Source organism: Pantoea sp. SGAir0175 (assembly GCF_043547855.1).
In genome coordinates this window covers 2976884-3032478 of sequence record NZ_CP028081.1, presented here as the reverse complement: position 1 = coordinate 3032478, position 55595 = coordinate 2976884, and the positions used below count along the sequence as shown (strand labels likewise).

The 55595-nt window shown below is 52.0% G+C and carries 59 protein-coding genes and 3 pseudogenes (2 of these 62 running past the window's edge); 37 read left to right on the top strand and 25 right to left on the bottom strand.

From position 1 onward, the window contains the following. The 3 genes and pseudogenes from C1N56_RS14255 to C1N56_RS14245 form a co-directional block, all read left to right on the top strand. Positions 1-1163, top strand: partial view of a tyrosine-type recombinase/integrase gene (locus tag C1N56_RS14255; protein ID WP_394516794.1) — the 3' portion only. It extends 64 nt beyond the left edge of the window; 1163 of the gene's 1227 nt are visible here — the last part of the coding sequence; its start codon lies off the left edge, out of view; it ends in the stop codon at positions 1161-1163. Between the two features lie 144 nt (positions 1164-1307). Next, on the top strand, positions 1308-2093 hold the full coding sequence (locus C1N56_RS14250; RefSeq protein ID WP_394516793.1) for a hypothetical protein: 786 nt from the start codon (positions 1308-1310) through the stop codon (positions 2091-2093). 207 nt (positions 2094-2300) lie between these two features. Beyond that, positions 2301-2483: pseudogene (locus tag C1N56_RS14245) on the top strand (helix-turn-helix transcriptional regulator); the annotation flags it as partial. Between the two features lie 304 nt (positions 2484-2787). Here C1N56_RS14245 and C1N56_RS14240 read toward each other — a convergent pair. Then, positions 2788-2967, bottom strand: a complete 180-nt coding sequence (locus C1N56_RS14240; protein WP_264249170.1) for a hypothetical protein — start codon at positions 2965-2967, stop codon at positions 2788-2790. A gap of 491 nt (positions 2968-3458) precedes the next feature. On the opposite strand from C1N56_RS14240, the gene C1N56_RS14235 reads away from it, so the two are divergent. From C1N56_RS14235 to C1N56_RS14225, 3 genes and pseudogenes are all read left to right on the top strand, one after another. Beyond that, a complete protein-coding gene (locus tag C1N56_RS14235; protein ID WP_275027875.1) occupies positions 3459-3827 on the top strand; it encodes a hypothetical protein in 369 nt (122 codons plus the stop codon). A 245-nt stretch (positions 3828-4072) separates the two neighbouring features. After that, positions 4073-5557, top strand: a complete 1485-nt coding sequence (locus C1N56_RS14230) for a DNA primase family protein (protein ID WP_394517482.1) — start codon at positions 4073-4075, stop codon at positions 5555-5557. A gap of 510 nt (positions 5558-6067) precedes the next feature. Continuing rightward, a pseudogene (locus C1N56_RS14225) lies at positions 6068-6403 on the top strand (winged helix-turn-helix domain-containing protein); the annotation flags it as partial. Between the two features lie 393 nt (positions 6404-6796). Here the strand turns inward: C1N56_RS14225 and C1N56_RS14220 are convergent. Beyond that, entirely contained in the window at positions 6797-7453 is a 657-nt protein-coding gene (locus C1N56_RS14220) for an SDR family oxidoreductase (RefSeq protein WP_394516792.1), read from the bottom strand. 1162 nt (positions 7454-8615) lie between these two features. Next, positions 8616-9887: a diguanylate cyclase domain-containing protein gene (locus C1N56_RS14215; RefSeq protein ID WP_394517481.1), complete on the bottom strand. Its 1272-nt coding sequence runs from the start codon at positions 9885-9887 to the stop codon at positions 8616-8618. A 763-nt stretch (positions 9888-10650) separates the two neighbouring features. Between C1N56_RS14215 and C1N56_RS14210 the strand changes: the two genes are divergently transcribed. From C1N56_RS14210 to C1N56_RS14175, 8 genes are all read left to right on the top strand, one after another. After that, positions 10651-10917: a host cell division inhibitor Icd-like protein gene (locus C1N56_RS14210; RefSeq protein ID WP_315975543.1), complete on the top strand. Its 267-nt coding sequence runs from the start codon at positions 10651-10653 to the stop codon at positions 10915-10917. Positions 10918-11758: 841 nt separating this feature from the next. After that, positions 11759-12319, top strand: a complete 561-nt coding sequence (locus tag C1N56_RS14205) for a winged helix-turn-helix domain-containing protein (protein WP_394516791.1) — start codon at positions 11759-11761, stop codon at positions 12317-12319. Positions 12320-12590: 271 nt separating this feature from the next. Beyond that, complete coding sequence (locus C1N56_RS14200; RefSeq protein WP_394516790.1) at positions 12591-13049, top strand: hypothetical protein; 459 nt, start codon at positions 12591-12593, stop codon at positions 13047-13049. 210 nt (positions 13050-13259) lie between these two features. After that, positions 13260-13988: a DUF1120 domain-containing protein gene (locus C1N56_RS14195; protein WP_394516789.1), complete on the top strand. Its 729-nt coding sequence runs from the start codon at positions 13260-13262 to the stop codon at positions 13986-13988. A 37-nt stretch (positions 13989-14025) separates the two neighbouring features. Further along, a complete protein-coding gene (locus C1N56_RS14190; RefSeq protein ID WP_394516788.1) occupies positions 14026-16401 on the top strand; it encodes a fimbria/pilus outer membrane usher protein in 2376 nt (791 codons plus the stop codon). Beyond that, complete coding sequence (locus tag C1N56_RS14185; RefSeq protein ID WP_394516787.1) at positions 16370-16753, top strand: fimbria/pilus periplasmic chaperone; 384 nt, start codon at positions 16370-16372, stop codon at positions 16751-16753. The genes C1N56_RS14190 and C1N56_RS14185 overlap by 32 nt, the downstream gene beginning before the upstream one ends. A 29-nt stretch (positions 16754-16782) precedes the next feature. After that, complete coding sequence (locus tag C1N56_RS14180) at positions 16783-17076, top strand: hypothetical protein (RefSeq protein WP_394516786.1); 294 nt, start codon at positions 16783-16785, stop codon at positions 17074-17076. Positions 17077-17202: 126 nt separating this feature from the next. Continuing rightward, positions 17203-17415: a LuxR C-terminal-related transcriptional regulator gene (locus tag C1N56_RS14175; protein WP_394517480.1), complete on the top strand. Its 213-nt coding sequence runs from the start codon at positions 17203-17205 to the stop codon at positions 17413-17415. 314 nt (positions 17416-17729) lie between these two features. Here the strand turns inward: C1N56_RS14175 and C1N56_RS14170 are convergent, their stop codons facing one another. Further along, positions 17730-17897 (bottom strand): hypothetical protein, encoded by a 168-nt coding sequence (locus tag C1N56_RS14170; protein ID WP_394516785.1) that lies wholly within the window; start codon positions 17895-17897, stop codon positions 17730-17732. 260 nt (positions 17898-18157) lie between these two features. Continuing rightward, positions 18158-18343: a toxin-antitoxin system HicB family antitoxin gene (locus tag C1N56_RS14165; RefSeq protein WP_264441546.1), complete on the bottom strand. Its 186-nt coding sequence runs from the start codon at positions 18341-18343 to the stop codon at positions 18158-18160. A 308-nt stretch (positions 18344-18651) separates the two neighbouring features. Here C1N56_RS14165 and C1N56_RS14160 point away from each other — a divergent pair, with 308 nt between their 5' ends. Genes C1N56_RS14160 through C1N56_RS14150 form a run of 3 tightly spaced genes read left to right on the top strand, consistent with a single transcriptional unit; the run spans position 18652 to position 20567 of the window. Then, positions 18652-18777 carry a hypothetical protein gene (locus C1N56_RS14160; RefSeq protein ID WP_394516784.1) on the top strand — a complete coding sequence of 42 codons (126 nt, stop codon included), beginning with the start codon at positions 18652-18654 and terminating at the stop codon, positions 18775-18777. Between the two features lie 57 nt (positions 18778-18834). Then, entirely contained in the window at positions 18835-19203 is a 369-nt protein-coding gene (locus C1N56_RS14155) for a hypothetical protein (protein WP_159378402.1), read from the top strand. Then, positions 19200-20567: a helicase RepA family protein gene (locus tag C1N56_RS14150; RefSeq protein ID WP_394516783.1), complete on the top strand. Its 1368-nt coding sequence runs from the start codon at positions 19200-19202 to the stop codon at positions 20565-20567. The genes C1N56_RS14155 and C1N56_RS14150 overlap by 4 nt, the downstream gene beginning before the upstream one ends. Before the next feature lie 363 nt (positions 20568-20930). Here C1N56_RS14150 and C1N56_RS14145 read toward each other — a convergent pair whose 3' ends face one another. After that, the gene (locus C1N56_RS14145) at positions 20931-21836 is read right to left on the bottom strand and encodes a LysR family transcriptional regulator (RefSeq protein WP_101826943.1); all 906 of its coding nucleotides are present in this window, start codon (positions 21834-21836) and stop codon (positions 20931-20933) included. Between the two features lie 98 nt (positions 21837-21934). On the opposite strand from C1N56_RS14145, the gene C1N56_RS14140 reads away from it, so the two are divergent. The 4 genes from C1N56_RS14140 to arsH are packed head-to-tail and all read left to right on the top strand — an operon-like array spanning position 21935 to position 24785. Continuing rightward, entirely contained in the window at positions 21935-22462 is a 528-nt protein-coding gene (locus C1N56_RS14140) for a GNAT family N-acetyltransferase (protein ID WP_014606056.1), read from the top strand. Next, a complete protein-coding gene (locus tag C1N56_RS14135) occupies positions 22459-23685 on the top strand; it encodes an MFS transporter (protein ID WP_394516782.1) in 1227 nt (408 codons plus the stop codon). Before C1N56_RS14140 ends, C1N56_RS14135 begins: the two co-directional genes overlap by 4 nt. A gap of 48 nt (positions 23686-23733) precedes the next feature. Beyond that, on the top strand, positions 23734-24066 hold the full coding sequence (locus C1N56_RS14130; RefSeq protein WP_028722790.1) for an ArsR/SmtB family transcription factor: 333 nt from the start codon (positions 23734-23736) through the stop codon (positions 24064-24066). A 5-nt stretch (positions 24067-24071) separates the two neighbouring features. After that, a complete protein-coding gene (arsH, locus tag C1N56_RS14125) occupies positions 24072-24785 on the top strand; it encodes an arsenical resistance protein ArsH (RefSeq protein WP_028722789.1) in 714 nt (237 codons plus the stop codon). Positions 24786-24851: 66 nt separating this feature from the next. Here arsH and arsC read toward each other — a convergent pair whose 3' ends face one another. The 4 genes from arsC to cadR form a co-directional block, all read right to left on the bottom strand. Then, positions 24852-25280, bottom strand: coding sequence for a glutaredoxin-dependent arsenate reductase (gene arsC / locus C1N56_RS14120; protein WP_028722307.1), 429 nt, complete (start codon positions 25278-25280; stop codon positions 24852-24854). 43 nt (positions 25281-25323) lie between these two features. Beyond that, on the bottom strand, positions 25324-26613 hold the full coding sequence (locus C1N56_RS14115) for an arsenic transporter (RefSeq protein WP_019106253.1): 1290 nt from the start codon (positions 26611-26613) through the stop codon (positions 25324-25326). 90 nt (positions 26614-26703) lie between these two features. Then, positions 26704-27057: a metalloregulator ArsR/SmtB family transcription factor gene (locus C1N56_RS14110; protein WP_394516781.1), complete on the bottom strand. Its 354-nt coding sequence runs from the start codon at positions 27055-27057 to the stop codon at positions 26704-26706. A 263-nt stretch (positions 27058-27320) separates the two neighbouring features. Further along, entirely contained in the window at positions 27321-27779 is a 459-nt protein-coding gene (gene cadR / locus C1N56_RS14105) for a Cd(II)/Pb(II)-responsive transcriptional regulator (RefSeq protein ID WP_033755771.1), read from the bottom strand. Positions 27780-27972: 193 nt separating this feature from the next. Between cadR and C1N56_RS14100 the strand changes: the two genes are divergently transcribed. Together C1N56_RS14100 and C1N56_RS14095 are read left to right on the top strand one after the other, a co-directional pair. Next, complete coding sequence (locus tag C1N56_RS14100; protein WP_394517479.1) at positions 27973-30489, top strand: heavy metal translocating P-type ATPase; 2517 nt, start codon at positions 27973-27975, stop codon at positions 30487-30489. A 419-nt stretch (positions 30490-30908) separates the two neighbouring features. Then, positions 30909-32468 carry a recombinase family protein gene (locus C1N56_RS14095; RefSeq protein WP_394516780.1) on the top strand — a complete coding sequence of 520 codons (1560 nt, stop codon included), beginning with the start codon at positions 30909-30911 and terminating at the stop codon, positions 32466-32468. Positions 32469-32567: 99 nt separating this feature from the next. Here the strand turns inward: C1N56_RS14095 and C1N56_RS14090 are convergent, their stop codons facing one another. After that, a complete protein-coding gene (locus tag C1N56_RS14090) occupies positions 32568-33017 on the bottom strand; it encodes a carboxymuconolactone decarboxylase family protein (RefSeq protein WP_394516779.1) in 450 nt (149 codons plus the stop codon). 449 nt (positions 33018-33466) lie between these two features. On the opposite strand from C1N56_RS14090, the gene C1N56_RS14085 reads away from it, so the two are divergent. After that, the gene (locus C1N56_RS14085) at positions 33467-33718 is read left to right on the top strand and encodes a hypothetical protein (RefSeq protein WP_264441539.1); all 252 of its coding nucleotides are present in this window, start codon (positions 33467-33469) and stop codon (positions 33716-33718) included. Between the two features lie 533 nt (positions 33719-34251). Further along, on the top strand, positions 34252-34572 hold the full coding sequence (locus C1N56_RS14080) for an ASCH domain-containing protein (RefSeq protein ID WP_264441538.1): 321 nt from the start codon (positions 34252-34254) through the stop codon (positions 34570-34572). On the opposite strand, the gene C1N56_RS14075 is transcribed toward C1N56_RS14080, so the two are convergent. The 3 genes from C1N56_RS14075 to C1N56_RS14065 all read right to left on the bottom strand — a co-directional run bounded on the left by C1N56_RS14075 (position 34555) and on the right by C1N56_RS14065 (position 35335). After that, the gene (locus tag C1N56_RS14075; RefSeq protein ID WP_394517478.1) at positions 34555-34740 is read right to left on the bottom strand and encodes an Ltp family lipoprotein; all 186 of its coding nucleotides are present in this window, start codon (positions 34738-34740) and stop codon (positions 34555-34557) included. The two genes, C1N56_RS14080 and C1N56_RS14075, sit on opposite strands and share 18 nt — an antisense overlap. Before the next feature lie 83 nt (positions 34741-34823). After that, positions 34824-34952, bottom strand: coding sequence for an Ltp family lipoprotein (locus C1N56_RS14070; protein WP_394516778.1), 129 nt, complete (start codon positions 34950-34952; stop codon positions 34824-34826). A 56-nt stretch (positions 34953-35008) separates the two neighbouring features. Next, positions 35009-35335, bottom strand: a complete 327-nt coding sequence (locus C1N56_RS14065) for a DUF1203 domain-containing protein (RefSeq protein WP_338119616.1) — start codon at positions 35333-35335, stop codon at positions 35009-35011. A gap of 578 nt (positions 35336-35913) precedes the next feature. Between C1N56_RS14065 and C1N56_RS14060 the strand changes: the two genes are divergently transcribed. Both C1N56_RS14060 and C1N56_RS14055 read left to right on the top strand, forming a co-directional pair. After that, positions 35914-36495, top strand: coding sequence for a cytochrome b/b6 domain-containing protein (locus tag C1N56_RS14060; protein ID WP_159378390.1), 582 nt, complete (start codon positions 35914-35916; stop codon positions 36493-36495). Between the two features lie 42 nt (positions 36496-36537). Beyond that, positions 36538-37221 (top strand): VIT1/CCC1 transporter family protein, encoded by a 684-nt coding sequence (locus C1N56_RS14055; protein WP_152391267.1) that lies wholly within the window; start codon positions 36538-36540, stop codon positions 37219-37221. A gap of 56 nt (positions 37222-37277) precedes the next feature. Here the strand turns inward: C1N56_RS14055 and C1N56_RS14050 are convergent, their stop codons facing one another. Further along, positions 37278-37496: a hypothetical protein gene (locus tag C1N56_RS14050; protein WP_152391266.1), complete on the bottom strand. Its 219-nt coding sequence runs from the start codon at positions 37494-37496 to the stop codon at positions 37278-37280. Between the two features lie 1055 nt (positions 37497-38551). Further along, a pseudogene (locus C1N56_RS14045) lies at positions 38552-38709 on the bottom strand (integrase); the annotation flags it as partial. Between the two features lie 801 nt (positions 38710-39510). Between C1N56_RS14045 and C1N56_RS14040 the strand changes: the two are divergent. The 3 genes from C1N56_RS14040 to C1N56_RS14030 all read left to right on the top strand — a co-directional run bounded on the left by C1N56_RS14040 (position 39511) and on the right by C1N56_RS14030 (position 42208). Continuing rightward, entirely contained in the window at positions 39511-41055 is a 1545-nt protein-coding gene (locus C1N56_RS14040) for a methyl-accepting chemotaxis protein (protein WP_058769414.1), read from the top strand. Positions 41056-41416: 361 nt separating this feature from the next. Further along, positions 41417-41842 (top strand): cell envelope integrity TolA C-terminal domain-containing protein, encoded by a 426-nt coding sequence (locus tag C1N56_RS14035; protein ID WP_233209851.1) that lies wholly within the window; start codon positions 41417-41419, stop codon positions 41840-41842. A 150-nt stretch (positions 41843-41992) separates the two neighbouring features. Next, the gene (locus C1N56_RS14030; RefSeq protein ID WP_021508621.1) at positions 41993-42208 is read left to right on the top strand and encodes a hypothetical protein; all 216 of its coding nucleotides are present in this window, start codon (positions 41993-41995) and stop codon (positions 42206-42208) included. Between the two features lie 358 nt (positions 42209-42566). Here C1N56_RS14030 and C1N56_RS14025 read toward each other — a convergent pair whose 3' ends face one another. The 5 genes from C1N56_RS14025 to C1N56_RS14005 all read right to left on the bottom strand — a co-directional run bounded on the left by C1N56_RS14025 (position 42567) and on the right by C1N56_RS14005 (position 49004). Then, the gene (locus C1N56_RS14025; RefSeq protein ID WP_211726323.1) at positions 42567-42872 is read right to left on the bottom strand and encodes a HigA family addiction module antitoxin; all 306 of its coding nucleotides are present in this window, start codon (positions 42870-42872) and stop codon (positions 42567-42569) included. Beyond that, positions 42872-43150 carry a type II toxin-antitoxin system RelE/ParE family toxin gene (locus C1N56_RS14020; RefSeq protein ID WP_211726322.1) on the bottom strand — a complete coding sequence of 93 codons (279 nt, stop codon included), beginning with the start codon at positions 43148-43150 and terminating at the stop codon, positions 42872-42874. The genes C1N56_RS14025 and C1N56_RS14020 overlap by 1 nt, the downstream gene beginning before the upstream one ends. Positions 43151-43667: 517 nt before the next feature. Next, positions 43668-43901, bottom strand: a complete 234-nt coding sequence (locus tag C1N56_RS14015) for a hypothetical protein (protein WP_394516777.1) — start codon at positions 43899-43901, stop codon at positions 43668-43670. Positions 43902-44291: 390 nt separating this feature from the next. Beyond that, positions 44292-47525 carry an autotransporter domain-containing protein gene (locus C1N56_RS14010; protein ID WP_394516776.1) on the bottom strand — a complete coding sequence of 1078 codons (3234 nt, stop codon included), beginning with the start codon at positions 47523-47525 and terminating at the stop codon, positions 44292-44294. 399 nt (positions 47526-47924) lie between these two features. Further along, entirely contained in the window at positions 47925-49004 is a 1080-nt protein-coding gene (locus C1N56_RS14005; RefSeq protein ID WP_394516775.1) for an FAD-dependent oxidoreductase, read from the bottom strand. 76 nt (positions 49005-49080) lie between these two features. Between C1N56_RS14005 and C1N56_RS14000 the strand changes: the two genes are divergently transcribed. Then, the gene (locus tag C1N56_RS14000) at positions 49081-49536 is read left to right on the top strand and encodes a MarR family winged helix-turn-helix transcriptional regulator (RefSeq protein ID WP_394516774.1); all 456 of its coding nucleotides are present in this window, start codon (positions 49081-49083) and stop codon (positions 49534-49536) included. A gap of 167 nt (positions 49537-49703) precedes the next feature. Continuing rightward, on the top strand, positions 49704-50459 hold the full coding sequence (locus C1N56_RS13995; protein WP_394516773.1) for a BPL-N domain-containing protein: 756 nt from the start codon (positions 49704-49706) through the stop codon (positions 50457-50459). A gap of 80 nt (positions 50460-50539) precedes the next feature. Here C1N56_RS13995 and C1N56_RS13990 read toward each other — a convergent pair whose 3' ends face one another. Then, positions 50540-51115, bottom strand: a complete 576-nt coding sequence (locus tag C1N56_RS13990) for a TetR/AcrR family transcriptional regulator (protein ID WP_058781239.1) — start codon at positions 51113-51115, stop codon at positions 50540-50542. A gap of 343 nt (positions 51116-51458) precedes the next feature. Between C1N56_RS13990 and C1N56_RS13985 the strand changes: the two genes are divergently transcribed. Both C1N56_RS13985 and C1N56_RS13980 read left to right on the top strand, forming a co-directional pair. Further along, on the top strand, positions 51459-52922 hold the full coding sequence (locus tag C1N56_RS13985) for a sugar porter family MFS transporter (protein WP_081316057.1): 1464 nt from the start codon (positions 51459-51461) through the stop codon (positions 52920-52922). A 200-nt stretch (positions 52923-53122) separates the two neighbouring features. Further along, positions 53123-53383 (top strand): hypothetical protein, encoded by a 261-nt coding sequence (locus tag C1N56_RS13980; protein WP_031279895.1) that lies wholly within the window; start codon positions 53123-53125, stop codon positions 53381-53383. 221 nt (positions 53384-53604) lie between these two features. Here the strand turns inward: C1N56_RS13980 and C1N56_RS13975 are convergent, their stop codons facing one another. After that, on the bottom strand, positions 53605-53844 hold the full coding sequence (locus C1N56_RS13975; RefSeq protein WP_021508614.1) for a biofilm development regulator YmgB/AriR family protein: 240 nt from the start codon (positions 53842-53844) through the stop codon (positions 53605-53607). 312 nt (positions 53845-54156) lie between these two features. On the opposite strand from C1N56_RS13975, the gene ycgZ reads away from it, so the two are divergent. The 3 genes from ycgZ to C1N56_RS13960 all read left to right on the top strand — a co-directional run bounded on the left by ycgZ (position 54157) and on the right by C1N56_RS13960 (position 55169). Continuing rightward, positions 54157-54399: a regulatory protein YcgZ gene (ycgZ, locus tag C1N56_RS13970; RefSeq protein ID WP_021508613.1), complete on the top strand. Its 243-nt coding sequence runs from the start codon at positions 54157-54159 to the stop codon at positions 54397-54399. 99 nt (positions 54400-54498) lie between these two features. Then, the gene (locus tag C1N56_RS13965) at positions 54499-54768 is read left to right on the top strand and encodes a hypothetical protein (RefSeq protein ID WP_058775261.1); all 270 of its coding nucleotides are present in this window, start codon (positions 54499-54501) and stop codon (positions 54766-54768) included. A gap of 134 nt (positions 54769-54902) precedes the next feature. Beyond that, complete coding sequence (locus tag C1N56_RS13960) at positions 54903-55169, top strand: biofilm development regulator YmgB/AriR family protein (protein WP_104189066.1); 267 nt, start codon at positions 54903-54905, stop codon at positions 55167-55169. 32 nt (positions 55170-55201) lie between these two features. Here C1N56_RS13960 and C1N56_RS13955 read toward each other — a convergent pair whose 3' ends face one another. Both C1N56_RS13955 and C1N56_RS13950 read right to left on the bottom strand, forming a co-directional pair. Further along, positions 55202-55399, bottom strand: a complete 198-nt coding sequence (locus C1N56_RS13955) for a hypothetical protein (RefSeq protein WP_058769419.1) — start codon at positions 55397-55399, stop codon at positions 55202-55204. 80 nt (positions 55400-55479) lie between these two features. After that, positions 55480-55595, bottom strand: partial view of a hypothetical protein gene (locus C1N56_RS13950; RefSeq protein ID WP_058769420.1) — the end only. The gene runs 145 nt beyond the window's last position; only the last 116 of its 261 coding nucleotides appear in the window; its start codon lies beyond the right edge, outside the window; the stop codon is at positions 55480-55482.

The window sequence follows — 55595 nt, the reverse complement described above, 5'->3', positions numbered from 1 at the left end:
ATGGCGGTGGGTTATATTTGCTCGTTCATCCCGGCGGCTCACGTTACTGGCGGCTGAAGTACCGCTTCTCAGGCAAAGAAAAACTGTTATCACTGGGGGTATATCCTGAGGTCCCGCTTGCTGATGCCCGGGCAAAACGTGACGAGGCGAAGCGCCTGCTCGCTGCAGGACAGGATCCGGGCGAGGTTAAACAGGCTGAAAAGCAGGCACAGCGTGTAGCCGTCACCAACAGTTTCGAAGAGCTGGCTCTGGAGTGGCATGCGCACAAGCGTGAGGGCTGGTCTCAGGGCTATGCGGACGACATTCTCGAATATCTGCGCAAAGATGTTTTCCCCTGGATTGGCAGGCGTGCCATTACTGAAATCAAAACGACCGACATGCTTTCCGTACTGCGTAAGATGGAACAGCGTGGCGTTCTGGATAAGCTGAAGAAAACCCGGCAGGCATGCCGACAGATTTTCACCTATGCAGTGATTACCGGCAGGGCAGAACAGAATCCTGTTACCGATCTCGCCGGCGCACTGAAAGCGCCAAAGCAAAAGCATTTCCCTCATCTCACCGCTGACCAGTTAGGTGACTTCCTGCGCGCGCTCAGCGGCTATACAGGCAGCAGAGTGACGCAGTATGCCACAAGGCTGCTGATGCTGACCGGCACGCGCACGATTGAATTACGGGCGGCTGAATGGGCTGAATTCGATCCGGATAAAGCCCTGTGGCAGATTCCGGCGGCGCGAATGAAGATGCGTCGCCCGCATATCGTTCCGCTGTCCAGTCAGGCGCTGGCTTTGCTTGAAGAGCTAAAACAGCTGACCGGGCGCGGTCGCTTTGTTTTTCCCGGGCGTAATGACGCAGGAAAAACAATGAGCGAAGCCAGTATCAATCAGGTGATCAAGCGCATCGGTTATCACGGAAAAGCCACCGGGCACGGCTTCCGTCACACCATGAGCACGATTCTTCATGAGCGGGGCTACAACACGGCGTGGATTGAAACGCAGTTGGCTCATGCTGATAAAAATACTATCCGGGGGGTCTATAACCATGCCCAGTATCTGGAGGGGCGCCGGGCAATGCTTCAGTGGTATGCCGACTTTCTCGAATCGCAGGAAAAGGCAACAACCCGAATTCCGGCAGGCATGCCTCAGAGTACGGATGGCTGGCTCTGAACGAACCCGTAGACCCATTGAGTAGACGATAGTAGACTTTATAAGAACAAAAAACAGCCAGCCAGTGTGGTGGCTGAAATCAGAAAACGTTTGAACATCTGCCCCCTCATCTACTCACTATCGCTGACGAATGCTGTGCGTCATATGCAAAAGATTAACTTCGAAGAACTGGATAAAGAACACGCTGAAGCCGTGCATTTCACGGATGCCATTGAGGTTATTGCTGAAGCCAGCAAACGCACAATGTGTGAGGGTGCACTGTTGATGGTGAGGGCTATGCGAGCCTTTAAAGGTGAATATCCTCATAACCTGTGTGAGTTTCGCTTTTACCGCTATTCGCGTGACCAGGGCTTTACATCCGATAAAGACCTGGAAAATAAAAGTTTAAAATTTCTCAGCAAAATTGCGAGCGGGTGTAAGTTTCCTCAGGCATCCGCTGGGTTTGGTTCCGATATTTATCTGGTGGACGGGTTCCAGATATACGAAGGGTTCTATTTCAAAAAAACAGAGCTGATCCTTTTTCTGCTCCATAATGACATGGCTGTTCCCGTCGAATTCTCCGACGGTCTCTCTGCTGCGATTAAGCTCTACGAGCAATATAAGAAACTGAGTCGTAAAGGGGCGGATAATGCATCAGCCGATCCCCTGTCGGCTGACGAAGCTATAACTGCTCTGGCCGCTGAGCCTGTGAAATGGGGGCGTTTCGCTGGTAAGGAAACGGCGCTGATGATGATTGCTGGTCTGGCTGTAGCTCTTGAACAATCCGGCGGTCGTTATTTGAGAGGGGCCAGACTGAACAAGAGTGCAGTCGTTGAAGCCGCGAGAAAGGCGATCAATGAGTATGGAAAGGGGACAGAGATAACCAGTAAAGCGATGACAGATTTACTCAGAGCGGCGCTGAAAAGCCATATTGTTAAAACAGAACCCTGAACACTTCCAGTTTCGGCCCATCAAGCCGGAGAGACTTCCAAAACTGTTTCTGCAGACTTCCAAATCGGCTTTCACTTCAGGAATGCCAGCAAAACACTTCCAGTTCGTTTGTTTACACTTCCAGTTATTTCACCTCTGCTTCCACATCTCCCTCTTTTTTCTTGCTGAAATAGTCCTGTAAACCACACGAGGAATCAGGAGGTCACTATGTCTGAATCACTTATCCGCCTGTCAGAAGTTCAGCGTCGCACGGGCTACAGCAAAGCCTGGCTGTATCGCCTGATGAGTGAAAAACGTTTCCCTTTGCCAGTCAAAATTGGCGCCCGCGCGATTGCGTTTATCGAAAGCGAAATCGATGCGTGGATCGAAGAACGCATCAATGCCTCACGCTCAGCTACACCACCTTCAAACGCCGATAAAACCCAACACAACGGGAGCGCAAATGCATGTAAATCCTCTTCTACACCTGAAAGAAAATAAATTGCGCGCTCTTGCGATGGATTAATTGCACTATCACCCTCGCTGTCGCGGCGGCTCTGATTAAAGACTGATTTGGAGCAAAAGAAATGATTGGTAAAAAAATGACTGCCTTAACTGGCAGTGCCCAGACTCACCCTTCATCCAGCCATAAGGCGGCTCCGGGGGACAGAGCAGAGAACATTGCAGTTATCAAGGCGGCCATTGCCAGAACTGGTCAGCCTTTGGTTTCTATACCTCTGGACTGGAGCTCTTTGCGAATGATGCGCTTTATCCATGCAGATACAGACGCATCGCCATCCAATTTGATTGCCTGTTTGATCCCGTCTTCTAAATTGGGTTCAACACGTAGCGCGATCTGCTTGTTACCCTTGGCTTTAATATCTTTGGTTGACACTTGTCTGACACCTGGTTACTTTTTAAGTGTTAATAAGTGTATGACACGTGCATACCAAAAGACAACGCCCCGACAGTGCTTGGAACCACTGTCAGGGCGTCTGACCAAACCGTTAGTTGGAGTAACAGTTATGGCTGTGAACAAGCATACCCAAACTCGCCCCAGATATCAGTATCGCTTCCTGACCGTTTCGCGTCAGGACCGGTCTGTATCCCCGCTCCGTCTCTGCGCCGGCGCCGGCTCAGAGCAGGATATCCGCTGCCTTGCCCTCTTTCCCGCGGACCCGCTGCCCGTTCAGGAGGCCCAAAATGCGTGAGCCCATGGATTTAGATCAGGCGGAATTTCAGGCCGAGATGGCCACCTCGCTGTTTGAGGTGATTATGGACAAGGCCTGTCAGGAATGTTCCCCCAGCTGCGGCATCTCATCAGCCTGGCCTGCGACATCAACTTTGAGATTTACCGCGCGCTCAGGGCTGACGGAGGAAAGCACCATGATCAGTAACGTGAAGTTTAACGAGCTGGCCGGCCGGGTGGAGGCGCTCACTGCGCGCGTCGGGGATCTGGAGGCCAGCCTGAACGCGCTGGTGGATTCACAGGGCGGCACCATTCCGCCCGGCATGGCGCCGGTCAGCACGCTGGCGGCGGAGTTTGGCATCTCGACCAAAAAGGCGGAGGAGCTGGCAAAAAACGCCGGCGTGATGCTGGTGCGGCACAGGGCCGGAGGTTACCTGGTGCCGGACGAGAAATTCCGTGAAGCGGCCCGTCTGGTGCTGCGTGCGGCCAAACGGAAGTACGGCTCGGCGTACTGGTACCACCCGCTGATTGGCAAATTCCAGATGAGCGGAGGGATACCGAAATGAGCGTGACGGAAACGGAAACCCTGTCTGACGCGCTGTTCACCTGCATCTACCTGTGGGTGAATGGGCATCCCGTTGATAAAAAAGCGGCCCGTGAGGCCGCCTCACGGCACCGCGATAAACATTCCTGCTACGGCCGGCTGGCGCAGAAAATGAAAGACTTTGTGCCGGGCAGCGGCATGAGCTATGAAGCCCTGTGTGAGGCAGGCTTCTGCCAGACAGACGCAAAGAAGCAGCGTCAGACGCGGATGAACCTGATTGCCGGTTACACGGGCGGGGAGGCCGTTAAGTCGCTGCTGTGTGATTCAGAACGTATTAACCGCCTTTTTCCCGCCGGTAAAGAGCAGCCGGCAGCTCCCCGCCAGGCGGGGCTGTCCCTTTCCCAGATGGGGCCCAGCCAGCGCGGCGGGGTGCTTCTTGAGCATTACAGCGGGCAGCTGGCGCTGGATGCTGATTCAGACGTGGTGCATCACTATAACGGCATCGTCTGGCAGCCGCTGAGCGACCGGGCGCTGGCGCGCCAGATGGCGGCCATTTTTATCGACAGCGAAACGGCCTATTCCATGCCGGCCATGAAGAATGCCGTCGACGCCATGAAGCTGAGCCTGCCGGTGATGGGAGCGCCGTCCCGCCATCTTGTCGGTTTCCGTAACGGGGTGTTCGACACCCGGCAGGGGATTTTCCGCCCGCACGACCCCGGTGACTGGCTGCTAATCGCCAGCGACGTCACCTTCACGGCGGCGGTGCAGAACGAGACGCTGGCCGGGCACGCGCCTGTTTTTCAGCAGTGGCTGAACGGGTGCGCCGGGCATCATCCGCGCAAGGCCGACCGGATACTGGCCGCCCTCTATATGGTGATGGCCAACCGCTACGACTGGCAGCTGTTCCTTGAGGTCACGGGGGCGGGGGGAAGCGGGAAAAGCGTGATGGCCGAAATCTGCACCATGCTGGCGGGTAAGGGCAACACCGTCTCAGCCAGCATGGCCGCGCTGGAGAACCCGCGCGAGCGCGCGCTCATCGTGGGGTACTCGCTCATCATCATGCCGGACATGACCCGCTATGCCGGCGACGGTGCCGGCATCAAGGCCATTACGGGCGGGGACAAGGTGGCGATCGACCCCAAGCACAAGCCACCGTACTCCACGCGCATCCCGGCCGTCATTCTGGCCGTCAACAATAACGCCATGACCTTCAGCGATCGCAGCGGGGGCATATCGCGGCGCCGGGTCATTTTTAACTTTTCACGGGTCATCCCGGAAGACGAACGCGATCCGCTGATGACGGCAAAGATAGAGGCTGAGCTGCCGGTCATCATCCGCCACCTTCTTACCCGCTTTACGGACCAGCAGGAGGCGCGTCAGCTGCTGTCTGAACAGCAGACGTCCGGGGAGGCCCTGGCCATCAAGCGCGAGTGCGATTCGCTGGTGGATTTCTGCGGTTACCTGACGGCTTCACCGCAGTGTGACGGCATGTTTATCGGTAACGCAGAAATTGTTCCGTTCAGCCCGCGTCGCTATCTCTATCACGCCTACATGGCTTACATGCGGGCGAACGGGCTGAGCAAGCCGGTATCTCTGACGCGCTTCGGCACGGACATGCCCGGGGCCATGGCTGAGTATGGTAAAGCGTATCTTCGCAGGAAAAGTACCAAAGGCCATATGCGCTCTAACCTCACGCTCAGCCAGGATGCTGAAGCGTGGTTACCTTTTGCTGCCGGAGAACAGGAAAAATAAATAAATTAAAAAAGTGTCCACTACTCTCCACCTTTAGTGGTTTTCACTTCTATAACAATAACTTAATGGGTGGACAGTTAATTATTAACTCTCCACCCATTATTTATATATTTATTTTAAAACAAAGAGTTAAGGGGTGGAGAGTCAGAGTGACAGTCTCCACCTTCCATCTGAAGTGCAGAAAGAACAGGTGGAGAGTCTGAGGAATGGGTGGAGAGTAGTGGACACTTGAATAACAACTATCCACCCATTAAAAGCATGAAAATAAAGTAAAAAAATCAAAAAGTGGAGAGGTGGAGAGTTAATGTACTATTCTTTTTTTTCGTGCGTTTAAAAACGTTACTGCTCTGAATTTTACGAATATCAGAGGCCTTTAGTGTCAGCCAGCTCAGAGACTGATGTAAACGGCAACGTCTGATGATTCAGGCTCGGTTTCTCGCTTTAAGCGTCTCAGAAAACTTAATGCTTATCACTGTCCCGCTGAAAGAGCTGATGACCCACTTATGCCCCGCCATCAAGCGCGAGTGTGATTCGCTGGTGGATTTCTGCGGTTACCTGACGGCTTCACCGCAGTGTGACGGCATGTTTATCGGTAATGCAGAAATTGTTCCGTTCAGCCCGCGCCGCTATCTCTACCACGCCTACATGGCTTACATGCGGGCGAACGGGCTGAGCAAGCCGGTATCGCTCATGCGGTTTGGCACGGACATGCCTGGCGCCCTTGCCGAACATGGAAAACTGTATGAGAAGAAAAGGACAAAGTAGGGCATGCGGTCAAACCTGCTGCTTACACCCGAGGCTGAAGAATGGTTGCCTTGTTGTACTGGTAAAACAGGAGAAAATTAAATTAATTAAAAAAGTGTTCACCAGTGTTCATCTTGCAAAAAAATGACTATTTATCATAAGTATAAGGGGTGAATACTTTTTCTTTAAGTATTCACCAGGTGTTCACCTGTTCACCTTTAAGCCTCCCAGGGTGACCACCAGGGTGAACACCTGGTGAATACTATTACTCAAAGTAGTCACCATTTAATTTTTTGATAAATAATATAAAAACAGCAAAGGTGAACAGGTGAACACTTAAACCACTATTCTTTTTTTTTCGTGCGTTTGAAAAACGTTGCTGTTCTGAATTTACGTATATCAGAGGCCTTTGGTGTCAGCCCGCTCAGAGACTGATGTAAACGGCAACGTCTGATGTTTCAGGCTCGGTTTCTCGCTTTAAGCGTCTTAGAAAACTTAATGCTTATCACTGTCCCGCTGAAAAAGCTGATGATCCACTGATGCCTCACCATCGACATAGAGGGTCTGGCCGGTTATAAAGCCGGCATACTGTGACATCAGAAAAGCAACAGTAGCCGCAATTTCGTCTGGCTTGCCAAATCGCCTCATTGGCACTCCCCTGAGATAACGCTCTTCACCTGTGCTGCCTGGCGGGTTATTCGCCCGAAAAAGCTTCGTTTCAGTCGGCCCCGGCGCCACCGCGTTCACCGTAATACCTGTCTGAGCGAGTTCCAGTGCCCAGTTACGGGGGAAGCTGATAAGAGACGCTTTTGCAGCGGCATAAGCTGTCCGTTCAACACTGCCAGGCACCGTCAGGCTGGAAATATTAATGATTCGCCCCCAGCCCCGGTCATTCATGCCGGCGAGAATGGCCTGTGTTCCCTGTACAGCGGGATAAAGATTGACGCGTATAACATCTTCGAAAGTCGCTAAATCTACATCGCCGAGACGCTGAGGTTTAACCAGACCCACATTGTTGACGATCCCGTCAAATGCGAATCGCTGACTTAACTCTTCGAAAGTCTGTTGTGTCTGCCTGGCGTTGGAAAAATCTGCGCTGATTAAGCTTGCAAATGTGATGACCCGGCACAAGGCACCACAGCAAAGAGTCATGCGATGTTGACCTGGGCTGAACGTAACTAACGGTGCTCAGCATGACAAAGTGAACGTTGAATCGCATTTCTTTTACCGCTTACGCTTGTCAAAATAAATAACGCTGCAAGAATGAACGGTGAAAGCAAAAAATATGTTTCACCCCACTTCGGCCCCTTAGCGGGCCTTTTTTGCGTCCAGTCCCCTCACTGCAAGGCATAACACACGTTGCCAGATTCAGGAGTATACCGGCCATAAAGCCGTTGTCCCGGAAGGTTAGTGCCGCTGGCCTGCCATCAGTTCATGAAAGTAAGAACTGAACGTTAGAGAAGATTTGATTTCTGACCGTCATCCCACTTACCGCAATGCGCCCTGAATCTGCGTTTTCATCCTCCAGTGGCTGATGCGTCCGGAGAGCAGTGACCGGCGTGTACTACGGCAGGCGGCCAATTATTACTGGAAGAGGAATCATCAGAGCTGAGAGATATAAGCATAAATGATGTCGTCGGGATGTACAGATAACGGACAAACGACCGGTCCAGCATACAGCGAATGTCTAAACCTGAGTTACCGTTTAAAACGCAGCATTTATTTGAGTGTTTTGCCCCAGAGAGAAAAGCGGGACGTATGAAAAATCGTAAATAATGGAGAGTCCCAGGCAACCTCCGGCATGGCGGCATTCGGGGATAGAACTGGACAGTTTTCATGCATGGACTATTATTCAGATACCATGCCGCAGTGATAAGCATGATGGACCTTCAGTACTCTCTTTACAGCCCGCTCAGCGCGGGTTTTTTTTGCGCTGCCTGTTTTTACGCTGAAGATTTTCACTCCCACCTGTCACATAAAAAAACGCCTACTATCCGCCCCAGCCCGGACAGGGGAGTCGGATGATTATGGCAACATTCACCTGTTAGGCAGTTCATCCAGTCAGACGTTTCCCCGTATCAATGTGATGCTGTGATAATTACGGGCCAGCCATGGCAGGTCCGGCTGGTGGGTTATCCTGGTTTTGCATGTGCATTTAAGCGTGTGTGTTAACCACCATTGTTAAGACAGGAGGCGGGAGGTCACCGTGACCCCCCGTAGTTAAATCAATGCGTTTTCTCGCCGTCTTGTTGCTTGTACGTTGCGAAAGGGCTCTTCTGCAGAGGAGCTGAGTGGCAGGTACGAATCAGGGATGTCAGTCTGACTTCTGCACATTCGTAATCTGTGGCGCAGCATCAAAAAACTGATAAGACCCATCACGACGTGCTTTCGCCTGGTACATCGCGACATCGGCGTTATCCAGTAACGTTTTTGCTGATGCCGTGCCGAATTGCGCAAGGCTGATGCCAATTGCGGCTCCCACGCGTACTTCCATTTTATTGATAGTGAAAGGTTCTGCCAGGCTCTCAATAATACGCTGGGCAATGGAGGATGCCGCCTTGCGGTTAGTGCACCTTGCGGCTATGACAAACTCATCGCCTCCCAGGCGCGCCACAGCGTCGCCCGGGCGCATGCATTGCTTGAGTCGCTTACTGACCTGTTGCAATAACGTATCGCCCGCGGCGTGCCCCATCGTGTCATTGACTGCCTTGAACCCATTGAGATCAAGAAAAAGGACGGTTGTGTAGTCTGCATCTTTAGGTTGTGCGAGCATCTGCTCAATTCGGGTATTGATCCACGCACGATTGGGTAACCCGGTCAGCATGTCGCGGGTTGCCATTCTCTCCAGCCTTTCCATCCGCTCTTTATCGCGAGTGATATCACGTGAAACCAGCACTGCGCCGATGTTCCTGCCCGTCGACGGGTTACTGACACCGCAGGCTTTGGTGCCAAGGGTAAGATAATAACCGTCCCGATGCCGTTTTCTGACCTCCACCACGTCTGGCAGGATACCTCCACTGAAGATGTGTTCCAGCGCTTCTGTCGCGGGGCCCCGATCGTCAGGATGCAGAAAATCAATTACCCTCTGCCCGTTCATTTCATCTGCTGACCAGCCCATCATTGCGCTGTATGACGGTGAGACAGATACGTACCTGCCGCTGGCATCACAATGGGCAATAAGGTCAGTGCTGTTTTCAATTAACAGGCGGTATTCTGCTGCCGTGCGCAGTGCGTCCTCAAGCGCTTTGCGCTGACCGGTTATATCCAGAATAAACCCCTGATAATGAGAGTAATCAGGCGAAGGCTGACAATGTGGCAGGCCAGAAAAAATCACCCGTCGCATTTTTCCGTCGAGACAGCGGATCGGTACTTCAATATGAAACGGGGCAACGCCTTCAAGCGCAGCCGTTAATTGCTGCGCAATTTTTGCATCATCGTCTGCCTGCGCAAACTTCAGCCATGCGCTGAGCGTGACACCTTTCAATGCGGGTATCAGACCTTCAGGGTATTCCTGGCTGGTAATGCAAACGCCCTGGTCGTCCGTGGTCCAAACAGCGGAAAAAGTTGATGTGATAACAGTGTCCAGGATGATCGTCTCCGATGTTTGTTGACGAAACTAAACGCGCTCAATTTCCGTCAGTGCCGCCGTCGGTAACCCGCATTGCTGCCCCGAAAACCAGATGGGAAGAGCAGGAGGATTTTTCGTTATGTGACGCTCCGGCAGGAGCAATGACGTATTCTGCATTCTGTTTGCTCACTCTTGCAGCCGTAAATTCTACCCGCAGTGATGAGTGAGAGTGAGTTGTAGCGCACTATACGTTCAGGTGATGTGACTTACATTATCGGCGCATGTGGAAACAACCTTTAACGGCACGACCGTAGACTATAACCGGACTCTCAGGAGATAGATATTCACCCCCATGGTTAATTATCATTAGGGTGATCGTCGTACAATATCTGGCTGATTCGTAAATGATTGGCCGGCTGTACCGTTAAGGCACTGCTTTTGAGCCCCATTAATAAGCGGGCGCGCATCAACTGGGTGCCCGCGGGCAGGGAAGGATCCCTGTGACACAATCGTTGGCGGAAATTGTTACTTTCAATAGGACCTGTGGGATACCGTCATCACTATTACCCCTGTGCTAGCGCCTGGTGTTAGCAATGCCTTGGAAACCTGCATCGATTTGCACCCGATGTCATCATCAGACTTCAGTGCTTCAGTCCTGTTCGAATCAGCAACGTGCGTCTGATTTTTTGACTTTCGCGGGAGGGGGCTGGGGTGATTTTATTCCAGGGAGTCGATACCATAAACCCAGTACACGTGATTCAAAACAGTGACGCTTGCAGGTATGGCCATCGCCATCAGGCCAATTGTCCGACCGTTAACCGGAGCAACCGTTGTGGTTATGAACAAACCTACCCAGACGCGCCCTAAGTACCAGTATCGCTTTCTGGCTGTCTCACGCGAGGACCGGTCCGCTCCCCCGTTCCGTCTTTGTATTGATGCGGATTCAGAACAGGAAGCCCGCCGCATTCTGGCCCCATACTTTATCCTTTCTTTGTTGGGGCAGCAGCCTGCAGATGAAGGGGAAATGTGTAAGTCCATGAATTCCTGATTTGTCATCCATTTCCTGCACGACCTTATGGTGGTGCGTCAGGTATACATAATGATTTCAGGAGCGACCGGATAAAGAAAAGGAAAAACTCAGCTGCTGCAAAACCGCGCCTGAAAGATCAGGTGGCGCAGCATAATGCATCAGTGAAACAGGCGTGGCGGTGCCACTTGTATCACCTTTAATAAGAAGGCTGACTCTGCTATTTTTTTCGTGTCAACGTGTTTCTGGCGTACTGCGTTGCGTGCTGAGCAGTGCAATCCTACCGGCTTATGCATCTTCGATTCAGTGAACATTTCCTGATTCAGGACATTTTTCTCTCTCCTCCATCTGCTGTTCAAATTCTGTAAGTCAATCATTATCATTTGTGGTGGCGACATCCCGAAACGATCGGTCTGTATCTTCCGTTCCGTTTAGGCATTGATGCCTGCTCAGAGCAGTAAAATCACCGCCTGCCAGCCCTTTACTTCATCGTTAATGACGCCTGCCAATTCAATTTTTTGGAAACTTTACTTCTCTGCGCAGGGTATACAGCCTGACATAATGGACATACGCATGATGAAGGGGGCGGGGTGACCTTAAAATTAATGATTGAACCACTATGTAGTGACGATATTACCTGTGTATTTAGGAAGAAAATCAAATTCGTTTCAGATGGTCAGCATAATTCTGACTTATTTAGACACTCCTTTATATTTTATGCGATGTTTTTCTATGACAAAATAATGACTTTATGACCACGTTGATATGCCTGCGGGAGACGTAAGAATGCGTCATCAGAAACTGGCGCAACCTGCAGCGTGTGAGTTAAAGCTTAGTGAGATTTTTTTCCAGAGGAGGAGGGATGAGCAGGAAAATCATTATTAATAGTGTGGTGGATTTCGAGCCGGAGAAAAAAAGAATTTCGGGTAAAAAGGGAACATCCAGTCTGAGCGCCTCGGCTGCACTATGTTTCGAACTTCTTATTGATAATGTCGGGGATCTGGTAACGCACGATCAGTTCTATGATTATGCCTGGCGACGATTTGGTATGGAACCAACCTCAACATCTCTTTATCAGAATATTTCAGCACTGCGTAAGTCGCTCATTAAGGCCGGTCTGCAACAGGATATAATCAGAACGATGCCGCGAAGAGGATTTCTTTTATCTCCCCTGACGCAAATTAACCGGACAGAACCAGAACGGATTGTGGTTGATGATGTTAATGCTAAAGAAATGACCATGGAAGATAAAAAAGAAAAGGATGATTTTATAAATTTTAATGTTGTCGCTGAAATGGAACCATCGAAAACTGTTCTGCCATTGAAGAGCGAAAGTCATGTTGTAATGTGCAGGAACAGTAAAGTGGGGTGGATGTTAGCGTGTCTGTCAGGGATGGTTATCGGGGAATTACCTATTATATAGATTTAAACATGTATGTTCCCCCTGTATTTTCTGAAAAGCCGGTTTATTACAAAGGATGTGTCATTTACTCTAATAATAAAAATGATTTCGAAGGGGGTGAAATGTTCAGGCTTGTTGATGACCTCAATCTCAGGTGTGAAAATAACCGTTATGCTTACCTCACCAGTTACAGGTTTTCCGATAGAGTTTCACTGGTTATCTGCCGAAATCCCTTAAATGATAAAATACCCTCAGAATGCTACTCCTTATACTACATTGAGGATATGCGGAAATGAAAAAGATAATTTTCTTCGTGGTTTCGGGAGTGGCGACCTTCTTTTGTATGTCGTATGGTGGAAGCCATTTTGTACCGGAAAAATGTCATGCGGAATTTTCTTTCATAAGAGGTGACGACAAACTCAACCTGGTGACATTTCAGCATCTCTTTTCCGGGGTTGGCACAGTATCTGTTTCGGGGGTTTTGTCTAAAAGGGGAAAAACGGTGGGCTACATCAGCAAGACAATCAGTTTTTCCTATGAAAAAAAAGATAATGTTTATCTTGCTACATCCAGGGTCATTTCCGTTTCACCTCAGATGTCGCTTAGTCGGGAAGTGGAAAAGGAATGGTTCCCCTCTTTCTTTTATGATGTGGGGCAAACGCTTGTCTGGACTTCTCGTCCTGTCACTCACCATAGCTCACTAATCTTTACCAGTACAACACCGCTTTTTGTTTGCGAAAAGATACATTGATTAACGAAGGGGCCCCTGACAGAAAAATTTTCTCGTACAGTCATGGGGCGCCTCTTAAATAACTTCATCACGTTCTGAAAACTACATTTTTTAACAGAGAAATTGGTTGTAACCTATTGAATTTAATTGTTTTATTTTATTTAATTTTTATGAATATATTATAACTACTCTCAGTTCTCCCAGCCGGTTAAAGTCCTCCATGAAATCAACTTGCAGGAATACACTTGCAGAAAAATACAGGGGGTCATTGTCATTATGTGTTTAAAACGGTTCGTTGCTTTTAGTGTTACAGGTAGCTTCTTATTTGCTAATTCGTCTTTTGCCGCCATGGATATCAATGTTCATGGTGCTATTTCGCCAAATGCCTGTACAGCCAGTATCATTGGCGGTGATTCTCTGGACTGGGCAACGACTCAGCATGAGAATCTTAAACAGCATGATTTTAATACTTTGCCAAAAAAGCAGGTTACGTTGCAGGTAAGCTGTCCATCAGCGCAGAGTGTCGCTTTCTGGGCTACAGATCCTAACGAAAATAGCGCCTTGGAGGGAATGGATACTTCTGGAAAGGTAGGTCACATCGCCAAATTGCGTGTTTTTGGGCTGGGCCTGGATCCTGTAACCCAAAATAAGATAGGAAACTTCACCCTTTCTCCGGTTTCTTCGACAGTCGACGGTGTGACTAACTCCACCTCAGTCGGATATCAGGTCAGCGGTTCACACAATAATTCTATTTTCTCAAGAATTCTGAGTTCACAATGGAGTTACAGTAAAGCTGAGGACTGGACGCCATGGGATGAAGCGGCTAATAAGCCTGCGGTGGGTAAGTCAATTTCGTGGTTGCTGGACATCGAGCCACAACTGAATAAAGGTGAGCTGATTAGCAATGCGCAGAAGATAGAGTGGCAGGGAACAGCGCAGGTTAACGTGCGTTACTTCTGACTGGTCGAATTAAAGAACGCAGGCATCTCTTCAAGGGATGCCTTATATTAAAATGCCTAATAAATTTCTATCTATTTATATTTGTGCCTGCTTTCTTTGGGATGCCAACGCCTGGGGTGACGTTTTACATTTTGACGAAAATCTTATTGCTGCAAACGGCATATCCTCTGAGCAACTAAATGACGCGTTAAATCGCTATGTTTTACCTGAAGGTTACAGGAAGGTTGAGGTTTACATAAATGGATTTTACATCGCTTCAGGAGGAATTCATTCGATGAGCGGGTTGTTGATATTTACACGCGCAGTGAAATCAAAGCTGAGGATTAAAGATAGTGCATGGAGGAAATACGTCAGGGGTAAGCGCGAGGCTGGTTATTTTTTGGATGAGAGGGTTCGCTATAAATTCGACCGCTCTGATAACGCTTTGCGCCTCATTGTGCCGGCTGATTTGCTTGAAGAGCCTGCTGATAAAGCGAGATTTCGTGGAGGGCGCGGCGCTTTCATCAACTACAATACCTACGCCTATCGCTATTCCAGCGTTTCCGGAATGTTCAGCAGTCTTAATGCCGACTATGAGGCAGGAGGCAACGTGAATAATGCGATAATTCGGGTGCATGGAAACTACAGTCAGTACCGGAGTAAAAACGTATCGTCTTCAGTCAACCAGGTGCGTGATGGCTATATTGAACGGGATTTTAACCGTGTGAGAATTCGTGCTGGACGTACAATAGTCAATGACGGTGGATTCGGAACAGGTTACGTTGATGGTGCAATCGTTTCTTCTGCCGAGGGAAACGCGTCTGCATATATTAATTTTTCCTATGATGCCCCTGAAGTCCTCACGGTGGAGTTCTGGCAAAACAATTTGCTTCTCTGGAAACAAATCATTCAGAAGGGGCACGCTGAACTGCGTAATATTCCGGTTGCCGGGTTCAGCAGTGATGTTACGGTGCTGGTTAAGCGTCAGGATCAGGTTATCTATTCACAGATAATTTCCCGCGGCCAGATTACCACAAACAGATACGGCATGACCGGCTACTACGCCTTTTCAGGGCGTGCAGTGAGTGGGTCCCGACTGATAGTGAATGGCGTGGGGTTCAGCAAGGCACTGGGAAAAAATATGGCTCCCTCTGTGGCCATGGTTACATCGGGAAAGTACCGGGGCCTGGCAGTCAGCAACACAACTTTTTACAAGGGATTGTTCTCCACGATGTGGCTGACGGGAGTACAGAATGAAAGAGGGCAGCGCAGTCTGAGTCTGAACGTTACAACCAACCATAAAAATACCAGTCTGAGCTATAGCGTTAACAGTCGTCACTTCAGCTATGTGGGAGAGGCGCAACAGGCACATTACCGTTCCGGGCGGAGCAGCATCAGCCTTACACAAACTCAGCCCTTATCAGACAGGATAACGGGGAGTGTCTCACTTACGCATTATCGATTTTATCGTGCACACAGCAATGATGCAGTTTCGGTCAGTCTGAACTACTCCGCTGGTATGGCTTCACTGGGAATAGGGCTGTCGTATATGTCCCCTGTGGCAGGCCGTTCTGTCAGGGACAAAGTCAGTACGAATTTGTCACTCAGTATTCCGTTTAGTTTTAAAAAACACAGTGCAAACTGGCGTAGCCAGTATTACAGCTACGCGAAAAGAAGCCGATTCTCGAACTCACTGAGTGCACAGGTTACGGACCGATATACCGTCACTGCCAGCCACCAGCGGGTATCCGGGAGGACGCGATCCGAGTCTTACATGCTGGACAATAACGTCAGTACGCCCTATACCGCAGCGGATGTTTCACTGTCACAGGGCAACGACAGTGGGAACTCATCCCGGATGACCGCGGTATCTCTGTCGGGATCCATCGCAATGAGCAGGAAAGGCGTTATCTTTTCTCCGGGGCGAATCAGTGACACCTGGGCCGTGGTGGATACTGGTGTGCATCGATATCTGAAAGTGTCGTCGCTCCGAAACAGTGTTGTGACGAATCATGACGGAAAAGCAATCATTACTTCTGTGGCGGCAGGCAGTGCTGACTTTATACGCGTATATCCGGAAGGATTGCCGCCTGGCGTTATTATTAAAAATAACGTCAGGGAATTTTCTGCTGAGCGGGGGGCAGTACCTTTTTTTGATTTTCATGTGGTAAACAACCGTTCCTTATTAATGCGCTGGAAAAGTAAACCTGCATGGATACAACAGGACGATCTATTTTACGATGCTGCCGGAAAACTGATAGCCCGGTTTATTGATAAGGACATTCTTCTGATTAATGAAAATGATGTCAACGAGCTTCAGAAGTCAGGTATGTATTCACCAGCCAGAATAAATGTGCAGTGCAGACTCACAAGATTTAATCTGAAAAAACAGGAAAGTATCAATGATGTTATCTTCAATTGTAATGGCGCGTAGCCTTGCTGCGTCGGCGTTAACGGCAGCGGTTCTGTCCCATTCCGCCCTGGCTGAAATTACACCTTCATCCTCCGCTGTGATTATTGAAGCGGGTAAGAATGAAGCCTCTATCGATATAAAAAATAACGGTAATAAAAGTGTACTGCTTTACAGTAAAATCAGAAAGCTACCCGATGATGATCTGGCGTATGGCACCCTGTTTACCGAACCGCAGGCTATTCTTGTGGCGCCGGGTGATACACAAAGTATTCGCATCATTTACCGGACCAACTCCCCTGACAGTCATGAGCATATTGCCCGGGTCGTTTTCACCGGTCTGCCCCTCAGGATGAGGTCAGTGAAGGTAAGATAAAAATTCTTATCGGGCAGGATCTTCCGGTTGTGGTCAACCTGAGAAAAAACATTGAACAAAAAGATATGTGGCAGATCGTGAAGTACCGTCTCGATGAGGGGAAGCTATGTATACAAAATCCCAGTGCCAAAGTTTTTCGTTTTGTTCCGACGATGAATTCGGATGAAAAACACATCACCGTGACGTTTAAGAAATCCTACGTATTACCGGGTGAAGAAATGTGTTCTGCGTCCTCCGGTCAGTTACTTCATGGCATGCATCTCAATATAGTGAGCGTCAGCGACTACAACTATCAGTTAAAAAGCAACAAAGTCATATTATAGGCGTTGTTATAAATGAATATTTAAGAAACTTTCAGTTTAAGTGAGGGTGTTTTGCTTATCGTAAAAGGGATTCATGGAAAAAGCGTGGTACTTAGTGACGTAGAAACTATCGTCATCTGGTTTATCATGACGGGCTTAAAGCTGGAGTATATCGCGTACCGCGTCGGTATGAGACATCAATCGGTAAGTTATTTAAAGCGCAGAATCATGCGAAAGCTCGGTGCAAAAAATAATAATGAACTGATCGTCTGGTATATATCCCAGCGTCGTGGGTTAAGTCTCAGTGATGTCAAAAAGGCCATGTTGAAACCCTTCAATAAAGGGGGGCGGTGTGCCTGATTAGCCAGACTTTTAACGGTAACATACCTTATTGTCAGACAAAACGTTCCCGTTCAGATCAGCCATACCATTGGACATGTATTATCGAAACTTTCACATAATGCATGTCCATTTCGTGGCACTTTGGTAGAAGCCTGGCATTCTGGCACTGTGGGGTAGGGGCAGAGCGCGTTCACAGGCAACCGAGGTGGTGAGACCGCGTATTTTTCTGACCACACAAGGCTGCTCGTCTTAGGGAATATTACTCTGTTTTTCAACGCGTGAGATTATGTGTTCTGCAACTCAAAACGACCGGCTTTTACGTCTGCAGATCATTAAGCCTGGCCTGATCCAGGCCATTTTTTTGCCATCTCCTTCATCTCGTGTTCCAGCTCTGAAAGCCAGTCATTATCCTGTTCGACGTGCTGCGGGCTTGTTCTGTTACTGTTATCGGTGTTTACGGGTTTTCCAGGTAATTCACTGTCGTTCTCATTATGCTTCATCTGCACACTCCTCTCTTTAAAAGGATTTTCGGCAGAGAAAGAAATGTGTGCAGTGAATATACAAATCTTTTCGCATAACCCGACATTACGGCTGGCGGAACCTTACCTGTTCAGTCAGGTTTAGATGCAATTCTGACGTCTGCACGCCTTACTCAGACCGCGTGAATGTATCTGAGCTGTCTCAGCTAACGTTGAGATGATCCGGGATAAGTTTGTTATGGCTTCGGGATATACGCACTTGCTGGTGTTTGCTGTCAGGGTCAGCCTTTGGGCTCAATGCCCTGTCGCTTCAATTCTTTCCTTGCCAGTTCTTTAAACCAGTTCCCCAGGCTTGTTCCATCTTTTGCAGCGGCAGCCTCAAGCTGTTCTTTTAGTTCCGGATTAATTCGCATATGGAATGGAGGTGACTTTCCGTTACCTCTGGACTGGCTATCTCGTGTTGACATGTGCACACCTATGAATGTAGGTTCTCTTTTAGGTGTACACACTAACATGTGTGCACCTATTGAGACAACGCCCCGGACTGTTGGAGCAGTACCGAGGCGTCTGACCAAACCGTTAATAGGAGTAACAGTTATGGCTGTGAACAAGCATACCCAAACTCGTCCCAGATATCAGCACCGCTTCCTGGCCGTTTCGCGTCAGGACCGGTCTGTGCCCCCGTTCCGTCTCTGCACCGGTGCCGGCTCAGAGCAGAATATCCGCTGCCTTACCCTCTCCCCCGCGGACCCGCTGCCCGTTCAGGAGGCCCGAAATGCGTGAGCCCATGGATTTAGATCAGGCTGAATTCCAGGCCGAGATGGCCACCTCGCTGTTTGAAGTGATTATGGACAAGGCCTGCCGGGAGTGCTCCCCCAGCTGCGGCACCTCATCAGCCTAGCCTGCGACATCAACTTTGAGATTTACCGCGCGCTCAGGGCTGACGGAGGAAAGCACCATGATCAGTAACGTGAAGTTTAACGAGCTGGCCAGCCGGGTGGAGGCGCTCACTGCGCGCGTCGGGGACCTGGAGGCCAGCCTGAACGCGCTGGTGGATTCACAGGGCGGCACCATTCCGCCCGGCATGGCGCCGGTCAGCACGCTGGCGGCGGAGTTTGGCATCTCGACCAAAAAGGCGGAGGAGCTGGCAAAAAACGCCGGCGTGATGCTGGTGCGGCACAGGGCCGGAGGCTATCTGGTGCCGGACGAAAAATTCCGTGAGGCGGCCCGGCTGGTGCTGCGTGCGGCCAAACGGAAGTACGGCTCGGCGTACTGGTACCACCCGCTGATTGGCAAATTCCAGATGAGCGGAGGCCTGCCGAAATGAGCCATCCCCTGCGGCTTACTGAGCCGCTTTCCGACGCGCTCTTTGCCTGCGTCTATCTTTGGGCGCACGGACGCCCCTGCAGCCGCTCTGAGCTGGAAAAGGCCGCCCGCCAGCATCACGACCCGGCAACCCGCTGCGGCAGGCTGGTGGTGCGGCTGATGCAGCTGCACGGCATGACCTACGAAGACCTGTGCGACGCCGGCTACCTGGGCACGGACGCTGAGCAGGTGAAGGCGCTCCGCCGCTCGGTCGTGGCGGAAATCCTCGGCACGGAGGCGCTGAATGCCTGCCTGCGCGACACCGGGCGCATTCAGCGCGTCTTCCCTGCGGCAGACGCGACGAGGACCCGGCTGCCGCTGTCGCGCGGCTCTGAGGGCTTCGACGCCCGGCAGGACTATGTGATGAAGCACGTCCTGCCCGCGCAGGCGCTGTGCAGCATCTACGGCCCCAGCGGCTCGTTCAAAAGCTTTCTCGCCGTCTCCTGGGCCTGCCATATTTCGGCGGGCCTCCCCTGGGCAGGCCACAGAGTTAACCGCGGCGCGGTGCTGTATATCGTGGGTGAGGGGGGCATCGGCGTGCCGCGCCGCATCCGCGCCTGGGAGCAGGTTTATAAGCAGCGCGTGGAAAACGTCTGGCTGGTAAACCGCCCCGTCTTTCCGGTGCGTCAGTCAGAGGTGCAGGAGGTCATCCTGGCGGCAGGGCAGATTGCGTCAGAGAGCGGTCTGCCGGTGCGGCTGATTGTCATCGACACCCTGGCGCGCTGCTTTGGCGGCAATGATGAGAACGATGCCCGCGATATGGGGGCGTTCATAGAGGGCTGTGACGATATCAAGCGGAAGACCGGCGCCACGGTGCTGGTGGTGCACCACTCAGGGAAAGACGAGGCCAAAGGGGCGCGGGGCTCCAGTTCGTTCCGTGCGGCGCTGGACGCTGAGTTTCAGGTGAAGCGCGAGGATGAGAACATCGCCCTGATACTTTCCTGCACCAAAATGAAGGACGCTGAGGAGCCGAAGCGCCGGGCGTACGACCTGGAGCCGGTCAGGCTGTTTACGGACGAAGAGGGAGAGGAAATCCACTCGCTGGCCGTGCGGGATGTGGCCCGCGATGTTAATGATCACGATCCACATTTATCCAGTATCCCGAACCTGAGTGAAAACCATGCCACTCTGTGGGCGCTTATCCGTAGCCGGACTGAAAACGGTGATGCCTGTACCCGTGCATTACTGCGTGATGACATGAAAGCCATGGGTATAGATGTCAGCAAAAACTTCAGTCGCTGGCTGGCCAAGCTTGAAAGCCATGGGATGGTAACAATCAACGATGAAGAAATAACAATTATCAGCTGCCGGAAAAGTGAGGGATAAAGTGAGGAGTGGTGAGGGGGAGGTGCGGAATTTAACCTCTGCTCCTCACTTTTCATGTATATATGCGGAAAAAGTGAGGGACGGTGCGGAAACCCTTGGTATGACTGGCTTCAGAGCGATTTTTCGAAAAACAGGTGCGGAAAAAGTGAAGGGCAAAAAAGTGAGGGAGAAAGTGAGGAGGTGTGAGGGAAGCGCGGAGTGTCAGCTTGCTTGCACATTGCTGGCCTGACATTAAAGCTCATTCAGGAAAGCTCAGGCAGAATATCCGCTTTGTGCCAGAAGCGGACGTTGGTAGCTGGTAAAAGCTGTAGTGATACTTCGCCGGAGAGAGTAGACCTGTCCGGTTTAGATATCGAAGAATATTTATCTGATTTCGTTTTTTGCAAAACTGCTGTTTAGGTTTTTCAGCACTTCATTGATACCTCTGCTTACAATCCGGTCTTCCCGCATGACTGTCCCGAGAGTCCGGTGAAGAGAGGGCGTCACAGAGTAAAGATCGAGCCCCGATCTTTCCTCAATGCATGCAACGGACATTCTGGGAACAATGCTGTAGCCAAGACCGGCACGGACCATTCTTTTAATAGCTTCGATACTGCCAAGCTCCATGACCGGGCAGGCAATATGTCCCGTCTCCCGGAACCACTGGTCAATCAGGGCGCGTGTCCCGCTTCCCGGTTCAAAGATAATCAGCGGCAGCGGCAACAAAGCGCCCGGATTCCATATTTTCGCACTCGGCTCTGATGCATCCTTTTCCATGATGACAACAAACTCATCCGTACCCAGCGGGATGATGCTCAGGTTTTTACCTGCAGCTGGCAGAGTCACCAGGCCAATATCTATACGATTTTCCTCCACGCCCCGCACTATATCGGAAGTGTTACCTGTGCGTACGTCCACCTTCAGCAGGGGATGGGCCTGCCGCAGTTGCTGTAGTAAGGGGGGAAGTAAATGAATACAGGCCGTTGCGCCTGTGCCAACAGTAACAGTGCCGGTTATCTCATCAGAATGCTGGCACACCGATTCAACTGCTGTACTTACCACTGCATCAATTTTCATGCTGTGCTCAACGAGAGTCAGCCCGGCTGGCGTGGGCCTTACTCCCCGGCTGGTTCGCTCAATAAGCCGGACCTGAAGCGCCTGCTCCAGTTGTCTTATATGCAGGCTCACTGCCGGCTGCGACAGACCAAGTGCTTCAGCCGCCCCGGAGAAACTGCCCCGGCTGACGACCAGTCTGAAAGTAGCCAGGTGATCGAGGTTCAGGTTTGTCATGCCAAAATTTTCCTTATGCCGCTGATAAGTCCTGCTGCCTGTCTGAAATTGTTCATTCCGGTTAGTCTCTGCTTATGACCGCAGAAGGAGCCGTACCGATGGAAATAACCGAAGCAGATGAACGACATATTCCTGCCATCCAGCAGATTTATGCTTATCACGTATTGCATGGCACCGCCACTTTTGAAACTGAACCGCCGGATCCGGCTGAAATGACAGCCCGCCTGAAAAAGGTGCGTGCAGCAGGACTGCCCTGGTTTGTGGCTGTTGAGGACGGCAATGTCCGCGGATACTGCTACCTGTCACTCTACCGGGAACGGTGTGCCTACAGATTCACCCTGGAGAATTCTGTATATATTGCCCCCAATTTTCAGGGCCAGGGGATCGGAAAAAAGTTGTTATTGAGTGCGGTCACATGGGCAGAGGACCGTAGCTTTCGCCAGCTCGTGGCCGTAGTTGGAAACAGCGAAAATAGCGCCTCTCTTGCCCTGCATCGCGCGGCAGGCTTCAGCATTACAGGAACGCTCAGATCTGTGGGCTTCAAGCACGGACGCTGGCTTGATACGGTCATCCTGCAGCGTACGCTCGGGCAGGGCGACGCCACATTTCCGGAGAGCACGGGTTGACTGACGGGTATCTGACAGGCCGCACCATTTTCTGCATTGGCATGACGCAGCTAATCAACTGGGGTATCACATTCTATATGCCGGGGGTCTTCGGGACCGCCATCATGTCGGAGACAGGCCGGTCACCAGTTGTGACATTCTCCGGGCTGACTATTGCCATGCTTGTTATGGGGCTTGTCTCGCCACTTACCGGCCCCCTTATAGCACGTACCGGCGGGCGTACGGTGATGATGGTGGGAACCTTCGTCATAGTCCTCGGTTGTTTTCTGATGGCTTTTACCCATTCAACCACATCGTGGGTTGCCGTCTGGCTCCTGATGGGAGCTGGCATGCGACTTGCCCTGTATGATGCCGCATTTGCGCTGCTTGTAGAAATTGCAGGCGCAGAGGCCCGCCGGGCAATCACCCTGGTCACACTGCTGGGTGGTCTCGCGTCAGTCGCGTTCTGGCCTGCTGGCGCTGCGCTACTGCACTTTACCGACTGGCGGCATGCCATTATCGTTTACGGCTGTGCAGGCATTGTCAGCCTGCTTTTTTTGACCACCGTTCCGGCAGGTTATCGGCGTCAACCTTCCGTTGCCGGGCAGCCCGCTCTTCAGGCGATCGGACCAGCAGAAGACCGGAAAGCCTTTATCAGCGGCCTGTGGTACGCCACGTTGATAGCGCTGATAAGCTTTGTTTCCACCGGCGTGTCCGCTCATTTTCCTCAGATACTGGCCGCTTATGGTATGCCCGCCGTAGCGGGTATGTTGTGGGGGGTGGGACAGGTGAGCGCCAGACTGCTGGACGTGGCTTCCGGTGCACGTACTTCAGCGATCCGTCTGAGCCTGTTTACCGGCATTATTCTGCCATTATGCTTTTTGGTTGGCCTTGCAGGGAATGTTACCCCGGTGGCTACAGCCATCTTTATTCTGAGTTACGGGGCTGTAAACGGACTGAGTACGATCATTAAGGCCGTCCTGCCTCTTGTGCTATTTGATCCGCAGCAGTATGCCCGTAAAACAGGCTTACTGCTGTCACCCGCTTTTTTGCTCGCGGCGCTCGCGCCGTCAGTTTACGCCATACTGCTGGAGCAATACGGCACACCCGGCACGCTGCTTTTATCTGCCATCCTTACCCTGTTCATCACGGCGATTTCCATAGTGATCTGGCGTCGTCATCCTTCCTCTGCTGGACCGAACCGGGATAAGGGCGAGCCATCCATTCCGGGGAAAAATATTTGACGCTGATTATATTTCTATTATTCTGGAAATATAGTTCAAAGAGGGCGTATGGATTTAAAAACAGCAGCAAATGCGCTTCGGGAGCTGGGGCACCCGACCCGTCTTAGCGTATACCGGGAGCTGGTGAGAGCGGGTCATGACGGCCTGCCAGTCGGTGTTCTGCAGAAGCGCCTCGGTATTCCGCCCTCCACGCTCAGTCATCATATTTCGGCGCTGATGTCCGCGGGCCTGATCAGCCAGGAACGGCAGAGCCGTACCTTGTTTTGCAGACCTTGCTATACGCAGCTTGAACAACTGATGGCCTTTCTTACTGAAGAATGCTGCGCAGGCAGTAGCTGCAGCCTGTCACCCGCGACGACTCACAAAGAGACCTCATTGTGAATAACATGAACGATACCCTGAAAAATGTTGATACTTCACTCCTGGACGTGCCGCTGACGGAAGATAAGCTGAGGGCTGCAGAAGTGGCGCACCCGCCCCGCATTCTGATGCTCTACGGCTCGCTGCGGGAACGATCTTATAGCCGGCTGACGACGGAAGAAGCCGCCCGGCTGCTGACGGCAATGGGTGCAGAGGTCAAAATTTTTAATCCGTCCGGTCTGCCGCTGCCTGATGATGCCCCTGAAACGCATCCCAAAGTTGTGGAACTGCGCGAACTGGTTCTCTGGTCGGAAGGCATGGTATGGTGCTCCCCGGAGCGTCACGGCGCTATGACCGGCATCATGAAGGCGCAGATTGACTGGATACCGCTGACGTCAGGTGCGGTTCGCCCGTCGCAGGGAAAAACCCTGGCTGTCATGCAGGTCAGCGGCGGCTCGCAGTCTTTCAACGCAGTTAATCAGATGCGCATTCTGGGGCGCTGGATGCGTATGATTACTATCCCGAATCAGTCATCCGTGGCAAAAGCCTGGGCTGAATTTGATGAAGATGGTCGCATGAAGCCTTCGCCTTACTACGATCGCATCGTGGACGTAATGGAGGAGCTGATGAAGTTCACTCTGTTGACGCGCGGGCGCAGTGACTACCTGACCGATCGCTACAGCGAAAGGAAAGAAAGTACCGCGCAGCTCTCTGAGCGGGTTAATCAGCGCAGTATATGAAAAAAGCCGGCATCTGCCGGCTTCTGTTTTTGCGTCTCCCTTCCTGCCGGCAGCACACTGAAAAAATCAGTGGCTCATCCGGTTTCCGTGTTCATCAATGACTTTTTCGCCGTCCTCTTTCGTAAATGCTCCCTGCTGCGGGTCAGGCAGAATGTCCAGAACCGCTTCAGACGGACGACAGAGTCTTGTGCCGAGCGGCGTCACAACCACGGGGCGGTTTATGAGGATAGGGTGAGCCAGCATCGCATTCAGCAGTTCATCATCGTTGAACCGGTCTTCTGCCAGCCCCAGCTGCTCATACGGCTCTGTATTTTTGCGCAGCAGGGCGCGTGCGCTAATACCCATATCAGCTATCAGCTTTTTAAGCTCGTCGCGGGATGGTGGCATCTCCAGATACAAAATCACTGTTGGCTCCACGCCACTGTTACGGATAAGCGCCAGAGTATTACGGGACGTTCCGCAGGCCGGATTGTGATAAATAGTGATATCAGTCATAAACGGTACTCCGTTAAGGAGCTGCACAGACGCAGCCCCGGGGTTAAGGTTGAAAAGACAGGCGCAGGGCCAGCGCCGCCAGCGTCACAAAAAGTACCGGCAGGGTCATCACAATGCCCACGCGGAAGTAGTAGCCCCAGCTGATGGTGATGTTTTTCTGAGCCAGCACGTGCAGCCACAGCAGTGTCGCCAGGCTGCCGATGGGTGTGATTTTCGGGCCGAGATCGCAGCCGATGATGTTGGCGTATACCATTGCCTCTTTCACCACACCCTGAGCCGTGCTGCCGTCAATCGAAAGCGCGCCAACCAGCACGGTAGGCATGTTGTTCATTACGGAAGAGAGTGCCGCAGTCAGGAAGCCGGTGCCAAGTGTGGCACCCCAGACGCCGTGCTCAGCAAAACGGTTCAAAGCAGCAGAGAGGTAATCCGTCAGGCCGGCGTTACGCAGGCCATATACCACGAGGTACATGCCCAGCGAGAAAATGACTATCTGCCAGGGCGCGCCTTTCAGCACTTTGCGGGTGTCGATAACCTGTCCTTTTTGGGCAACCAGCCAGAGAACAAACGCCCCTACCGCTGCTACCAGGCTGACCGGTACTCCAAGGGGCTCAAGGCCGAAAAATCCGACCAGCAGCAGAAGTAAAACAAACCATCCGGCCCGAAAGGTGCGCATGTCGCGTATAGCTTCCGCTGGCGCTTTCAGCTTCGCCAGGTCATAGGTTGCCGGGATCTCTTTGCGGAAAAACAGATGCAGCATCACCAGCGTAGCCACCACGGAAGCAATATTCACCGGCACCATGACGGAAGCATACTCACTGAAGCCCAGCTTAAAGAAGTCCGCCGTGACGATGTTGACCAGGTTCGACACGATTAGCGGCAGGCTGGAAGTGTCAGCGATAAAGCCCGCTGCCATTACAAATGCCAGCGTGGCAGCCGGACTGAAGCCCAGCGCCAGGAGCATGGCAATAACGATTGGCGTCAGGATAAGCGCCGCGCCGTCATTGGCGAACAGCGATGCCACTGCCGCGCCCAGCAGAATAATATAGGTGAACAGCAGTCTTCCTCTGCCGCCTCCCCAGCGGGAAACATGGAGTGCTGCCCACTCAAAAAAGCCGGACTCATCTAACAGCAGGCTGATGATGATGACCGCAATAAACGTGGCCGTCGCATTCCAGACAATCTGCCATACGGCAGGAATATCACCGATATGCACCACGCCGGTCATTAGCGCCAGAGCGCCCCCGATAACGGCACTCCAGCCAATACTCAGTCCTTTCGGCTGCCAGATAACCAGTACCAGCGTCAGAACAAAAATCGCACCCGCCAGAAACATATACTCTCCTTTAATACTGCACCTGTCAGGCCTGGCGCAGAGAACTTAAAAATATACATATGGGAAAACACATATGAATAGTTAAAAAATTTAAATGCAGATTGGCTTGCCGTTGGTGGTTACATTGTCCCGCTCAGCCTGCTGGCTGAGCTGCAGGATGTCATCCCGCTGGCACAGATAAGCCTGTTCAATTACAGCTGCCGCCCAGACGGGCATATGAGGTGACAGTCGGTAATGAATCCACTTGCCATCACGCCTGTCGATAAGCAGACCGGCGTCCCGGAGTAACGCAAGATGACGGGAAATTTTTGGCTGATATTCTCTGAGAGTAGTTGTGAGTTCGCAGACGCAAAGTTCTCCTTTTTCCCGCAGCAACAGCACCAGACTGAGCCGTGTTTCGTCAGAAAGCGTTTTGAAAAGCTGTAGAGGATTAAGCTGAAGCATTACAACTCCTGTTTAACAAACAGTGAGCAGTATCGCTAAGTAGGGGGTAGCGAGCAACTATACATTCGGTAAAACATATATTTTTGGTGGTTTTTTATCTTGCAGGTCAGATATAGAGTACGTCGATAAATAAGTTGTAATCGATCAAGGTCCGCTCCTCGCTCATAGCGGACCTCCAGCTCAGTCAGCATGTCCGCTCTGTGCCAGAAGCGGACGTTATCTTTTAATTAAAACGGCTCGTTACAGAGCCTGCTCTTAAAAAATTAATGCGGATGGCTGCCGGCAAGATGGCCAGAAGAAATAACGGGAAGGACATCATCCGACTCATCTGCCTGCTCCAGTTCGCGCAAAATGCCACAGTCGCGCGTTGCACGGTTGGCGTTACAATGACTCTGCAGCTCGCACAACTGCGTTTCCAGCATATTAAGTTCACGAATACGGGCCTGTACATGAAGAAGGTGCTCGTTTATCAGGTCGTTAACCATACCGCAATCTGCATCAGGCTGACTGCGTGCCTGCAGCAGCACCCGGATTTCTTCATGGGTCATATCCAGCGCCCGACAGCGGCGGATAAACATCAGTCTTTCCAGATGGGCACTGTCATAGTGACGGTAGTTATTTGCCTGGTCACGTAATGCTGCCTGCAGCAGCCCCTCACGCTCATAATAACGCACCGTCTCTACCGGACAGCCTGCCTGCCGGGCCAGTTCGCCAATTTTCATAACTTTTTCCTTGTACACTTGACCCTGTAGTTACTTCAGGGTCTTTAATGCCAGTATATGCTATGAACGAGATAAAAACATGAGTGACTGCTGTAGTAATAACAAGTGCGGTTCTGCCGCGTCCGGAGAGCGGACATCCGTCAGCTATACCTCTGCTGCCACGGCAGACGCCTCCGGAAAAACTTCGCAAAAAATGGCTGATGCCTCACCGGACTGTTGTAGTGCCGGAAGCTGCTGTTCATCGGAGAGTCTGAGTCAGCCTTCCGGGCCAGTGGCAGAACGCGACGGGAGCGATAGCGTTCAGACACGTCTGCGCATCGTGCAGATGGACTGCCCGACGGAAGAGACGTTGCTTCGTAAAAAACTCACAAAACTGTCTGACGTCAGTGAGCTTGAATTCAATCTGATGCAGAGGGTACTTACCGTGACCCACTCGCCGCAGGCACTGGAGCCGGTACTACAGGCGGTGCGCTCTCTGGGTTTTGACCCGGAACTGGCTGATAAAGTCACCCGGCCTGCCGGCATCAGTTGTTCAGGCAGCAAAGCGGAAAGCGCCTGCGGTTCCTGCTGCGCACCTGCGGCTGTCACTTCCGGTGAGCTGCAGGCACAGCAGTTGACCGCTGACGGAGTGCGTACCAGCATCCGCATCAGGCAGATGGACTGCCCGGTAGAAGAGGGCATGATCCGTAAAAAGCTGGACGGTATGTCGGCCGTTAAGGAGCTGGATTTTAACCTTATGCAGCGCGTTCTGACGGTCGTTCATGCACCGGGTACGCTGGAGCCGGTTCTGGCCGCCATTCGTTCGCTGGGCTTTGAACCTGAGCTCTCTGACAGCAGCGGGCGGCACGCGGCTACTGAGGAAAAGAAAAATCCCTGGTGGCCGCTGGCACTGGCCGGCGTTGCGGCAGCGGCGGCCGAAGCTATGCACTGGACAGGCATGCCGGAATGGCTGGAAGCAGTTCTGGCCCTGGCCGCTGTTGGTGCCTGCGGCCTGTCTACCTACAAAAAGGGCTGGATTGCGCTGCGTAACGGCAATCTGAATATTAACGCCCTGATGAGCATTGCTGTAACCGGGGCGCTGGCGCTCGGGCAGTGGCCGGAAGCCGCCATGGTAATGGTGCTGTTCACGATCGCGGAACTGATTGAGGCGAAGTCTCTTGACCGCGCCCGCAATGCTATTGGCTCCCTGATGACGCTGACGCCTGAAACAGCCACGATTCAGCAGCCGGACGGTTCCTGGACAGTGGCAGATGCCAGATCTGTACCCCTTGACAGCGTGGTCCGGGTAAAACCGGGTGAGCGTATCGCCCTTGACGGCAGGGTTGTCCGAGGCAGGACCAGCATCAACCAGGCACCCATTACCGGCGAAAGCCTGCCGATCGAAAAAGGAGAAGGCGATCCGGTTTTCGCCGGGACGGTTAACGGCTCCGGTGGTTTTGAATACCGGGTAACGGCTGCTGCCGGAAATACTACACTCGCACGCATCATTCATGCCGTGGAGGAGGCCCAGGGGGCAAAAGCCTCTTCGCAACGCTTTGTTGACCGCTTTGCACAGGTTTATACCCCCGTGGTGTTTGCAATCGCGGTTGCGGTTGCCATCCTCCCGCCACTGATGGCAGGTGAAAGCTGGCACGAGTGGGTTTATAAGGCGCTTGTCATGCTGGTTATCGCCTGCCCCTGCGCGCTCGTCATTTCCACGCCAGTAACTATCGTCAGCGGCCTGACGGCGGCAGCCCGCCGGGGGATCCTGATTAAAGGTGGCATTTATCTTGAAGAGGGCAGAAAACTGAAATGGCTGGCGCTCGACAAAACTGGCACGCTGACGCACGGTAAACCTGTACAAACGGATGTGATTATCTATACCTGGGTTGCCGAAGATGAAGGCCGCAGACTGGCTGCGAGTCTGGCGGGTTACTCCGATCATCCGGTTTCGCAGGCCGTGACGGCAGCATTAGAGGGTTCGCAGCGTTATGACGTTGAGCGCTTTGAAGCTCTGCCGGGCCGCGGGGTGCGGGGTGTCATCAATGACAGAACCTACAGCCTCGGGAATCTGAGACTGGCTGACGAAACGAGCAGCTGCCCGGAGACTGTCAGGGCGACGCTCAGGGAACTGGAGTCCGCTGGTAAAACGGTCATCCTGCTCTGTGACAGTCATCAGGTACTCGGGCTGTTTGCAGTGGCAGATACAGTCAAAGAAAGCAGTCGCGAAGCGGTGAGCCAGCTGCACGGTCTGGACGTCCGGACACTCATGCTGACCGGAGACAATTCGAGTACAGCGCAGGCCATTGCCGTTCAGGTCGGTATCGATGAAGCCCGGGGTAACCAGTTGCCTGAGGACAAACTGCGCGCCATTGAAACACTTACGGCTCAGGGTACCACTGGCATGGTAGGCGACGGCATCAATGATGCGCCGGCGCTGGCTCGCGCCGATATCGGCTTTGCCATGGGCGCGATGGGCACCGATACCGCCATCGAAACCGCTGATGTTGCCCTGATGGACGATGACTTACGTAAAATCCCTGCCTTTGTCCGGCTTTCAAAACAGACTTACAGCATTCTGGTACAGAACATCGTTATGGCAATTGGCATCAAAGCAATATTTCTGGCCCTGACCATTGCCGGCATGGGAACCATGTGGATGGCTGTATTTGCCGATGTGGGTGCAAGTCTGCTTGTTGTGGCAAACGGCCTGCGCCTGTTGCGTAAATAGCTGGTTATTATGTTGCCCGCTGGCTAACGGCGGGCAACGTCTGCTTTTCGCTCATAGCAGACACTGGCGCATATCATTCCTTTTATTAATATAATGCCATTCAATTTTTTCGCAGCGGTTAAGCACCAGGCCGGCATTAAGTTATCCCGTTTGGGGTAATTCGACTGTAGATAGCAAGCGTTGACTCATGACTAATGGAATATGCAGCGGCTAAAACCACCTCGCCATCGACTTGACTGACATGTTAGAAACCCGTTTATAAATATCGACGACCGCCTTCGTGAACCAGCTTTGTTTAAGCCGTGCACGGAGAGAGAAGTCCCGTCCTCGCATGCAAGGCCATCCTTAACGATAAAAACGCCAGACTATTAAAACTGATGATGTGCCTGCCTTCACATAACCTGAGCGACACAAGTGTCATGCTGTCACGATATGAAGGAGATCATCATGATAAAGAAGCCATAGCTTATGTGAGATTTTCAAATGCTTCCCAGCAGTACGGTGACTCCCTGCGGCGTCAGAACGCACTCATTTCTGAGTGGTTGTCCCAGCATCCGGATTATGAGCTCGATGAAACAACCTACCAGGATCTGGGTCTCAGTGCTTACAGCGGTATGAACGCCACCCGCGGCGCGCTTTACGACTTTCTGGACGCTGTAGAGCACGGCTACATTGCTGCAGGAACCGTTCTTCTGGTAGAGAGCCTGGACAGGCTTTCACGTGAAAAAATCAGCGATGCCACCGAGCGGCTGAAGAGCATCCTGCGGTCCGGCGTCGAAGTAGTCACGCTGTGCGATCATACCCACTACAGCATCGACTCGCTTGATGACCCCTATGCCCTTATTAAAGCTATCCTCATCGCACAACGTGCGAATGAAGAGAGCGAGACGAAGTCACGACGCATGCGTGCGGCCTGGCAGAAAAAACGGGAAGATGCGGCGGCAACCGGAAAGCTCATTACGCGCAGCTGCCCGCGCTGGCTGACTGTTTCGCCTGACGGTGAGAAGTTTGAGCTGATTGAAGAACATGCCAGAACCATTAATGTGATATTCAGGCTCAGGCTTAAAGGCTCCTTACTCAATGGCATCACGAAAACGCTCAATGAACGCGGCGTTCCAACCTTGACGGGGGAAATCGGGCGATGGAATCCCAGCACCATTGAAAGTCTGCTTGGCAATAAGGCCCTGACAGGCACGTTTACTCCGTCTTATCAGACGATGGCAAAAGGAGTAAGCGAAATCAGCGGGTATTTTCCTCAGGTGGTTCCGGACAAACTCTTCCACGACGTGCAGGGCGTCCGTCTCGCCCGATTCGGTAACCCTGGCGTCAGCGACAATCCTTACCTCATTAATATTTTCAGATCGCTGATGTACTGCGGAACGTGCGGGCACTCCATCATTTTGACCAGCGTCGACAAAAAGGGCCGGGGCTATTACGCCTGTCCAATGAGGCGCCTGAAACGCTGCAACGAACCGGCCATACGCCGTGATCACGTTGATGCTGCCCTAGTGGACGTCCTGCTGTGCAGCATGGATATGCTGCAGGCAAACGGAACCGTCGTGGGCACCGCCAGTCGGCTAGAAAACCGTCTGGTCGAACTCAACTTTAGCATCAACCGGCTTATCGCCGCGCTCCAGATTGCTCCGGACGTTCCGGAGCTGGCAATGAAAGTGCGGGAACTGAGCAAAGAGCTACGGGCGGGTGAACTGAAGTTGCGCGCCCTCAGAAGCAGAGGTGTAGCAGGTTCCAAAGATTGGATCGCCGCACTGAACCTCGCCGACAGGCGCAACCGTGAACGATGCCGTGACTACGCCGCCCGACACATAGATAAGCTGTTTCTGCATACCGCAGAAGGGCGTTGCGACGTGCACCTTCTTAATGGGATCAAGCTAATCAACTTCCCGCTAAAGAAAAAACTTCCCGTTTCATCCTTCATCAGCAGTCTTGCCTACATGTGCGGAGACACGCTGATATTCTGATCCGCCCCCCTCTACGGACTGGCAAGTATCGGTCCGCTTTGTGCCAAAAGCGGACTTTAATACGGCTCCAGAGTCTATTTTAGGAGTAGCTTACATCTGTCAGGCTTTAGCTAGCGGCTTCATTCGAAAACTAATCCCCATACGATTAATGGCATTCATAGTGGCAATAACAATGGTAAGTTCAACCAAATCTTTTTCACCGAATACAGAAAGCGCTGCGGAATATGCTTCATCAGAAGCATGCGTTTCACTTACACGGGTAACTTCTTCCGCCCATGAGAGCGCAGCTTGCTCTATACCCGAGAATAAATAGGTAGATTCTCTCCAGACAGGCACCAATACAATCTTCTCGACGGACATGCCACTCTTAATAAGATCGCGAGCATGTATATCTATACAGTGTGCACAACCATTGATCTGTGAAACTCTTAAAAAAATTAAATGAATCAGATCATCTGGCAAACTTGTCCCGGTAATGGCGTAATTATGGATCGCTCCTATAGCCTTGCCACCCTCAGCGGAAACTTGAAACCAGTTTGGACGCTTCATCCTTATATCCTCTTATTGAGATGTTTAAGTAAGTATTTGTTAATCATCATGGTCTGTCACAGAACCGCTACGACTGAATTTAAATTCGTACGTCTGCTCAGACATTGTGATATTAGCCATTAAAGTCGTAGATAAAAGAGGCAAGAAATGAGTTAAACGGTAGGACAATCATAGGGGGAGCTCGTCCAGTAAAAGAGGGAAACCATTTTCTGAAAGCAATCATTTTGTGCTGAAAAAACCACGATAATGTCCGTTTCTCGCGCATAGCGGACAGCAGATAATACTGCTCCAAAAGGTGCCAGCCTTGCAGCAAAGCTGGTGGCTTACCGCTCAGGTAAAGACGAGGCTACAGGGGCGCGGGGCTCAAGCGCGTTTCGCGCGGCGCTGGACGCTGAGTTTCAGGTGAAGCGCGAGGATGAGAACATCGCCTGATACTGACCTGCACCAAGATGAAAGACGCTGAAGAGCCGAAGCGCCGGGCGTACGACCTGCAGCCGGTCAGGCTGTATACGGACGAAGAGGGAGAGGAAATCCATTCACTGGCCGTGCGGGACGTGGCCCGGGAGGCTGATGAGCGCGAACCAGAACTGGCCGGCGTGCCGAACATTACAGGAAATCATATGGCACTCTGGCAGGCTATTCGCAGTCGTATTGCCAGCCAGGAGGCATGTACAAAAATGATTGTACGCGACGACCATTAAAGCAATGGGGATTAATACCAAACACTTTACCCGCTGGCTGCAGAAGCTGACTGATGATGATCTGATTATCCAGAACGGTGATCACCTTACGCTCCATTCACATCATAAAAGTGGGTAAAAAAATGGGGAAGCGGTGAGGAAGGTGGGGAGCGTGCCCCCGGATTCCCCACTTTTTCCCTGTATATACCCGGAAAGTGGGGAGAACCCCTGAAACCCGCACCAGTACTGGGCTGAGCAGGGTTTTGAAAAAAACAGGTGGGGAGCAAGTGGGGAACTGAAAAAGTGGGGAGCAAGTGGGGAGAAGTAAGAGAGGTTTAAATGGCGGTGCTTACACACTGCTGGCATGACGTTAAGGCTCACTAAGGAAATCTGGGCAGAATATCCGCATTGTGCCAGAAACGGACGTTTAGAAGATACGCTTTGCTTTTTTTATCAGCTAACTTGTATAAGATTACATTCGACCCACTAGTCAAAAACCGATATTACTTACTGATCGTTATATCCATTACTTAGTGCAGGTCACCGGAGGTGATATGACATTGCAGTATCTTGAAATCGTGTCTCGTCTGCTTCCGGACGTTCGCGCAGGCAGGAAGCGTCATACCATCCGATGGCGGGAATGCGAGATTGTGCCGGGCCCTATGCTTTACGTAAACGCGCAGGATGCCTATGACACGGTCATGGTATGTGTGACGCAGGTTGAAAAAATGCCGCTTTTTGACGTTGCGGCCAGGCTTGGAAAAAGTGTGGAATGGCCGGATGCATTACTGCTAGAAGGGATGCGTGAGCACTACCCGCGCATAGAGATGGATTCCGAAGTTGCGGTCATATACCATTTACCGCCTACGTCGTAAGTTTGTAGCCGAGAATTCGGTGGTTCGAGGGTAAACGTCACTCAAACCACATCGTTTTTTAGCAGCCACCTGCCTGTATTGTCCGTAGGTTGCTTGCTCAACTGTATATGTGTCTCCGGCACATGAGGAGAGTTGCTGAATCAGGCCTTTGCATGAGAAGCCCTTCATGTTGAGATACTGCTTCGCAATTTCACCGCCTCCTGATTCCAATCAATATTCAGGTTGTCCACTGCTACCGAAGTGTCAGAAATCTAGAAACTATCTTCAGCATCCGATGAAAGTTGTTGAATAAGTCCGTTTCGTGAGAAGGCTTTCCTACTGAGAAATTGCTTCGCAAATCTAACGGCATTATTTTGAGGCCCAGTCAAATTGTTTAACATCAGTGATTCCAGACGTTGCAAACAGTATGAAGCGATGCTCAAGCTGGCGCAGGTAATCACTGAACACGCTCGGCAAGGCAGGCGTAACATCCCGGCTTAGCATAATGAATATGGACATAGCTGGCTGTGGGATCGTCAAAGAAATGATTCAGCCGACTTTTCGCCGCCGCACCGTCACAAATATCCGCCTCCAGCATGAAATGCTTTTCATCTAAGGCCCTCATTGAAAGGAGCCTGACAGCGAGTGATTTTGGGATTTCATTGATATATATCCCCTGATGAGTACAGCCTTCCCGGAGATAAATCGCATGTGTGCCGTGATAGGGGGTATCAGCAGGCTGATAGGTATGATTAATCAGTATCGCTGTCTCACCGACGGGCATATCATTTAATGAAATTCTGTCGGGATAGCCGGGAAAACTGTCGACGTCTCTTCTTAGCGCACCGTGTTTTTTTAAGTAATGTTCTTTCTACCAAAGAGATGAAGGAAGGGGGTTGCATCAAGCCCTGAAATTCTAAATTGCATGTTTGCCTCCTGTGATAGTCAGCAGACGATAGCGTCATCTTGTTGAGCCTTGCTCGCTGTTTTCGGTCAGGGAAATGACTGCTGCAATATGGGCATTAGTCATTCCGCTTTGTGCCGGAACTGCTTTTATAAGATCATCGCTGTGACGTTAGGGGGATATTAAGCTTTTCCCTTTCCAAAATTTCGGTTGTTCCCTCATGGCGGACATTATCTTGTGTACTGTCGATTTACTATGTGCCAAAGGCGGAGGTCTATTTGGTTCAATAATTCACTCCATGGAGCCCGCTATGGACAAAATGTCAGTGCAGGATGTTAAGCTCTCTTTAAAAAAATGATACTTTCAGAAGGTTACTGCTGATGCATTATTTTGTCACTTAAGGATAAGTTAATGTTGAAAGACCATCCTTCAGGGGTGTCTTTCTCCCTGGGGTGAGTATGAAATTTAAATTGGTAGACGTAATTCCGTATAGCTACGCTCCCTTTTTTCGCGGTCTACATATTGCTGTGGCGGTACTTATTTTATCTCAGATTATAAATTCCAATTTTATTGAGGCTGAGCTGCTTACCGATAGCAGTGTTGAGGGCGTGATAACCTGGATTCACGTAGTTTCTGGTTTTCTGCTGATTTTCCTTGGCCTGATGCTACTGGCATGGATGCTGTCACAAAGAGGCTTCCGCTGGTATTACGCGTGGATGATGTTGGATTTCAGTGGTATCAGACGCGATATCAAACTGATCAGTCAGCGCAAACTGCCCGGGGCTGCGCAGGGAGGTATTGCTGCCGCCGTACAGGGACTTGGCGTTCTTGCACTGCTTCTCGTTGCCTCATCAGGAGGAGTCTGGTTTCTTGCAGAGACACTGTTGAAAAATGCATCTGATGCAGCAGAATATTATCTCCGTCTGCACAAATTTCTGACAACGTTCATCGAGATTTATTTTTACGCGCACGGCCTGATGGGGTTATTACATATGCTTCTGGTAAGAAAGACCCCGGCATCCGGGACTGAAAAAACCTGATCCTGCGCATCCCCTGGATAGGGTAATGACCGGAGTAATACTATGGTGTCTGGAGAATCGCACAAAATTTCACGTTCAGGCAGGCTGCGTGCAGCGGTAATGGGGGCCAATGATGGCATTGTTTCTACCGCCAGCCTGCTGACCGGTGTAGTTGCTGCAGGCAGCTCGCCGCAGAGCATTCTTCTGGCTGGTGTAGCCGGGCTGGTCGCAGGATCGATGTCCATGGCAACCGGTGAGTATGTCTCGGTTTCTTCACAGGTAGACACGGAGCGCGTCGCTATTGCAGAGGAACAGGCCGAGCTGGAGGGTGATTACCAGGCTGAAAAACACGAGCTGGCTGCCATTTACGTGCATCGTGGACTCAGTAAGGAGTTGGCGTTGGAGGTTGCCAGCGCGTTGATGAAACACGACGCCCTTGATGCACATATCCGTGATGAGCTCGGCATATCCGATACCCTCAGTGCACGGCCACTTCAGGCTGCGCTGTTCTCCGCAGGCAGTTTTACCGCGGGTGCGCTGATTCCTTTGATTGTGGCAATGACGTATTCAGGTATAGCCGTTATTGTCTTAGCAGCTCTCCTGGCGCTTGTATTTCTGGGGGCTTTAGCTGCGATCGTGGGCGGCGCACCGGTGATGCGCAGTATCATTCGCATCAGTTTCTGGAGTAGCCTGGCGATGGGTTTATCAGGAATAACAGGTGTGATGTTTGGGCATTTTGCAGGGTAAGTGAGGCGAGAGATCGCTAGTCCCCTCGATACTGAAATCTGAGGGGTATTAATCGACTATTCCGTCGACATCAATCCGGGCGGGGCCAAAGTGACGGCGAATGGAAAAATCAATGACTTAAGTTCCAGTTGAGCATTAGCAAAATGAGAGGCAATGCCGCTGTCTGGGGTTTTGCACTTTTCGGGTAAAACCTCATTCAGAAAAAAATCATCCCCTGAGCAGCCAGCCAGCCAGATGATGGCTGAGCGTGCTGACGTGAGCGAAGTATCAAACATTCCCCGACGCCATAAAAAACGAAATCTTTGACAGAATGGCCTTTATCCTTAAAGTGAGAATTGATGATATAAACAACAGCTCACAGATTTATACCTGGCCGAAGAGCAGGGCTATCCTCAAACGAGGGGGCTGGATTAAGCTTCAGGACGCGGTTGGTCACTGTGACCACTCGTAATAAAATCAGTGAGTTATTCATTAAATATCTGGCTTCCAGCTCTCCTAAGGCAGACAAAGTGACGGTCGCGAACAAATTAAAGGCTTAGGCTTTGTTGGAGTGTTCGCTCTTTCTGAGAAGTCATTGCAACAACCTGAAGGTTTTGCACTGTTTCGGCAAAACCCTTTCGGGCCTGACTTTCATTTTCTTAACCGACCAATAGCTTGTTGATGATCAATCACTGTGGCCAGCAGGACGTGGAAAATTGAGCGGGTCCTCCCGGCAGGGTACCCTGTCCACGAGGCGGCGGCCCCGCGGAAAACGGCTGATTTTTGCATTTTCATGGCGACGGCGGCAGGTCTCTTAACCCAATGAAAATAAAGCATAATTTTCGTGATCACCTGTACAATTTTTTTGTGGGGGTGTCATTAGACCAGTTTTTAAGTTACTGAAATTAATTAATAAAAATGGTTTTCACCTGCCAGGTTGAGCTGCCTACATCGGATGTGCGTAAAATCGGCAACATTTGTCACCAGGGGATCCCATCCTGGTTTATGCAAACACCACACCTGTGTACCCGCTGGCAAAAGGAACCTAAATTCGTTTGTGGTGAAATGCAGCCTGAAGAGCGTCAAAAGGCCGGGCTACTTTATTAAGCAAATCATTTTCGAACCAGGTTTATACATACAGGAAGGTTGTTTACGAACGCTAAAATTCAGCTCGTTATTCCATTATAAATAGTGGGCATATCTGAGACATTGGTCAGTTGGGGGTATTTATGGGGGTATGAACAAATATCGAATACAGTATATTTCTTAAAAATCATGTGCTTGTTGTATTCGTTCGAATCCTGTAGGGCGTGCCAAATAAAATCAATCACTTAAAAACCTCCTTCAGCCTTCAAAACTTCAAAATTTCACCGTGGGACAGATTTGGGACACGACTGCCTAAAATCGCGTCAATTTGCCTCGCATGCCTGTCAGATGATTCGGTGCCAGGTGAGCATACCTGCGAACCATTTCGATGCTTTCCCATGCGCTCATTTCTGTGCTGAGGCTACAGCACGGCGTGACGCGACAAAACGCCAGCTCATTGTGGCCTATGCGCCCTGATGAAATACTCCCGCTGACAGTCAACACGCGATGCCTTTTCAGGCCGGAATTATATACGTTAACCTGACCATTCAGGATAGATACGAGGTTTCCTGCCAGGTGAATTTTCTGAATCTCTGTCAGTCAGGCGCGGATGATGATATTCATTGAAAATGTTTGAGAAATAATTATGGCACCTGATTCGGGAGCGCGTCAGGCCATTCCTGCTAAATACTTACGGCCGTTAATATCAACCTGTCACCTTTTAAGTGGGGATAGTAAATAATAATTAACCTTTTATAAAAACTTTGCGGGCTATTTTTCTTTTTCTGGTTTAGTGGCGTTACGGCTGGATGATAACAGGTGTTTAGCGTTGGCAGGATTGCAGGTCAGTTGAAGAAAATTCATTCATTATTTTTTTTCATTAAAATCAATTGGTTGGTTATCGCTCCTGAACGTTGCCAGAATTATTGCGTCAGGAAAAGAAGAGGGTGTCAGCGGTAGCATATCGGTGAAAAATTTCCTGGTGCGGAGGGTTTTAAGCCAGGTATTGATTACCTGCATGCAAGAATTGTTTCTCTCAAAAAGCCGGGGGTTAATTTTATATTGAGAGTGTCACTAATATAGCGATATGTAACCCACGTAAATCTGAATAACGGGTCCGAAATAAATTTTAAAATTAACTATTCCGGGTGATGAATCTGCGTCACACAATGCCGATAACACATTCATATCCGACACTCTCATCTACTTACAGCGAGAATTAATATGAAAATATCCACCCGACTTGCAACGGGCTTTGGCCTGCTTGTTGTACTTTTTATTATCTGTACCGGCATTGCGCTCAACGCTCTGAGTAATGCGAGCAAAGGTATGGACGATGCGGTTAACGTCAAAATGAAAAAGTATCAGCTGGTGCTGGATATGCGTGGCAGCATCAGGGATATGGGCATTGCGGTTCGTAACCTGGCGCTCTTAACGGATATTGAGGCAATGAAGCCTGAATGGGAGCGCGTACAAAAACAAGAAGCGCAGTATATAGCCAGCCGCAAGGCTTTGGCTGAGGTGATGCAGGAGGATTCAACACCGCAGGGGCGGGAAGTCATGAGCCGCATTACTGAAGCTGAGGAGCCTGCACTTGCCTCGCTGAAGCAGGCTGGCCGGCTCGGTCTTGAAAATCGTGCCGAGGAAGCCACTGCCTATCTGCTGAATGTCACGCGCCCGGTGCAGAGTACCTTGCTCAAAGCGCTTAATGACATGACGCTGGTTCAGATGAAAAATACGCAGTCCGCTGTTGAAACCAACAGTCAGGCGACACGCCGGGCATCGCTGATCCTGATGTTGCTCGCGGCCGCATCAGCACTGCTGGCAGTGGGAACGTGCGTTATGACCATTCGCGTACTGATGCGTCAGCTGGGCGGCGAGCCTGTACAGGCGCAGACACTTGCGGCGACCATTGCTTCTGGCGACCTGACGACGCCTGTAACGCTGCGAAACAATGACAGTACCAGCCTGATGGCTTCTCTGGATGGCATGCAGGCAAACCTGCGTGGTCTGGTATCAAAGATAAAAGACTCTGCTGCTTCTGTGGCGCTGGCAGCGGATGAGATATCACAGGGCAATACAGAATTGTCATCCCGCACCGAGGAGCAGGCTGCAGCGCTGCAGGAAACTGCGGCCAGTATGGAGCAGCTAACCGCCACCGTGAAAAGTAATACGGCCGGCGCGCAGCAGACCGCTGGGTCTGCCCGGGATGCGGCAACGCTGGCACGCGCAGGTGAGGCCGACGTACAGCGTATGTCTGAAACCATGAATGAGATCTCATTGAGCGCCACAAAGGTACGGGACATCACCTCCGTGATCGAAAGCATTGCCTTCCAGACCAACATTCTGGCGCTCAACGCAGCCGTGGAAGCCGCCCGGGCAGGTGAAGAAGGACGCGGTTTTGCCGTGGTTGCCGGTGAAGTCAGAACGCTTGCACAGCGCAGTGCAAATGCTGCTCGCGACATCAAACAGCTGATTGAACAGGCCGTTGAGCAGGTCGAAAGCGGCGTTGAGGTGGCAGCAGGTACAGGGCAGAGCATATTGAAGATTGTCAGCATGGTGGGCGAACTGGCAGAGGCCATGGATAATATTTCACTGGCTTCTTCAGAACAGATGCAGGGCATTTCTCAGGTTAGCATTGCGGTAAGTCAGATGGATGGTGTCACGCAGAATAACGCTGCGCTGGTTGAAGAGTCCTCTTCGGCGTCTCAGTCTCTCTCTGAGCAGGCGCACGCTCTGCGGGGGATGGTGGACACATTTCGTGTCTGACGTAAAAGGGCTCAGCGTTCCTGAGTAGAAATCAGACTTAGGACGCCCAATAAATCACGTGCATGTTGGGGATTGAGTCGGGTGGGGCGGAAAGATGTTTGCTGAATTTATTCTGCAGCCGTCCCGACCTTTCAACAGAAACCTACCCCGCCATGTCAGGCTGGCCAAAACACGCTGGCCTTATTTTGCAACCTTTGAGGGGGTCTGCGAATTGGCTTGAGACGTTACGCTGTTTATTCTCACATCTGTAATGCGGTCGGTTGCTGGGTTGTGAGTATTCGCTGCCAATGCGAAAGCAACCCGATAGCAGGCGCGGTTTCCGCAATCTGTCCGGGATGATATAAATGCATAAATGATCTGCATGGAAGCCATGATGAAAAAAACACTCTCACTTATCGCCGTCATGTTATTAGTCGGCTGCCAGTCCCATACTAAACAAACAGCAAGGCAGTCATTCAGGTTTCCAACCGCTTCCGAGATAAGAAGCGAGTGCGAATCGCAAACCTCCTCGCAAATAGCAAATAAAGATACGCATCTGTGGCTTTGTCAGGCCGTTACCGCAATACAGTATCGGTTTTTTGACGCGAATTTATATCACGGTAAGACCTGTGATTTGGTCATTACGCAGCCCTTAGGTCAGCCACCGACAAACGTCACTGCGCAGGGCGGAGATGCTGATCTGTGCGCCGTCGCTATCGATGCGGTAAAGCAGGCGATAGATGCCAATACCTTTCCCATGCGGCCTGCGTATCTGAAAGAAAAGATACCGGTGCGTTTTGCGCCCTGACTGGCTTTCTCCCGATCAGACCGTTGCTGCATAAGCGTAACCATAGGTAACAAAGTTTGCCGTTTAACCCCTGTATATCACGCCGTCAGTTCTGCCAGGCTATGCTCAGCATTACTGACATAACACGTATCTTTATGGAGATTCAAGGCAATGAAAAAACAGTGGATTGCGGCCCTGGCAGCGGCAGGCCTTCTTTTAGTCGTTAGCGCCCAGGCAGAGGCAAAAGGGTGTCTGAAAGGCGCCGTCGCTGGCGGCGTGGCAGGTCATCTGGTTCATCATGGCGTTGCCGGTGCGGCAGCTGGCTGCGCGGTGGGCCACCACATGGCCGCCAAAAAACAGAAAGAGGCGGAACAAAAGCAACAGTAGACCGCTGGTGGCAATTTATAGATCGGGGTGATTATTTTTGCTGCTGACAGAGCGATATGAGGTTCGGCATTGTGCTATAAGCTCGTTAGAGTGATTTTTACTGCGATTTTCATGCTGAGGCTAAGTGGAATCTGGAGGAAAATATGAAATTCCATATATTATTTCAGCGCAGAGCCAATCCTCAGGTAAATCGGTGCTTGAGGCGCCACACGTAGCTGAACGGAACGGCTGACCTGTTTCTTGATGCTCCCGGATTGCTGCCTGGCAGATTAAAACAGGAGCAGTAAAGACAAAACAATGCATCTCCCATCCTATCAGGGAAGACGCTACTTACCACGATGAAGCCTCAGCATAGGTTTCAGTTAACGCCGTGTAGTGGGCCAGGTTTGAAGCTAGTATTCAGTACCGACAGGTCAACATTTTTGGCAGCCCGGTCTAAATCATAGGCCGCCTGAATGCGCAGCCACATCGCAGGTGTACTGCCGATCACGGCCGATAATTTGATAGCCATCTCTGGTGTTACCGCCGTCGCTCCCGACACCATTCGCGAAGCCGTGGAGGGGGCGATAGCTAAAGCACGTGCCAGCTCTCTGATGCCGATGTCGAGATCTTCCATGATATCGGAAATGATTTCACCCGCATGAGGGGGGTTATGCATAGTCATTAGTGGTAATCCTCATAATTCAGAATGTAGGCGTCACCATCTCTAAATTCAAAGGTGATGCGCCAGTTTCCTGTAACCGTGATAGACCAGATACCCTGTCTGTCACCTTTTAAAGGATGCAACCTGTAGCCACTAAGGTTCATATCCTCAATTTTCTCAGCCAGGTCAATCACTCTCAAACGCGTACGTAGTCGCTTTTCATGGGCTGCGTTGATCTTACGAGTGGTGCCGGTGGTGTAAAACTCTTCAAGCCCCTTATGTAGCCAGGTTTTAATCATCCATGCTTCTCAGTGTTGCTCAATAAGGAACACTATAGCATGTGTTGCGTAGCAAGCAACAGCTGATTCAGTTCTGGACTACAGATAATGAGCATGAATGAAGTGCAATAAGTTTTCGAACGTAATTAGCACAAGTTATCGATATCATTCAATCGTAAAATACTTATCCTCTCCTACTGCATACTGAAAAGAAAAAATATCATTTTTTAATTTATTATTAGTTTGAGTGTCGTTGAACGCCAAAAAATGAACAAGATAGGTACCTGATTGGTTGATTGAATGTACGAAATTTAATGTATACGATTCACCAGCTCCAATATCTATCCAGTTCATTATATAACGTTTAGCCGCTCCTCGATAACGACCATTTATCAGATTTATGGGCTCGTTATAAACAGGTTCCCCCTTGTTAAAGCTTACTGGTACGAGTGTTAACGACTCATTATCTAGCTGAATACGACTCTCTTTATTGCCAGAATTAGTTAGCACTACTTTGATTTTAATAATCTGGTCTTGATTAACATTTTTTTTCTGTCAAAATCTCTACTCTGGCTGCAATATGTGGTAATTGCTGTGTCCTCTGCTCAAGTTCACGAAGTTTATATTCTGCAATTTGACTTTCTTTTCTAACTGAAATCGTTGAGAAAATTGCCCAGGTGCCCACAACCATAGCCACAATGATTGTGACTATGTTAGTCACCAATGGACTATATTTTAACAAGTTGTCAAGTAAAGCAGTGGTTTTGCTCATTTTAAGCCTTTTGATTGCGAGATTAAATATCCTCAATGTAACATGTTTTTAGCTTGGCTTTAAGTGTTTGACTGAGATGCCACGACTTTTAATTAATCAAAAAAAGATATTTCCCTGAAGGGGAGGTGATGAATCATACATCGATTCGTTTTAAACTGATGCTTTAAGAGAATTGATTGGCATGGATTAATGCTAAAGTAAAAATGTATAGATATAAGTGATGTAAAATTTCTTAGCTTTGGGTAAATACCACATGGTGGCGGACCTGAAAAAGACTGTTTATTTGCAATTCTCATGACGTTCAAAAAACGTCATGAAAAAGCATAATCAGACCACTCAATCGCTATGACTTAGCCTGGCCTCCAGTTATCCAACCCCGCAACTCTCCACTCAGAATCCGATATTCACCCGAATCATAATCATCTGATCGCGGGTGCGCTGTGCATCAAGCCCCAGCGTTCCCTGGTAAGCGATTCCGGGCGTGATATTGTGCGGCAGCAGAAAATCAATTGCGGTGCCTGCCGTTAACGTCTGGCGGCTCGGCTCGGTCAGCGGTACTCGCCACGTGTCGTTGCCCGTATCAGCATAACCCACACGAGCGATACCATTGTTGCTGAGTGTCTGCGCATACTCCACACGGCCCTGCAAGCGCAGCGCGATTTGACCGCTCGTTACCCGATGCTCACCGCGCAGCCCGGCGCCACCAATGATCTGAGAATCCGTTTGCGGGGCATAAGCCAGACTATATGCGCCTGCGCCGGACTCACTGTAGCCATCAAGCCATGTGCGGTAATACTGCAGGCGGCCATAAGGTGACAACAGGCTGTCTGTGGTTCGCAGTTCATAGCCTGAGGTCAGCGAGGCGAAAATCTGCCGTCCGGAGCGGCTGCCGCGAGCTTCACTGTAGGTGCCGGTGATGACGCGTTTGCTATCGAAGTCCATCACGCCATGCCCAAGCAGGCCGTCCACGAAGAACGTCCCTGGATGATAGCTGCCATACAGTGCTGTGCTGAATGCGCGCCCGTTGGTCCGCGTGCCGCTGTCGCCAATGTCGCTGACGTCACGGCCAAAACCAATACCTAATCCTGCCGCGACGGCGGAAGTGAAGCGGTAGTCGGCACCGGTAGACACGCCCACGGTGGTATGACTGAAATGCACGCCGCCGGCTTTATCACCACCAAAATCAACATAGCCGCCTGTCCAGTAAGACAGGCGCTGTACCTGCCTGCCGGTGGAGAAGGGCAGCGCGGGGAGAGAGGGCTGCGCCGGACGGTGATCATTGAAGGCTTTCTGCTGCCACGCGGTTGCCCACATTTTCTCGTCAGCATCATGCTCTGCCTGAGCCGATGGCAGCGAAAAGCGGATGCCGTTGATGTCCGAAGGGAGCTCGCCGCCGCTGTGTAACTGTTCCAGCCTGTCGCTGAAGTTTCGTAGCTGCGCGCGAGCGAAACTCTGCGCGGCACGATACTGAGCGCTGACCAGACCAATGACATCTGCGTCCTGCGCAGGATTGGGACGGGCGGTAATAGTCAACGTCACGCTGGCCGGCGGCGTTGTGCCGGCAGGGCCGGTCAGCACATAGCGCAGTGCGACGCTGCCACTGGCCTGTGCGGCTGCGGTGAAAAACAGCTGAAACTCACTTCCCGACGCATGTATTTCCGCTTTGCCGAGACTGCTTTCCGGTTGATCAAGCAACTGCGCGCCGGTAAACGGACCGCCTGTCGCACCGCTGGTCAGGTTCACTATGACCGACTGACCGGCAACAAGCGTGGCGCTGTGGTCAGTGGCCTGAGGCCCGGCAGCTGTTACCGACAGCGTGTAATTAACCCGCAGGGTACTGCCGGCAGCATCGGTAACCTGAACACTGAACTGGCTATTACCGGCTGCCTGTGGCACACCGCTGAGCTGTCCATCAGCGAACGTCATGCCCGCAGGCAGCGTTCCGCCAGACAGCCAGCGATAGGGCGCGGTTCCTCCCGTCACGCTGAAAGTCTGTGCGTACATTTTTCCTGCTTGAGCCGGTGGCAGCTGACCGCCTGCGGGTTGTAGCTGCAGGACTGACTGCGTAGCTGCCGTGACAGCCAGGGTATAACTGGCCGTGCCGCGGTTACCGAGGCTGTCTGCTGCGGTGATCTGAAAGCGATAGTTCCCGGCTGCCTCAGGCGTGCCTGAGAGTTTGCCTGTCGGGCTGTCCAGGTTGATGCCTGCTGGCAGGTTAAGCGCGCTGAAGGAATAGGGGGCCGTCCCGCCTGTTGCGGTCACTGTTGTTGTCCAGTCACTGCCGGCGGTTGCAGGCTGCAGCGTTCCGCCGGGTGGCGAAAGCGTCAGGACGGACTGCGACACGCTGATTAAAACCTGCGCGCTATTGGAAGTTCCGCTACTGTTGCTGGCGGTGTAAGTGAGACTGTCGCTTCCCGAGAATCCTGCAGCAGGTTGGTACGTTATGCTGGTGCCGGTTACGGTAATGCTGCCGTGTGAAGGTGGAGTAATGATGGTGATGGACGTCGCGACGCCGCCGGAAAGGCTGAGAGGCAGCGTATTGTTGCTGCTGTTGGCCGCGACCGTGGCTGCACTGTTGCTGGCTGAGGGGGCCGCAGCGTTGATAGTCAGCGTGTAGCTGGCGGAGCCGCTGGCCCCGTGGGCGTCCGTCGCGATGACCTGGAAGTGATAATTTCCTGCCGCTGCGGGCGCTCCGGACAGCGTACCGGCGGATGCGTTCAGCGACAGGCCAGGCGGCAAAGCGGTGCTGCTCCAGGTATACGGAGCCGTGCCGCCTGAGGCGGTGAGCGTCTGCGACCAGGTGTTGCCGACCGTCGCGGCGGACAGCGCACCCGATGCCGGTGACAGCGCCAGCGCGGGAGCGCTGACAGTCAGCGCTACGGTAGCATCCGCAGAGGTTCCACCCCCATTTGCGGCATGCCAGACAAAGCTGTCGCTGCCGGAATAACCTGCTGCCGGCGTATACATCACGTCAGTACCTGAAACCGTGGCGCTACCGTGCGTCGGAGGCGTTACGAGAGTTACCGACGTCGCCGCCCCACCGCTGAGCGCCAGCGAAATAGTGTTATTGGTGCTGTTGGCCGCAACGGTTGAACTGCTGTTTGCCGACGCTGGCGGCGCTTCTGCACGGGTCACGCTGATGCTGTACCCGCGAGTGGTACCATCCTGCGCGCTCACCACCACGGAAATAGTGTTGCTTCCGACGTTCAGCGCGATGGCCTGCGAGGCCGACCCCGAAGCCACTGATGAGCCATTGACTGTCACCGTGGCATGGCTTTCATTCACCACCGGCGTTACCGTCACCGACGAAACATCGAAGTTAACCGATGCGCTGTAATTGCTGGTGGCGGCGCTGAAAGACGGTGAGAGCGCGCCGGCAGACAATGACAGGCCTGACAACGTGGCATCGCTGGATGACGATGAGGCACTGGTACAGTTAAATACGAGGTTACTGAGCTGTCCATGCGAGGTGGTAATCCGCACGGCCAGCCCGTTGGCCTCCAGACTGCCGGACGGCACGGTGATTGTCACGGTGTGGGAAGAGGTTGTCGTTGAGTTTACGGCGTTGTAAGTCTGAGCATTACTCAGGTCAAAACGGGCTACGCTCAGACTGTCGGCGTTCATGGGAGTGCCGCCCACAGCAGAACCGCTGTCGGTAAAGCTCAGCGTCAACGCGTCGCCAGCGGTAAAGTCCGAGGCAGGATACCTGTTGGCGCTGTAAGACAGAGAGGTGGAACCTGACAGGTCATTGACGGTAGCACAGCCGTTAGATAACGCTGAGGCTGACGGAGTGATACCCCAAAAAAAAGCAGCCGTTATCAGCCAGGCGTAAATACGCCTGGCGGTTAAAGAAGCATTCATGCGCTACCCAGAGATGATTAATATTTTTATGTTTTTTATGTTACCGGGAAGCGACAATGACAAAAGCGTAATTAAGGGAGTAAAAACCGGCTATCACGCGGGTTAGGCAATAATCCGCGAGTGCGTTGCCTGCGTTGTCTGAACTCATGCTGTCAGATCGGCTCAGGCTTTCTCATCGAACCAGTTCTGAAACCCCGCTATTGCATCAGGCATCATGTCGCGCGCGCGTTCCATAATCAGGGTCTCCGCAGAGCGCAGTCCGTTCTGCGGGTGCGAGGCCTCGCACAGTGCCAGAGCCAGGTCTGAAGCATCAAGCATCGCCAGGTTGACTCCGACGCCAACCGGCGGCATCAGGTGAGCTGCATCGCCAATCAGGGTGATGCCCGGCCGTGGTGCCCAGCCAAAATCGGCGGGCAGGCTGTAAATCGGGCGTCTGACATAGTCACCGGTGGCGTTCACCACCAATTGCAGGGAAGCGGCCCAGTCGCGGTAGCTGTCGCGCACCCAGGCGGTGAGGCCGGAGGAAGCTATGTGTTGATCGATGGCATCAGGGGCGCGCTTCATCGCTGCATAGACGCAAATCCTCCCGCCGCCGTTGCGTTGCGTGACCAGCGCCTGCGCACCGCCAAAGCTGAACGCGGTCCCGTTGCCGGCAATGCTGTTGATTTGGTCGGACGGGTGATCTATCCAGCCTTCGAAAAAGGTAATGCCGGTATAAACCGGACGTACCGGCGTCAGGTAACTGCGGACCCGCGACCAGGCACCGTCAGCACCAATCACGATATCGGCTTCGTAGCGCCTGCCGTTTCTGAATACCAGCCCGTGCGCTTTTTGCTGGCCATAGTCAACGTAATGCAGTTTGTGATCCCACTGCAGGGTCTGCGGTAACAGGGCGCTCAGCAGCAGGTTTTTCAACTCACCGCGATCGATCTCCGGTTTATCCATTTCACCTTCCGGCGTGAATATGTCGACCTCAATGTCTCCGGTAAGGTAATTCAGCATCCGGCTTTCCTGATCCTCATGCCTGGCGATACTGATGAACTGCTCCAGCAGGCCCGCTCTGCGCAGTGCCGCCTGGCCGCTGTCAGCATGCAAATCAAGCGAACCGCCCTGACTCCGTGCAGCATCCGCCGGCTCATCCTCAAACACCGTTACGTTAAAACCGTGGCGCTGAAGAATCACGGCCGCCGTGAGGCCTGCCGGGCCGCCGCCCACGATAGCGATAGTCAGTTTGTCCGACATGTCTGTTCTTCCCCGATGTAAAGTGGATACTGTATAATCACAAAGTTGACATATCAACTACGTGACGGGATAAATAATGGGCAGCACAGAGATTTCAAACGCAGAGTGGCAGGCATGGCGCGGATATCGCCGGCTTGCTGAAGTCATCACCGGACGCATTGTCAGAGAGATCAATGAGGCGACCGGGTTGTCCGGTCCGGATTTCATGATCCTGATGGAAATCAACCGCAGTCCGCAGGGCGTACTGCTGCAGCGTGAGCTGCTGGAATACCTTGAATGGGACAAGTCGCGGCTATCGCACCAGCTTTCACGTATGGCCGCCCGGGATCTGGTACAGCGCAGCCGCGCGACTCGCGCAGGGATTTCAGTCCGCATGACAGAGGCCGGGAGCCAGCTGCTTGCTACAGCGCGGCCGATACATGCCGCGGGCGTGCGGCGAAATTTCCTCGATTTGCTGACGCCGGAAGACATCGAAGGACTGATCGCCATCACCGGGCGGTTACGGCAGTCAGCCAGCGGTTTTATCGAATAATTCCCGGCCGGTCAGGTTCAGACACTCCTTCTGCAACCAGCACAATCACGGAAGCCATTGACGGGATCATGTGAAAGACTAATTAAAACAGGGGGTTGTATTTTTCGCGCTGTCAGGCTGTTGACAGCCTCTTCGTGCTGGCCCTAAATTGAGCAGTCGCTCTAATTTTGAGCCTGGTCCTGCCGTTGATGGTGAAAACAATGTTACTGAGAGCCACCTCCCGTTTCTGGCGTTATTTGATGAAGAACCTTCTGACGTATGCTGCCATTCTGCTTGCCGGCGGGTTAGCCACCGCGAATATGGCCAGTGCTGCCGTCACCCATGTCGCTATCTATCGCGGCGGTGCAGGCTGTCCGGGCTGCTCCGAAATGGTCCGTAAATCGCTGGAACAGAGCGGTCTGCCGCTGGACATCGCGTATGTCGGAGAGCAGGAAAAAATAAAGGTCACGGAGGATAATCTCGCCACTTTTGATGTGTACATCCAGCCCGGAGGCGGGCAGGACATCCCCGGCGCCTTTGCTGCGCTGGGCGACGAAGGGGCTGAGGCCATACGTAAATTTGTCCGCAATGGAAAAAGCTTTCTCGGATTGTGCATGGGCGCGTATCTGGCCGATGAAAACTGGCTGGGGCTGATCCCCTCATCGCTGGACTCGGAAGTCATGCGCAAGGGGACTAACATACCCGACGAGGGCGATTACGTTGTCGATGTTGTCTGGCAGGGTAAAACCGAAAAATTTTATTATCAGGATGGTCCTTACCTGAATGCCGAAGACGCGCACGGCTTTGTCGCTCTGGCGCGCTATGCCAACGGTGATATCGCGCTGGCGAAATATACTTACGGTAAAGGCACGGTGCTCCTGAGCGGACCGCATCCGGAAGCGGATGAAAGCTGGATGGCGCCGGAGAAAAACAATCCGGCCTAAACCTCAGCCGGCAGCAAGATGGCCAGGCTGTTTAATGATTTAAAGCCAGGGAGGTAAGCGGCTATGTGGAAAAATCCCTGCTAGCGACAAAGTTTCTGCAAGGCGGCCATTATCTCAAGAAAAAAATGTGTCCGCTTATCCGCAGAGTAGTTAAGAATAAGCGCGCTTGAGTAACCGTCAATCAGGGCGTGAAGATTACGCGCCACCTCGTCTTTACCTGCTTCGCTGAGGTGGCCAAATGCCTGGCCGGATAAGCCCTGACGGATGATCGCTGTCCACGTCTGCGTGCTGGAGAGCAGCAGCTGCTCATATTGCGTATCCCTTGCCGCCAGCGGCCACAACTCGAGGTAGATCAACCAGTGAGAAGCCGGCCCGTCTGGCAGGAGATAATCCACCAGCGCACGAAAAAAGGCGTCATGCTGTGAATCATCCCTCTTTTCACTCTCTACAGAGAAAGCGGCAACGTCCTCATCCAGCATGAAAGCAATCGAGTCCAGCCTCAGCGCATCCCAGTTTTTGAAATAGTGGTAGATATGGCTGCGGGATATGCCCAGCGTATTGGTCAGATCGCGGGTTGAAACATTGTTGAAGCCGCGCTCCCGAAACAGCTGCAGCGCCGCGAGAATGATATTTTTCTTAACCGTTTCTTTTTTCACGTTCAACCTTAAAAGACACCGTTGTCCTGAATGTTAATGCAGCAACCTGTCGCCGGACCTACCTTTCTGCGTTACGCCTTAGCGTGTTTCTCATTAACCAGCCAGCGTACCTTAGCAGAAAATTCTCCCCCTGTCGGGGGCGGGATTGCAGCAGGCCAGCCAGGGTTTGAGCGCAATGCGAGAGCGCGGCTGCGGCGCAAACATGCGCTGTGCAGTCAGGGCGGTGCGGGATTTTTATTCAGTCGCCATCCGGCAAAAATCGTGACCAGCCTCACACTTTCTCGTTTCTGACTATACTCAAACCTCCTTTTTATCCCGTCATTGACCAGGTCTTGAATCACCCATGGACGATAGCAAGCAAAATCCTTCGCAGTCTCAATCCGATGATAGCGGCAGCCTGACATTTACTGTTCAGCAGCGCCTGTTTTTTGTGGTGTTAGTCGCCACGATGGGCGCGCTGGCGTTTGGCTACGACACCGGCATTATTTCCGGCGCGCTGCCCTACATGACGCTGCCCGCCGCGCAGGGCGGTCTCGATCTCACGCCATTTACCGAAGGGCTGGTGACCTCTGCGCTCACCTTTGGCTCCGCGCTCGGCGCGTTCATCAGCGGTTATGTCTCGGACCGCTTTGGTCGCCGTATCACGTTACGCAGCCTTGCCCTGTTGTTCATTGCCGGGGCGTTAGGCACCACGGTTGCGCCGAATCTGGAAATCATGGTGGTGATGCGCTTTATTCTGGGTTTCGCGGTGGGCGGCGGATCGTCAACGGTTCCGGTCTTTATCGCTGAAATTGCCGGTCCAAAGCGCCGGGCACCGCTGGTCAGCCGCAACGAACTGATGATTGTGTCAGGGCAACTGCTGGCTTATGTCGTCAGCGCCGCCATGAGTTTGTTACTGCACGATCCGGGCATGTGGCGCTATATGCTGTCGCTGGCGATGATCCCCGGCATTCTGCTGTTTATTGGCACCTTTTTTGTCCCGGCTTCACCGCACTGGATGGTGGCGGAAGGACGCTTTAATGAGGCGCTGCGTATCCTGCGCAAACTGCGGGAAAATCCGCGCGAGATTAAAAAAGAGATGGCAGAGATGCGGCAGAATGCCCGCGAAGCCCGTCAGGGGCCACCTGCGCGCGAATTGTTAAAAGAGAAATGGATTGTGCGTCTGCTGCTGCTGGGCTGCGGCATGGGCATCGTCGCGCAGTTTACCGGCGTCAACGCCTTCATGTATTACACGCCAGTCATTCTGAAAAGTACCGGGCTGGGCACCAGTGCTTCGATTGCGGCCACTATCGGCAACGGGGTGGTATCGGTACTGGCCACCTTTGCCGGTATTAAAGCCATCAGTCATTTCGGCCGGCGCCCGATGCTGATGACCGGGCTGTCGGTGGTGATTGCGATGCAGCTGGCGCTGGGCGCGGTGCTGGTTCTCATGCCACAAAGCCTGACGCAAAGCCTGCTGGCGCTGGCGTGTATTCTGGTGTTTCTGTTCTTTATGCAGATGTGCATTTCCCCGGTTTACTGGCTGCTGATGTCGGAGTTGTTTCCGATGAAAGTTCGCGGGGTATTAACCGGTTCAGCGGTAGCATTTCAGTGGATATGCAACGCCGTGGTGGCGCTGGCGTTTCCGCCTTTGCTGTCGCTGGTGGGTAATAAGGCGTTCTTTATCTTTGCCGCAATCAATGTGGCTTCTCTGGTGTTTATTGCCGTGATGTTACCGGAAACCCGGGGGAAATCACTGGAAGAAATTGAATCCCACATGCGCGAGCATTTTGGTGAACCTGCGGATCAAGCCGCGTCATCAGGCTGAATCGTCGTCATGCTGCGGCAGGTTGCGTCAGCGCCTGCCGACAAAAACCTTTGTCGCGACACCCGCCGCGGCATTTTTTCATGCTCGCTAAAATAAATCCTGTTACAGGCTTCATTTCAGAACTTGCCTGCACCGGTTCGCTCAATAGGGTCTACAGTGTGACGTGAGGTTCTCATCAACGTGAAATGGAGGAAGTAAATTTGTCTATTCAACACGACGGGAAAGGGCACGTCATTATTGGCGAAGCGGCACTAAGCCTGGCTTTGGGCAAAAAGAAGATCAGCGTTAATACGCTTATCGACGAGCTCAGACACATGAAACGCGCTGGCGGCAGCGACACACGTTTGTCCGCGATTTCAGAGGCGATCGGCTGGCTCAGAAGCTTTGATGAGCCTGAGCAGGCCGCGATCCATGTGCCGTACCTGCAGACGCTTGCAGGCCTGAACGACGAGAAGAACTGACGCCATAAGACGTAGTCCGGCTCTGGCCGGAAGACGACAACGTAGATGACCTCATCGGACGCGCGTTAGCGTGTACCGGCCGGAGAAAACTGTCAGGGATGACGTCTTCACCACCATCAAACCTCGTATAAACGATTTTCGGCAACGCGGCATGTGACAATGGATGCGGGCTTTAGCGACGGATGTGCAACGCGCAGAAGGTGAGCGGATGAATCAAACGATCAGCGACCAAACAGCATCGCCAGCAGGGACCGTGCCTGTTCCGCTTCGACGTCATCGTCCGTGTCATTGATGTGCCCGATAAGCTTGAGGCAGATCGCGGTGCGCGTCAGCCGACGTTCCTGACGCAAAATTTCAACGGTGATGCGTCCCAGTAGCGCAATCTGGCGGGGATCGGTGACCTGACTGAAGTAACCGGCTAGTCCGGTATTGTGACAAGGCGGCAGCCCGTTGTTTCTCATTTGTCCACCTGCAGCTCACGATCATCTTGTAGGGCGCAAAGTAACCGATACGATATCGTCTGTACAGCAACAATCCTCTCTCCGTGTCAGGAAATCAGCGGGTTGTTCAGACCTATACCGTTTTTCCTGCCGCTGAACCCATCCATCATGCCGGTTATTTCAGCACGTAAACCCCTGAGATTAAGGTGTTAGCATTTTTTGCACAAGAACGTAGCTAATAAAGAAACAGTATTGCTGTACAAGTTTTATTTCTTTGTATAAGTTTACGCACAGAGAAAAGCGGCGGTATTTTAACCATTTGAGGGGATCATCATGCGTCAGAATGTTGCAAAATTTCCAGATAGCGCCAGTGAGATTGCCCGCTATTTCAGCAGAGCGACAGCACCTACCCAGCAGGAAACGCTGGGGCAGATTGTCGTTGAGATCCTGCGCGCAGGAAAAAACCTCAACCGTAAGGCGATCTGCACCAAACTGCTGAGACGCCTTGAGGTCGCGGCAAATTATGAAGAAGAGCGTCATTACCAGACGCTGATTGGCATGCTGTTTGAACGCTGATACGTAAAGGGATAATCGGTGGTACCTGCAGCATGCGCTTTATGATCCGGGAAGGGTCAGCCACTTGTCCGAAAGGGCACAGTCCCGCAGGGGGTGGGCATGCAGAGAAGTCAAATTGAACGTTTAACCGAAATCGTTCTGGGCGAGGCGGTGGTCAGGCTGCTCGATAATAATGAACGAATCAATGTGGCGACCGTTTCAGCCCGGCTCCGGTCAATGGCCGCAGAGGAATTTAATCCCGACCGTCTGGAGGCGATCAGGATCGCCATCAGGGAACTGCAGATGCAGTCAGCAGCCCGGGAAAATCGTGAAAAGCCGATGGCTGCTCTGGGCGGGATGTCACAACCCAGGGCTGGTAAAAAGCATTAATGACAGGGACGATACGATCTCGTGATTAACCGGAGTGTGGCAGGACGCCCGGCATAACACGGCCATCTCAGGATGGCCGATTTTTTTGGCGACCACCGGGCTGTCAGCAGCGCCCGGTTTACGGATAACTACACATGCAAACCAACGAACACGCATTCAGCGCTGAAGCGGCCCTTATTCACCATTTTCGCAGCGGCGGTGAGCGCTATGCAGCCGAAGCCGCGGCACTGGATGCCGTGATTCGCGACATCGTCATCCATGGCCAAAAAGTGACGAGCAAAACCATCATCCTGTATCTCATCGCAGAGCTTGAGATGACCACCGATATTGTCAAACTGGATGTACTGCGCAACGTGCTTGAAATCGTGGTCGGCAGAACGCCGGATGATGAAGGGTTCTGAAAAGGTTAGTAAGCCGGAGCAGTAGATTAAGCTTAGTGCATCTGCTTCACAAGCATACTGATGGCGTTTAAACAGGCCTGCCGCTGTTTATCTTCGCTTGCCGTTTCGCCAAGATGATGCAGGGCATGGGTGATATCCTGAAGTGTCAGGTGCTGGTCCGGCTTAAGAAGGCGTGCCACAACCGTTCCAATAACGGCGTAGATATCTTCGGCGGTGGTGTCATCGCTCAAATGACCTCCATCCGTTGGTGGATAAGCATACAGTATAGCAGAAACCACAGCGTCAGGCGCGGCAGATTGTCAGGCAGCGATCAGTGCAGCTTGCCGGAAAAAGAAAAATGCCCGGCAGTGAACGTCTCTTTCTTCACCGCGCTCATCTCCATTTCCCGTCTGACGTCCTCAATGACACGCAGCACAGCACGAATTC

Excerpts from the sequence above, each read along its gene's own strand:
- C1N56_RS14250 (WP_394516793.1), top strand. The coding sequence starts at position 1,308 with ATGCAAAAGATTAACTTCGAAGAACTGGATAAAGAACACGCTGAAGCC.
- C1N56_RS14110 (WP_394516781.1), bottom strand. The coding sequence starts at position 27,057 with ATGCTTCAGCTTAATCCTCTACAGCTTTTCAAAACGCTTTCTGACGAA.
- cadR (WP_033755771.1), bottom strand. The coding sequence starts at position 27,779 with ATGAAAATTGGCGAACTGGCCCGGCAGGCAGGCTGTCCGGTAGAGACG.
- C1N56_RS13975 (WP_021508614.1), bottom strand. The coding sequence starts at position 53,844 with ATGAGAAACAACGGGCTGCCGCCTTGTCACAATACCGGACTAGCCGGT.
- C1N56_RS14085 (WP_264441539.1), top strand. The coding sequence starts at position 33,467 with ATGAAAGACGCTGAAGAGCCGAAGCGCCGGGCGTACGACCTGCAGCCG.
- C1N56_RS14235 (WP_275027875.1), top strand. The coding sequence starts at position 3,459 with ATGATCAGTAACGTGAAGTTTAACGAGCTGGCCGGCCGGGTGGAGGCG.
- C1N56_RS14005 (WP_394516775.1), bottom strand. The coding sequence starts at position 49,004 with ATGTCGGACAAACTGACTATCGCTATCGTGGGCGGCGGCCCGGCAGGC.
- C1N56_RS13960 (WP_104189066.1), top strand. The coding sequence starts at position 54,903 with ATGCAAACCAACGAACACGCATTCAGCGCTGAAGCGGCCCTTATTCAC.
- C1N56_RS14145 (WP_101826943.1), bottom strand. The coding sequence starts at position 21,836 with ATGACAAACCTGAACCTCGATCACCTGGCTACTTTCAGACTGGTCGTC.
- arsC (WP_028722307.1), bottom strand. The coding sequence starts at position 25,280 with ATGACTGATATCACTATTTATCACAATCCGGCCTGCGGAACGTCCCGT.
- C1N56_RS14030 (WP_021508621.1), top strand. The coding sequence starts at position 41,993 with ATGAAAAAACAGTGGATTGCGGCCCTGGCAGCGGCAGGCCTTCTTTTA.
- C1N56_RS14185 (WP_394516787.1), top strand. The coding sequence starts at position 16,370 with ATGATGTTATCTTCAATTGTAATGGCGCGTAGCCTTGCTGCGTCGGCG.
- C1N56_RS14210 (WP_315975543.1), top strand. The coding sequence starts at position 10,651 with ATGGCCATCGCCATCAGGCCAATTGTCCGACCGTTAACCGGAGCAACC.
- C1N56_RS14220 (WP_394516792.1), bottom strand. The coding sequence starts at position 7,453 with ATGACTCTTTGCTGTGGTGCCTTGTGCCGGGTCATCACATTTGCAAGC.
- C1N56_RS14095 (WP_394516780.1), top strand. The coding sequence starts at position 30,909 with ATGCTGTCACGATATGAAGGAGATCATCATGATAAAGAAGCCATAGCT.
- C1N56_RS14100 (WP_394517479.1), top strand. The coding sequence starts at position 27,973 with ATGGCTGATGCCTCACCGGACTGTTGTAGTGCCGGAAGCTGCTGTTCA.
- ycgZ (WP_021508613.1), top strand. The coding sequence starts at position 54,157 with ATGCGTCAGAATGTTGCAAAATTTCCAGATAGCGCCAGTGAGATTGCC.
- C1N56_RS14165 (WP_264441546.1), bottom strand. The coding sequence starts at position 18,343 with ATGTCAACACGAGATAGCCAGTCCAGAGGTAACGGAAAGTCACCTCCA.
- C1N56_RS13985 (WP_081316057.1), top strand. The coding sequence starts at position 51,459 with ATGGACGATAGCAAGCAAAATCCTTCGCAGTCTCAATCCGATGATAGC.
- C1N56_RS14040 (WP_058769414.1), top strand. The coding sequence starts at position 39,511 with ATGAAAATATCCACCCGACTTGCAACGGGCTTTGGCCTGCTTGTTGTA.
- C1N56_RS14055 (WP_152391267.1), top strand. The coding sequence starts at position 36,538 with ATGGTGTCTGGAGAATCGCACAAAATTTCACGTTCAGGCAGGCTGCGT.
- C1N56_RS14230 (WP_394517482.1), top strand. The coding sequence starts at position 4,073 with ATGAACCTGATTGCCGGTTACACGGGCGGGGAGGCCGTTAAGTCGCTG.
- C1N56_RS14010 (WP_394516776.1), bottom strand. The coding sequence starts at position 47,525 with ATGAACGCCGACAGTCTGAGCGTAGCCCGTTTTGACCTGAGTAATGCT.
- C1N56_RS14065 (WP_338119616.1), bottom strand. The coding sequence starts at position 35,335 with ATGCCCGTCGGTGAGACAGCGATACTGATTAATCATACCTATCAGCCT.
- C1N56_RS14160 (WP_394516784.1), top strand. The coding sequence starts at position 18,652 with ATGCGTGAGCCCATGGATTTAGATCAGGCTGAATTCCAGGCCGAGATG.
- C1N56_RS14035 (WP_233209851.1), top strand. The coding sequence starts at position 41,417 with ATGGAAGCCATGATGAAAAAAACACTCTCACTTATCGCCGTCATGTTA.
- C1N56_RS14200 (WP_394516790.1), top strand. The coding sequence starts at position 12,591 with ATGAAAAAGATAATTTTCTTCGTGGTTTCGGGAGTGGCGACCTTCTTT.
- C1N56_RS14170 (WP_394516785.1), bottom strand. The coding sequence starts at position 17,897 with ATGAAGCATAATGAGAACGACAGTGAATTACCTGGAAAACCCGTAAAC.
- C1N56_RS14075 (WP_394517478.1), bottom strand. The coding sequence starts at position 34,740 with ATGAAGGGCTTCTCATGCAAAGGCCTGATTCAGCAACTCTCCTCATGT.
- C1N56_RS14140 (WP_014606056.1), top strand. The coding sequence starts at position 21,935 with ATGGAAATAACCGAAGCAGATGAACGACATATTCCTGCCATCCAGCAG.
- C1N56_RS14130 (WP_028722790.1), top strand. The coding sequence starts at position 23,734 with ATGGATTTAAAAACAGCAGCAAATGCGCTTCGGGAGCTGGGGCACCCG.
- C1N56_RS14060 (WP_159378390.1), top strand. The coding sequence starts at position 35,914 with ATGAAATTTAAATTGGTAGACGTAATTCCGTATAGCTACGCTCCCTTT.
- C1N56_RS14175 (WP_394517480.1), top strand. The coding sequence starts at position 17,203 with ATGACGGGCTTAAAGCTGGAGTATATCGCGTACCGCGTCGGTATGAGA.
- C1N56_RS14150 (WP_394516783.1), top strand. The coding sequence starts at position 19,200 with ATGAGCCATCCCCTGCGGCTTACTGAGCCGCTTTCCGACGCGCTCTTT.
- C1N56_RS14080 (WP_264441538.1), top strand. The coding sequence starts at position 34,252 with ATGACATTGCAGTATCTTGAAATCGTGTCTCGTCTGCTTCCGGACGTT.
- C1N56_RS14070 (WP_394516778.1), bottom strand. The coding sequence starts at position 34,952 with ATGTTAAACAATTTGACTGGGCCTCAAAATAATGCCGTTAGATTTGCG.
- C1N56_RS14090 (WP_394516779.1), bottom strand. The coding sequence starts at position 33,017 with ATGAAGCGTCCAAACTGGTTTCAAGTTTCCGCTGAGGGTGGCAAGGCT.
- C1N56_RS14155 (WP_159378402.1), top strand. The coding sequence starts at position 18,835 with ATGATCAGTAACGTGAAGTTTAACGAGCTGGCCAGCCGGGTGGAGGCG.
- C1N56_RS14205 (WP_394516791.1), top strand. The coding sequence starts at position 11,759 with ATGAGCAGGAAAATCATTATTAATAGTGTGGTGGATTTCGAGCCGGAG.
- C1N56_RS14000 (WP_394516774.1), top strand. The coding sequence starts at position 49,081 with ATGGGCAGCACAGAGATTTCAAACGCAGAGTGGCAGGCATGGCGCGGA.
- C1N56_RS14050 (WP_152391266.1), bottom strand. The coding sequence starts at position 37,496 with ATGTTTGATACTTCGCTCACGTCAGCACGCTCAGCCATCATCTGGCTG.
- C1N56_RS13965 (WP_058775261.1), top strand. The coding sequence starts at position 54,499 with ATGCAGAGAAGTCAAATTGAACGTTTAACCGAAATCGTTCTGGGCGAG.
- C1N56_RS14190 (WP_394516788.1), top strand. The coding sequence starts at position 14,026 with ATGCCTTATATTAAAATGCCTAATAAATTTCTATCTATTTATATTTGT.
- C1N56_RS14025 (WP_211726323.1), bottom strand. The coding sequence starts at position 42,872 with ATGACTATGCATAACCCCCCTCATGCGGGTGAAATCATTTCCGATATC.
- C1N56_RS14015 (WP_394516777.1), bottom strand. The coding sequence starts at position 43,901 with ATGAGCAAAACCACTGCTTTACTTGACAACTTGTTAAAATATAGTCCA.
- C1N56_RS14020 (WP_211726322.1), bottom strand. The coding sequence starts at position 43,150 with ATGATTAAAACCTGGCTACATAAGGGGCTTGAAGAGTTTTACACCACC.
- arsH (WP_028722789.1), top strand. The coding sequence starts at position 24,072 with ATGAACGATACCCTGAAAAATGTTGATACTTCACTCCTGGACGTGCCG.
- C1N56_RS14115 (WP_019106253.1), bottom strand. The coding sequence starts at position 26,613 with ATGTTTCTGGCGGGTGCGATTTTTGTTCTGACGCTGGTACTGGTTATC.